The sequence below is a fragment of the Saccharopolyspora sp. NPDC045941 genome (assembly GCF_056431445.1).
Window position 1 is genome coordinate 4,437 of record NZ_JBWKKU010000045.1, and the last position, 55,541, is coordinate 59,977.

Genomic DNA, 55,541 nt, shown 5'->3' on the forward strand with positions numbered 1-55,541 from the left:
GCACCTAGACCGAGACGAGGTTCCCTTGTGGGCTATGCTTTTTTCCTTGGTTTGGGTGGTCCGCAATTTCCATTGAAATCGAACCTTCGATTTCAATGGAAATTGCGGACCACCCGGCACGTCTGGCGGGGAGCTCCTGTTCGGGAACAACGTCGTCGGTGTCGGCGTTGCCGGGATCGTGCGCCTGAACCTGCTGATCGACGCGGCGACCGCGGTGGACGCCGTCGTGAACGCTCTTCTCCGTCCGGCTGTCGGCCGGTCGCTCGACAGCCAGTCGGCGGTCGGGTCATCTTGGTCGGCGGCATGACGGTCGTCCGCTGAGAACGGGAGTGTTCATGGCAAGCAGCACCACGACCGCTGTCGTCGCGCACGGTGCCGACGACGTGCGGGTCGAGCAGATCGCCGTCCCGACGCCTGGGCCCGGGGAGGCCGTCGTCGCGATCGCCTACGGCGGGATCTGCGGGTCCGACCTGCACTACTGGCGGCACGGTGCCGTCGGGGAGTCGGTCCTGCGCGCCCCGATGATCCTCGGGCACGAGGTGGCCGGGACCGTCGTGCGGGCCGCCGACGACGGCACGGGACCGGCCGCCGGTACGCCGGTCACCGTCCATCCGGCGACCTATGAGCACACCGACGTCCGGTTCCCCGCGAACAGCCCGAACCTCTCCCCCGGCGTGCGCTACCTCGGCTCGGCCGCGCGATTCCCCCACACCGACGGCGCCTTCGCCGGCGAGGTCGTGCTTCCCACGGCGATGCTCCGCGAGCTGCCGGCCGGGCTCGACCTCTGCGTCGCGGCACTGGTCGAACCGGCCAGCGTCGCCTGGCACGCCGCCTCGCAGGCCGGTGACCTCGGCGGCAAGCGGGTGCTCGTCGTCGGAAGCGGCCCCATCGGCGCCCTCGTCGTCGCCGTGGCCAAGCGCGCCGGCGCCGCCGAGATCGTGGCGGTCGACCTGCACGACAAGCCCCTCGGCATCGCCGCCGCGCTCGGGGCGACGCGGACCCTGCGGGCCACCGAGACCGCCGCCATCGCCGCGGCCGATGCCGATGTGGTGTTCGAAGCCTCCGGCAACCACCGCGGCCTCGCGTCCGCCGTCGCCGGCGCCACCCGCGGCGGCACGGTGGTCATGGTCGGCCTGCTGCCGAGCGGCGACCAGCCCGTGCCCGTCTCGCTCGCGATCATCCGGGAGCTCCGCCTGATCGGCTCGCTCCGGTTCAACGACGAGATCGACGAGGTGATCGCCGCGATCGCCGACGGCTCGCTGGCGGTCGAACCGGTCATCACCCACACCTACCCCGTCGCCGAAGCACTCGAAGCGCTCGGAGTCGCCGCCGACGCTTCGGTGTCCGGGAAGGTGCTGCTCGCCTTCTGAACCGCCCTGCGTCCGGTCACCGCAGCCGAGAAGATGGCAGGCGGTACACCGCGGACCCCACGACCCGACAGCTGCACGCACCACCCGAACCAGAGAGGTCCACATGGACACCAGGACAGCAACCGCGAACATCGGCGTCGTCGGCCTGGCGGTGATGGGTTCGAACCTGGCCCGCAACCTCGCCTCGCGCGAAGGCAACACCGTCGCCGTCTACAACCGCACGTACGCGCGCACCGAGGAGCTCCTCGCCGAGCACCCCGAGGCCGGTTTCGTGGCGAGCGAGACGATCGACGACTTCGTCGCGTCGCTGGCGAAGCCGCGCACCGCGATCATCATGGTGCAGGCCGGGGCGGGCACGGACGCGGTGATCGACCAGCTCGTCGAGCGCTTCGAACCCGGCGACATCGTCGTCGACGGCGGCAACGCGAACTTCCACGACACCATCTCCCGGGAACAGCGGATCGCCCCCACCGGCATCCACTTCGTCGGCGCCGGCATCTCCGGTGGCGAGGAGGGCGCGCTCCACGGCCCGTCGATCATGCCGGGCGGCTCGGCGGAGTCCTACGAGACCCTCGGGCCGATCCTCGCCTCGATCGCCGCCGTCGCCGAGGGCGAACCGTGCGTCACCCACGTCGGCACCGACGGCGCGGGGCACTTCGTGAAGATGATCCACAACGGCATCGAGTACGCCGACATGCAGCTGATCGCCGAGGCGTACGACCTGCTGCGCACCGTCGGCGGCCTCCAGCCCGCGGCCATCGCCGATGTCTTCGCGAGGTGGAACGAGGGCCCGCTGGAGTCCTACCTGATCGAGATCACCGCCGAGGTCCTGCGCCAGGTCGACCCGGCCACCGGCCAACCCTTCGTCGACATCGTGCTCGACCAGGCCGGTTCGAAGGGCACCGGCGTGTGGACGGTGCAGAACGCGCTCGACCTCGGCGTCCCGGCGGGCGGCATCGGCGAGGCCGTGTTCGCCCGCGCCGTCTCCTCGAAGCCGGCGCAGCGCGCGGCGGTGCAGCGGATCGTGAACTCGCGGCCGGCGGTGCAGGAGGCCGACGGCTCCTTCGCCGACGACGTCGCCAAGGCGCTCTACGCCTCCAAGGTCGTCGCGTACGCGCAAGGCTTCGACGCCATCATCGCCGGGGCCGAGAAGTACGGCTGGGACATCCACAAGGACCGGATCGCCAAGATCTGGCGCGGCGGCTGCATCATCCGCGCCCAGTTCCTCAACCGCATCGCCGAGGCCTACGACGAGAACCCGGACATCGCCACCCTGCTCGAAGCGCCCTACTTCGCGCAGGCCGTCGCCGACGGCGAGGCGGCCTGGCGCCGCGTCGTCGCGACGGCCGCCCTCTCCGGGGTGCCGGTCCCGGGCTTCAGCTCCGCGCTCAGCTACTACGACTCGCTGGCGGTGAAGCGGCTCCCCGCCGCGCTGGTGCAGGGCCAGCGCGACTTCTTCGGCGCGCACACCTACAAGCGCGTCGACAAGCCCGGCACCTTCCACACCCTCTGGTCCGGCGACCGCACCGAAGTCGAAGTCCCCGGCCACTAGCAAGCCGCGTGGCAGGCACGCGGGAACGCCGGTCACCCCAAGCGCTTTACCGCCGGGTGCGGCGAATCCTCATGGCGTGGCGAGCGGGATGATCCGGCGGAACTTGCCACCGGATGACCGCTGCGGCGGCTCCTCCGCGCGTTCGAGCGTCACGTGGTCGGCTTCGTGCTCGGCAAGCAGGTGGCTGATCTCATCGCGCACCGCCTGCCACACGCGGTCGGCGTCGGCGCCGTTCGTGGGTTGCAGTCGTACGCGCAGCGTGGTGGGCGTCGTCTGGAGGATCTGGAACCCGTCGATGCCGGGAGCGCGGTCCAGCACGGTGCCGACGAGCATCGGCGAGATGCTGACGTGCCCGCCGCCGTCGGCGGGGAAGCTGAGCACGTCGGCGGCGCGACCCGCTACCCGGATGGCCGGCAGCGGGTTGCCGCAGGGGCAGGGGTCGGGGCGGAGCAGGACGCTGTCGCCGAGGTCGTAGCGCAGGAACGGCTGGACCCGGTTGGCGAGGTTGCTGATCAGGACCGTGTGCGACGGCTGCCCCGCCGGGACCGCCCGGTGGTCGGCGTCGACCGGCTCGACCACGACCCAGTCGCTGTTGACGTGGTACCAGCCGTGCGCGCAGCCGACGCTCAGGAAGTTGCATTCGGTCGCGGCGTAGGCGGCGCGGACCTTGGCGTGGAACGCGGCCGCGATCCGGTCCCGGACGTCGGCCGTCAGCGTCTCACCACCCGGCATGACGACCGACGGGCGGAGGCGCAGGCGGCCGGCCTCTTGCTCCTCGGCCAGCTGCGCGAGCGTGCTCAGGAAACCGGCGACGTTGGCGGGGTTGTACCGGTTGAGCTCGTCGACCAGGGTCGGCAGCGGCTGGTCGATCGGGAAGGACCGCATGATCCGGCCGAGCCGCGGGTGGTCGCGGCGGAACCGCTCCGCCGAGGCGACGGTGTAGAAGTGGCCGCTGGGTGCGGCGATGACGGCGGTGCGGCCGCCGCGGGCGAGCGCGCGGACGGCGTCGCGGAATCCCAGCAGGCCGCGGGTGCGTGACGAGAGGGCGGTCGGCACGGCGAGGTTCCGCTCGTCCAGCACGAACAGCCCGCGCAGACCGCTGGTTCCGGAGGTGGTGGCCACCAGGTACCGGCCCTGGAACCGCGCCCCGACGAGGTCCGGATCGGCGACGAACGCATCGACCCGCTCGCGGGTCACCTGGCGGTCGGTGACCCAGTCGTCGAAGTGGCCCATCAGCGTCTTCTTGTCGGTGACCGGGAGCAGTGCCGGGTCGTCGACCGCGGCGGGCAGGTCGCGGTACAGCTCGCGGTAGTACGGCGAGTTCGCGCGGGCGTAAGCCACGATCTCGGCCAGGCGGGCGCGTTGCCGCCGCGCGATGGCGGCGGGACCCTGCCGCATGTCCCGCCGTGCCTCGCGGGCGAGGCGCCGGACGCTTTCAGTCATGATGAGCTGGTCCTCTCTCCGGACGGATCCGGGTTTTCGTCGGTCGGCCGCACCGAAACCAGGCCGTGCAGGGCGACGTCGAGACCTCGCCGGGCCGCGTCCCACAGCTCGTCCTGCGACCGTCCCAATTGGACGCTCGCGAGGCCCGCCTGCTGGATGGCGCCGATCACGGCGCCGGTCATCGCCGCCGCCGTGATCTGGTCGAGCCGGCCGGGGAACGCCGCCACCAGTTCACCGGCGATCCGCCGCTGCAGGTCCGACAGCAGGTACAGCCCCTTGGCCTGGAGCGCCGGCGTGGTCAGCGCCAGCCGGGCCGCCGCCGACAGCTCCGCGGGCTCCCGGCGGGGAACCTTGGGCCGGCGATGAGCGGCGTAGGCCTGGACCGCCCGCGCGAGCACCTCGCCCGGGCCCTCCTCCGGCCGGCGTTGCGCGATCGCCCCGAGCAGCACGTCGAAGTCGCGTTCGACGTCGTTGAACAGCACCTCGTCCTTGCTGCGGAAGTAGTTGAAGAACGTCTTGGGATCGACATCCGCCACGGCGGCGATCTCCGCCACCGTGGTCTGCTCGTACCCCTGCTCCTCGAACAACCTGACCGCCGCCATGACGATCCGGCGTCTGGTCAGCTGCTTCTTCCGCTCGCGCCGCGACTCCTCCACGACGCCAAGGTACATCCGATGGAATTTTCCATCAACTGGAAAATTTTGTTTACCGCCGCCGGTCCGCCGGCGCGGAAGCGACGAAATGCGTTCCAGGGCCGACGGATCAGCCGCGACCCATGGACGGGTTGCACGCGGGCGATCGGCCTCAGTAGAGTGAACATTAGTTCATTCAAAAGACGGCGGTGGAGGCGGGAATGCCGAGGACGGCCGAGCAGTACGCCGCGATGCGCTCCGGCACGCACGAGAAGATCCAGGCCGCCGCGATCGGCCTGTTCGCGCGGAAGGGCTTCGCCGCCACGTCCGTGCGGGACATCGCGCAGGCGGCCGAGATCAGCACGGGCCTGATGTACCGGCACTACGCGACGAAGGAAGCGCTGTTCGACGACCTGGTCTCCCAGGCCGCGGACGGCCTGGCCAGGGTGACGGCGGCATTCGAGCAGGCCATCGAGCAGGAAGCGCCGCCGGCGGAGCCGATCCGGGAGTTCGTGCGCGAGTTCGCCGCGGATCTCGCGGCCGACAACGGTTTCGCCGAGTTCTCCCTGATCATGAGCCAGGCGCTGGTGATGCCCGACCGGCTGCCGCACGCGGAGCGGCTGGCGGAGCAGCACCGGGCGCTCGCCGCGCGCACGACCGAGCTGATCGAGCTGGGTCAGCGCCGCGGCGAGTTCGCCGGCGGCGCCGCCGGCGACCTGACGACGTGCTTCTTCGCCATGCTCGACGGGCTCGCGTCGATGAAGTTCGTGCTGGGCGCGGACTTCACTCCCCCGGACCCGTCCGCCGTGACGGCACTGTTGATCAAGGAGGACCGGTGACGGTAGAAGTCAGGCGCGGGAGCGAGCTGGGCGAGGAGTACCGGACGGCGATCGCCGAGGTCTACGTCGACGGGTTCGGCGAGCACCTGGAGTACTTCTCGAAGGATCGCCGCAAGCTCGTCGAGACCTTCGAGCACATGCTCGTGCTCGACCTGTTCCACGTCGCGCTCGTCGACGGCCGCCCGGCCGCGATCGCCGCCTGCACCGACGGCGTCGAGGTCTCGACCAGGCACGACGTGCGCGTGCTGCGCAAGCACCTGGGACTGATCAAGGGAACGATCGCCGATATCGGCTTCCGGCGGGAGTTCAAGCAGTCGTGGGCGCAGGCCGAGCCGGGAACGGCGTCGATCGAGTTCGTGGCGACGGCCGCAGCCTTCCGGGGGCGCGGAGTGGCGACCGCCCTGCTGCGGCACATGCTCGCCTTTCCGCAGTTCAAGACGTACGTGCTCGAAGACATCGCCGACACCAACGCGCCCGCGCTCGGCCTCTACGAGAAGCTCGGCTTCCGCGAGTTCAAGCGCGAGAAGGTGCGGCACACCAAGCGGACCGGGATCAACGCGTACGTCTCGATGCGCCTCACCCAGGCATAGCGCCGAGCGCGGCCCGGATTCGGGCGACGATTCATGCGGAATCATGCATAAAACGCCGAACGGGTGAACGCGCTTTACATGATCACGATCATGACGCAGATCGAACCACCCACTCCGCACTCCGTCGTCCGGGCCATGGGCAACCTCGGCGCCGAGATCCAGACCCCCGACGAGGGCACCGGCCAGGGCGACATGCCGTTCCTGCTCGGCGCGCTGCTGACCCACGTCGAACGCCTCGTCGCCGAGCAGATCGGGGACCAGACCGAGGATGTCGTCCAGGGCTGGATCCTGGCGACCGACGGGGATCCCGGCGAGTCCCTGGAACTGCTGCACCGGCGCGTCCTGCTGCTCCAGCACCAGCTCGTCACCATCGCCGAGCACACCAATCCCGATGACGCCGGCGCGCAGATCCTCAACGCCTCCAACCACGCCGCGGTCGCGATGCTGTACCTGATCAGCCTGTGGGGCGTGTGGCGCAGCGACGACAACGACCCCGAATGGATGGAGAGCACCCGCAAGGAAGCCCTGGACCGGCTGCAGGACGCCGTGTCCTACCTGAGCGCCGACGTCCGGCACCAGTGACCCGCTTCCCCGAGCGACGCAACGGAAACGCCTGATTGCCAGCCGCCGAGACGGCACCCTGATCTGCGCAACGCGCTCGCGACGCCGGCCGCCGCGAGCGCGTTGCGCAGCCTCCCGGAGTTTCGGCCCGGTGAACTCGCATGCGACCCCGGCGATCGCAGCACTGCGGCGCGGAACGCGAGCCGACCCCGGTCCGACAGTTGACTCGCATCGTGGGTTTATGTCCATAATGCGGATGACGTGGTGGCGAGCCGGTCCGCGCGCTCAGCCTCGTCCGGCGATCGGAAGCCCGTTCGCGGAAAGGGAGAAATGCACAACGACAGCAGCCGGTTCCCGCTGGCGGGCGTGCGCGTCCTCGAACTCGGCAACTACATCGCCGCACCCACCGCCGGGCGGATGCTCGCCGACTTCGGCGCCGAGGTCATCAAGGTGGAGCGGCCCGGCACCGGCGACGAGCTGCGGGGCTGGCGGCTCCACGCCGGATCGACGTCGATGCTCTTCCACACCATCAACCGCGGCAAGAAGTCGGTCGTGCTGGACCTGAAGACCCAGCGGGGCCGCGACTCGGTGCTGGAGCTGGTGCGGCACTGCGACGTCGTCATCGAGAACTTCCGGCCAGGCACGCTGGAGAAGTGGGGCCTGGGGCCGGACGTGCTGGAAGCCGCCAACCCGGACGTGGTCCTGGCCCGCATCTCGGGTTTCGGCCAGACCGGGCCGCTGGCCGACCGGCCCGGCTTCGCCGCCGTGGCGGAGGCGATGGGCGGGCTGCGCGACCTGGTCGGCGAAGCCGATCGGCCGCCGTCCCGCGTGGGGGTGTCCATCGGGGACTCGATCGCCGGGCTGCACGCGGCCTTCGGCATCGTCGCCTCGCTCCTGCAACGCTCGACGGCGCGCGACGCCGAGCGGCCACCGCTCGCCGATCGCGTCGTCGACGTCGCGCTGCACGAAGCGGTCTTCTCGGTGATGGAATCCCTGGTGCCCGACTACCTCGCGCACGGCGTCCAGCGCCGCCGCGTCGGAGGCCGGATGGAGGGCATCGCACCGACCAACGCCTACGCCTGCCGCGACGGCAGCAGCGTGGTCATCGCGGGCAACGGAGACTCGATCTTCCGCCGCTACATGCAGGCGATCGGCCGCCCCGACCTCGCCGACGACCCGGAACTGCAGACCAACGCGGGACGCTGGGCCAGGCGGGACGAGCTCGACGCCGCCATCGAGGAGTGGACGGGCGCGCACACCCGCGCGGAAGTCCTGGCCGCGCTGGACGCCGCCGGGGTCCCGGCCGGGCCGATCTACACGGCCGCCGACATCTGCGCCGACGAGCAGTACCGCGCACGCGGGATGATCCAGGAACTCGCGGTCGACACCGGCGCGGGCGAGCCCGTCGAGGTCGGATTCCCCGGCGTCGTCCCGGTCATCGGCGCGACGTCGCTCCCGGTTCGCTCGCCCGGACCGGAACTCGGCGCGCACACCGACGAGGTGCTCGGCGCGCTGCTGGACCGGCACACCGACGAGGAGCCGAAGTGACCGGCGAACCCCGGGCCGCGCTCCGCGACGTGACGTTGCGCGATGGCCTGCAGCTGACCGGCAAGCGATTGCCGACCGAACGCAAGGTGGCCGTGGTCCGGGAACTGCTGCGCCTCGGCGTGCCCGCCGTCGAGGTCGGCTCGCTCGCCCGCGCCGACCTGGTGCCCGCCATGGCGAACACCCTCGAAGTCGTCGAGCGGCTCAGCCCCGACGAGCTCGCCCGCTGCTGGGTCTGGGTGGCCACCCCGCGCCACGTGCAACGCGCCGCCGAGGCCGGGGCCGTCAACTTCCAGTACTGCCTGTCGGCCTCCGACAGCCACAACCGGGCCAACACCGGACGCGCCACCGAGGACAGCCTCGCCGCCATGCCCCAGGCGGTCGACCACGCACGGGGCGTCGGCGGGCGCATCCAGCTGTGCATCGCCACCGCGTTCACCTGCCCCTTCGACGGGCTCGTGCCCGAGCGGCGGGTCCTCGACATCGCCACCGACCCGCGCACGGCAGGAGCCGCCGACATCGTCGTCTGCGACACCCTCGGCCAGGCCGTCCCCGGCCAGGTCGCCAGCCTGATCGCCAAGATCGCCGGGCACGCCCCACCGCGCCGGATCGTGTACCACGGGCACGACACCTGGGGGCTCGGCGTGGCCAACTCGCTGGCCGCCATCGCCGCCGGAGCCGCCGAGGTCGACGGCGCGCTCGGCGGCCTCGGCGGCTGCCCGTTCGCCCCTGGGGCCGGCGGCAACACCAGCACCGAGGACCTGCTCTTCGCGCTCCGCCCGGACTGGCTGACGCCCAGCACCTTCGCCCGGATCGTCGAGCTCTCCGGCGAGCTCCTCGACGAACTCGGCGAACCCAACCGGTCCCGCGCCGCCCAAGGCGCTCGTTCCAGCGCCACCGCCTTCCCCTGGGCGCTCGCGCACGGCCAGGAGAACCCCGCCCAGCGTTCCTCCTGACGACTCCGCAGCCGCCCGATCTCGAACGCTCTCGGCCCCTGCAAGCAGGAGCCGGGCGCAACGCTGCTCTCTCACGCGAGCGGCGCCACCCGCTCAGCTCGGATACCGGCCGCCGAGCGCGCGGGTGATCCGCTCCGCGTGCTCCACCAGGACGTCGACCCACTCCACGCACTTCTCGTAGGGCATCCGCAGCGTCGGCCCGTGCACCATCACCGCGCCGATGAGGTCGGCGGCCGAATCGAACACCGGCGCCGCCAGACCTGAGGCCCCGTCGACGCGCTCGCCCACCGTGATCGCGTACCCCTCGGCCGCCGTCTGCCTGATCAGCCGGTGCAGCTCGTCCCGATCGGTCACCGTGCTCTCGGTCAGCCTGGGCAGCTCGGCGTCGAGCACGCGCTCGGCCAGGCCCGGGTTCCAGGCGAGCAGCACCCGGCCGGAGGAACCGACCGTGATCGGCGCGATGTCGCCCACCGACATCGTCCTGCGCAGCGCGTGGTGGGTCTCGGCGACGGCCACGCACACCCGTTGCTCGCCTTCGACGCGGAAGAAGCACGCCGTCTCGCCGGTCGCGTCGCGCAGGTCCTTCAGCACGGGGTTGACCACGCCCAGCACGTCGAGGTCCTTGCCCGCGGCAGCGCCCCAGTAGGCCATCTGCACGCCGAGCCGGAACCGGTCCTCGGCGCGGTCCAGGAACCCGTGCGCGACCAGGTTCGTCACGAGCCGCTGCACGGTGGACTGCGGAAGCCCGGTCGCCTGCTGGATCTCCCGCAACGTCAGCGACGGCTGCCGCAGCGTGAACGCGTTCAGGATCTCCGCGATCTTGCCGAGCACGAGCAGCGGACGCTGCGCTCCACCTGCGGAATCTCCACCGGTTGCCATGCCCAGAACTTACGGCAAACCACGAGCGCCACCGGCACCCGCACCGTCGGCACGCCCGGCTGAACCGGCCGATGACGAGAACTCCTTGCCGCTCAAGCATTCTCGCGGCCCGCCCCGGCCGCCCGCGACGGGTCGCCGTCGCGGCGCCGGAGCGGGCGCGCCGCAGGATCAGGCGGTCCGGTACGGGTAGCGCGTGGACCGGCGGCCGATGAAGAACCAGAGGAGGCTGCCCAGGAACGGCGCCATGAACACGAGCACGATCCAGACCAGCTTCATCCCGATGCCCTGGTGCGACGCGAGAATGCTGATCACCGCCCCGACGACCAGGACGACGTACCCGAGCACCGCGAGCGTGGCGACGATCAACCCGACCGAGTACAGGCCGCTGTCGGCGGCGAGGGCGGCCTGCTGAACGACTGAGAGCATGACGTGACTTCTCCTGTCCGCGCCCGTAGCGCGTGTCTTCTCAGGTCGCGACCCTGCACTGCTCGCGACCGGTCAACACGGACGAACGTATTCGGCAGGCGCGTAATACCGCGTCATCCCCGGCACTGGTCTTCCGGTAGTCCGCAGGTCGTAGTCCGCGTCAATCCCCAGTCGTAGGAACCGCTTCCGCCGCAGGTTCAGCTCGCCTTCGGCGAGCCCACCTCGAACTCCGCGCCGAACGGATCCGTGATCCTGGCCAGCCGGCCGTAGATCATGTCGAAGGGCTCGCCTGCGGTGCCGCCTGCCTCGACGGCCCGTCGCGCCGCCGCGTCGGCGTCCGCCACCTGGAACAGGGTCGCCCAGCGGGACTTCCCGGCGTTCGGGTCGCCGAAGATGCCGCCGATCTCGTGGCCGTCCGGCCTGCGCAGGAACGTGAAGTCCGCGCCCGGCATGTCCGGGTTGCCGTCCAGCACGTAGTCGAAGGTCGCGGCGTAGAAGTCGCGCGCGGGCCCCGGCTGCGGGGTGACGAGGTCGTTGCGCAGCAAGGAGTTCGGCTCGTTGACGATCTCGCACCCGAGGTGCGCGCCGGCCTGCCACACCCCGAACTGCGCGCCGGTGGTGTCCCTGATGATCGCCATCCGGCCCTTGTCCATCACGTCCATCGGGCCCGCCAGGACCGAGCCGCCCGCGTCGACCGCCTTGGCGGCAGTGGCGTCGCAGTCATCGGCCGCGAAGTACAGGTTCCACCAGAACTCCGCGGCGTCGGGATCCGGGTTCGGCATGAGCGCCGCGACGGGCTTGCCGCGCAGCAGGCACATCGTGTACCTGCCGGTCTCCTCCGGGCCCACCTCGAAATCCCAGCCGAACAGCGCCCCGTAGAACGCCATCGCCCGATCGAGGTCCGGGATGCCGAGGTCGATCCAGGTCGGCGTGCCCGCCGGCTGGGCGGTGGTCAGCTCGCTCATCACTGCTCCCCTGTCGTGTTCGTGTGGAGCGACGGTAACGACGGGGTCCGACAGCCGCACTTCGATCGCCTTCGACTTCCCGTCGAAACACCTTGCGGACGAACCGAAACGGGGCGGGGACGTCGCGATCGGGCCAGACGGGGACTGCATTGCGACCATCGGTGCCGCGGATCGAACCGTGCGGCTGTGGAGCGCCGCGGCGGCCAGGTGCATCACGGCCTTGCGCACCGATTCCACGTTGAACGAGATCGCGTGGTTCCCGGACGCACCGCGCATCGCTGTCACGAGCCCGGTCGGTCTGTACGTCTTCCAGCTCGCCGCCTGATGCGCGCGCCGGTCTCGGCGCCAGAACTCCCGGCTCGGCGTCTTACCCCCGGCAGGCGTCGATCAGGCGTGCCAGCAGGCCGTGCGGGTCTCGGAGGACTCGGATTCCGTCCAGGACCACCTTCTTCGTTCCGCTGTCCACCTCGGGTGTCGTGGCAGCCCATTCCGGTGCCGCGAAGTTCAGCTCCACCGCCAGACCCGTTTCGCGATGGCGGAGTCGCCGTTCGTGCACCACTCCCCACTGCTTCGCGCGCAGCGGCGGCAGTTCCAGCGTTGTCGGGAAACCGTCAGTGCTCTCGAGATAGTCCGAGACCCTCGATGTCACCACGACGATGTCGACGTCCGACTCCACAGTCGCAGCACCGGGTTATCGCGCATACGAACCCACTAGGGCGACCGCCTGGACATCGATCCGCCCGTCAGCCCAGGCCCGCAGTTCCGCCGTCACCTCCTCGACTTGAGCGATCCGGTCGGCGCTGCCGTCTTCCATGACACCTCCCATGAAACCCGATGCGGCACCCATTTCGGCCGCTGCGCAGCCTATGCGGAAAGCAAACCGCCCGAACCCGCTTCTCCACTTCCCGTCAACCGGGAGAGGCAACTCTCTCGGTTGAGGCGGCCAGGCGGCCTTCCCACCTCCGCGAAACCGCCGTCGCGGAACGGCACTGCCGTGGACCAGAAGGCGGCCGCCGCTTCCTAGCCCTCGGCACCGGCCTCGGGATTCGTCCGGTTCCGGGGCGCCGGAGCAAAACCGTAAACATCCCGTAAGCCGTCTCCGCGAAGCTTTCAGCACACGACGACGGCCGGACGGCCCACCCGAAGGGAACGCAAGCGATGCGCAAGTTCAAGCTCCAGGTCCAGACCACCATCGACGGCTACATGTCGGGCCCGAGCGGCGAGATGGACTGGATGACGCTGCCGTGGAGCGAGGACCTCGCCTCCTACGTCGAGGCGCTCAACGAGCCGATCGGCACGATCGTGCTGGGCCGCAAGCTCGCCGAGGGCTTCATCCCGCACTGGGCCTCGCAGCCGGCGGACGAGCCGCAGGAGGGCATCGACCGGATCAACAACACGCCGAAGGTCGTCATCTCCACCACCCTGACCGAATCGCCGTGGGAGAACACCGTCGTCGCGAGCGATCTCGTCGAGACGATCCGCGAGCTCAAGGCGCAGCCGGGCGGCGACATCATCGCCTACGGCGGTGGCACGCTCGTCGCGAGCCTGATCGCCGAGGGCCTGCTCGACGAGCTGCACCTGATCGTCAACCCGACCGCGATCGGCGCCGGCCTGCCGGTCTTCGGCGCCACCGGCTCGAACCAGCAGTTCGACTTCGTCGCCGCGACGCCGTTCGAGTGCGGGATCGTCGCCCTGCAGTACGCGCCGAAGAAGTCCTGAGCGATGGCCCGGATGCCGGGCTCAGACCGGATCCAGCACGTCCGCGTTGCCGACGGCGACCATGAGCGCGCGGGCCTGATCAGCGGTCAGGACTCGACCTTCCGCGTGGGCGGCGTCGAACGCGGCGTCGCCCATCGCGGCGCGCGCGATGTCGGCGACGCGGTCGATGTCGGGTCGTTCGGCGGGAAGTAGCGGCATCCCGGTGGCGTCGCGGAGGGCCTCGGCGGCGCCGAGCAGCCGGGCGGCGGTGTCGGGGTCACCGAGTGCCGCGGCGGCCGCGGCGGATCCGCCGAGTGCGAACGCGGCGTCGCGCGGGGCCTCGATGCGCTGGGCTCCGTCGAAGGCCCGCAGGTGTTCGGCCATCGCGGCGGCCGCTTCACCGCGCTGTTCCAGGACATAGCCGAGTTCGACCTGGAGCATCGGCAGGAACAGCGGCGTTTCCGGGCCGTCGGCGTTGAGCGCGAGCAGTTCGCGGAGGTGCCATTCGGCGTCGTCGGGCCTGCCGTCGCGGCGCGCGGTGAACGCGAGCACGATCGTTGCGAACAACCGGCCGGGGTCGTGGCCGTGGTCGGCGGACAGCACCAGCACCTGCTCGGCGAAGTCGCGGGCCCGGCCGAACTCGGCGTGCTGCATCGCGATCCAGCCGAGCCAGCCGAGGTGGGCGGCCACCTGGCCCCACATCTCCAGCTCCTGCGCCAGCACCAGCGCCTCGCGGTGGATCTCGGTGGCGCCGGCGAGATCCCCGGTCAGCTCGGCCAGGCCACCGAGCCATTCGGCGGCCTGCAGCCGGCCCCAGCGATCGCCCAGCTCGGCGAACGAGCGAGCCGCTTCCTGCGCATGCCGCGCCAACGCGTCCACATCGGCGCGGCTGTGCGCCGATTTCGCCAGTGCCAGCTGGATGGTCGCCACGCCCCAGCGATCGCCCAGCTCGCGGCACGCCGAAAGGGTCTGCTGCACGGTCTTCTCCAGGTCCTGCTCATCGCCCGAGTCCAATGCGGACAGGATGAGGATCACCTCGGCGCGGGCGCGCACGGCCGGATCGTCGAGCGCGGCCAGCGCCGCCGAAACCTCGTTCCGGCGCGAGGCGGCATCGTTGAAATCGCCCTGCTGGAAGGCGAATGTGAGGCGCCACGCCAGCACCGGTGCCCGGTGCCGCGCGCTACCGCCCAGTTCGAGCGCCGCATCGACCCAGCGGCACGCCATTCCGGACCGGCCGCGCAGCAGCCAGTACCAGGCGAGCGCGTGCACCAGCCGGAGCGCTGAGTCGGCGTCGGCGTCCCGCACGAAACCGTCCAGCGCCGCACGCAGATTCGCGTCCTCGGCGTCGAGACGGCCCAGCCAGCGCTGCTGATCGGCGCCGTGCAGCTCTGGTTCGGCGCGCTCGGCCAGCGCCAGGTAGTACGCATGATGTGCGTGCCGCGCCGCCACGTCTTCGCCGGCCTCCGCCAAGCGGTCGAGGCTGAACGCCGCCACCGATTCCAGCAGCCGGTAGCGCCGCCCGCTCTGCTGCAGCAGCGACCGGTCCACCAGCCGCGCGACGACATCGGCGACCGCCGCGGCGTCGAGGTGGCCGTCCGCACCAGCGGATGCCGTTGCGGCGCAGACGGTTTCGGCGGCTTCGAGAGTGCATCCGCCCGGGTGGATCGCGAGGCGGCGGAGCACGGCGCGTTCGACGTCGTCGAGCAGTCCCCAGCTCCAGTCGATCATCGCCGTGAGCGTTTGCTGCCGCGGCGGGGCGCCGCGGTGACCGGTGGCGAGCAGCCGGAACCGGTCGTCCAGCCGGGAGACCATCTCGTGCACGTCGAGCGCGCGAACCCGGGTCGCGGCCAGTTCCAGCGCCAGCGGAATCCCATCGAGCCGCCGGCACAGGGTCGCGACCGCATCGGCGTTGCCGGCGTCCAGCGCGAAGTCGCGGGCGCTCGCGCGGGCGCGGTTCACGAAGAGCCGGACCGCGTGCGACTGCGCGAGATCGTTGAACGAGGTGTCCGCGGACGGCACGGAAAGCGGTCGCAGCGGCACGATGTCCTCGCCGGGCAGGCGCAGCGGTTCGCGGCTGGTCGCCAGGACGTGCAGGTTCGGCGCCGCGCCCAGCAGGTGCTCGGCCAGGTCCGCGGCGTGGTCGACGACGTGCTCGCAGTTGTCCAGCACCAGCAGCAGGTGCTTGCCGGCCAGCGCTTCGCCCAGTGCTTCGACGGCGTCGGCGGGCCCGTCCTCCGCGGCGCGGATGCCGATGACCTGCGCGACCTCTTCCGCGAGCCAGCCGGCCTCGTCGGTCGCGGTCGGCTGCAGCGGCCCCAGCTCGACCAGCCACGTGCCGTCCGGGAACCGGTCGGCCGCGCTCGCCGCCGCGGCCAGCGCGAGCCGGGTCTTGCCGACGCCGCCCGGCCCGGTGAGGCTGACCAGCCGCGATTCGGTGACCGCGCGGCCCAGCTCGCCGAGATCGGCGTCGCGGCCGATCAGCTCGGTGCGCTGCGCCGGGATGTTGCTGGTGCGCCGCCGAACCACGGGCTGCGGTCGCGGCGCGGCGAGGGCGGGATCCTGCGCGAGCAGCGACCGTTGCAGCTCGACCAGTTCCGGGCTCGGGTCCACGCCCAGTTCGTCGGCCAGCCGCCTGCGCAGATCCTCGTAGCCGTCGAGGGCCTCGGCCTGGCGTCCGGCACCGTAGAGCGCCCGCAGCTGGGCTGCGCGCAGGCGTTCACGCAGGGGGTGCGCGGCGACGAACGTCGTGAGATCTCCCGCCACCTCGCGGTGTTCGCCCAACGACAGCCGCGCCTCGGCGAGTTCTTCGACGGCCACCAAACGCAGTTCTTCCAATTGCGCGATGGCCCCCTGCGTGAAGGCCGCGTCGCGGAAGTCGGCGAAGGCGGGCCCCCGCCACAGGTCCACGGCCTCGGCGAGCACCCGGACCCGCGCCGCGGTGTCGGAGGTTTCGCGGGCGTCGGCCAGCAGCGCGCGGAAGCGCAGGGCGTCGACGTCGGCGGTGGCGAGGCGGTAGCCGGGCGGCGGCGACACCACCAGGTCCCGGCCGCCGGTCTCGGCGTCCTCCAGCGCGCGCCGCAGCTGCGAGGCCTTGGCCGCCAGCGTGCCCGCGGGATTGCCCGGCGGATCCTCGGCCCAGATGTCGTCCACCAGCCGGTCCGCGGACACCGGCTGACCGGCGTCGACCAGCAGATCAGCCAGCAGGGCACGCACCTTCGCACCCGGCACGGGCACGACGGCGCCGCTGTCGGTCCACACCGTCAACGGGCCCAGCACACCGAAACGCATGAACGCAGCCTATAGAGGCTGTTTTCGCCCTCATCCCGCCTATCGGCAGGTCGCGCTCCTGGCTTCGAAGCGGCGCCGCTCGGTGGCGGGGCGGCGTTTTCGCGCGAAACCGTCATCGGCAGGAGTGGCGGACGGCGTTTTCGCGCGAGAACGGCACACCGGACCGCCTCCCACCGCCGCTGACCTGGGCCGGAATGCGACCGTAAACAATCCGGAAGGTTCCGGAAGGTGCCGCGCGCACTGTGGTGACAACAAAGCGAACACCGCGGCCGCATCGCCCGCCGCCGGGACCTGGAACTGGATCGCGTCGACCTCGCGACCGCCGCCCTCCCCGACCAGCTGACCGAGCCCGGCGAAGAGGTTCCCGCTGGCGTCCGGGAGCTGGGGGCCCGGCTGGCGGCCGCGGACGCGTTCGTCGTGCTCACCCCGGAGTACAACCGGAGCTTCCCGGCCGCCGTGAAGAACGCGATCGACTGGTTCGACGCCGAATGGGCCGCCAAGCCGGTCTCGATCGTCGCCTACTGCCGCGACGCCGAAGGCGGCCAGGCCGCCGCGCAGCTGCGGCAGGTGTTCGGCGAGCTGAACGCGGTCCCGATCCGCCGCACCATGACCATCCGCAACGCCTGGCAGCGCTTCGGCACCGACGGCAGCTGGCCGCGCCGCGATCCCGAACTCGAGGAATCCGCCAACGCGGTGCTCGACCAGCTCACGTGGTGGGCCAACGCCTTGCGCGTCGCCCGAACCGCGAGCCCCTTCGTCCAGTAGCACTTTCCAGCCATCCGAATCCAGACCTTGGAAGAATAAGAACATCATGAGGAAGTTGATCGAGTCGACGTTCGTGACGCTCGACGGGACCATCTCGGCGCCGGAGCAGTGGGGGCCGCCGTACTGGGATTCCGAGCACCACGCCCACGAGCTGCTGTTAGGCGCCGACGCGCTGCTGCTGGGCCGCGAGACCGGACGCGATGTGAAGCGCCGCCGCCCCAACGGATGTGGGCGCCCTCCGCGGAGGGCGCCCACATCCGTTTCGCGCCTTGCGCCGTGATCACGCGGAGCGCTGATTTCGCGCGAAATCGCCAACGACGACAGGCGCCTTCGGGAGGACCGCAGCCGTGCTCAAGGGGCCGTTCGCATCGTCCGGAGGTTCCGCCCGGCATCTTTTGCCGGCGCCGTCGACGAAGGCGCGTCAGTGGTGGCCGTGCCGGCCGAGGGTCTCCACGGGGGTCGCGCCGGGGCGGGTCCACTGCGGCACGGGGCGGCTGGTCGGGCCCCAGGTGGCGTTCCCGTCGGCGTCCGTGCGCCAGTACCAGCAGATCGGCGAGCCATGCCCGCCGACCGGCGAGCCGACCTGAGGGGCCTCGGGCCAGCCCTCCGGATTGTCCTCCCACGCCTCGCGGCGGCCGTAGGGCGTCATGTCGAGCAGGCCGAGGGACCCGTTCACCGGCTCGTTGCCGCGGCTCGTCGCGGAGTAGGTGAGGAACACGCGGTCGCCGTCGCGCAGGAAGCAGGTGATGTAACCCATGTCGCCGCCGACCGGCTCGTCCACGCCGCGCACCGAGTACCAGGGCTCGGTGTAGCCCATGAACTCGACGTAGGGGGCCACCTCCTCCCACCGGCCCGTGGTCAGAACGGCGAACGAGACGCCGCGGGCGTTGAGGTAAGCGGCGTCCCTCATGTGCCAGGCCGTGGTGGTGCAGCCTTCGCACTGCCCCTGGTGCGGCGCGCCGTCGTGCCACATGTGCTTGTAGACCACGAGCTCGTCGCGGCCCTGGAACAGGTCCAGGAACGGCACCGGGCCGTCGGGCCCGACGACCTCGACCGTCCCGTCGAACTCCACCATCGGCAGCCGGCGGCGGGCCGCGGCGAGGGCGTCGCCCTCGCGGGTGTGGGCCTTCTCGCGGACCAGGAGCTCGTCACGGGCGGCCTGCCAGGTGGCCAGGTCGACGACGGGCGGGCGGCCGGGCAGCGCGGCGGTCGGGTCACTCGGCGTGGTGGTCATGGTGTCCTCCCATGGTGGCTAGTGCCGGGCAGCGTCGTCCGAAGACACCAGAACAGACCCGAGCCCCGGGAGGAACTCATCGCACCCGGACCACGTCGGGGTGACGAGTTCGCAGACGCGCGCTAAGGGAAGACGATCCGCCCGAGCGTCTCCCGCAGCTGGGCGACGACCTCGGCGGGCAGATCTCCGAAGTACGCGCTGTGCGCCTGGTCCACCAGTTCCTGCGCCTCGTCGCGCACCCGGTGCCCTTCCTCGGTGGCGGCGATCAGCCTGTTGCGGCGGTCCGCCGCGTCCGGCGTGCGCGCGACCAGGCCGCGCTCCTCCAGCTCGTCGATCAGTCCGACGATCTGGCTGGGGTCGAGCCCCATCGTCGCCGCGACGCTGCGCTGGTTGACGCCCGCCGATTGTTCGCAGGCCAGCACGAGCACCGAGTAGGAGCGCACCTTCAGGCCGAGCGGGACCAGCGCCTTGTTCACCGCGCCAAGCACCATTCCCCCCGCCCGGGAAAGCAGGAACCCGATGTCGTCCGCCAGCAACCGCGGCTGGGTCTCTGCCATGCGCCCTCCTCCGTGTAGCGCAGCAAGAGTAGCAGATCTCAATCATTGACATTTTCAATGATGGATGTTTGCCTGTGATCCACCCGACAGGAGGAGCATCGATGGATCTGAGCGGCAAGGTCGCCATCGTCACCGGCAGCGGGCGGGGACTCGGACTCGCATACGCCGAAGAACTCGCCCGCAACGGCGCCGCGGTGGTGATCAACGACGTCGACGAGGCCGCCGCGCACGCGGCCGTCGCCGAGATCGTCGCGGCGGGCGGCCGGGCCACCGCGGTCGTCGCCCCGGTCGGCACCGCCGACACGGCCCGGAAACTGGTGGCCGGCGCGGTCGAGGCGTTCGGCCGGCTGGACGTCCTGGTCACCAACGCCGGCATCCTGCGCGACAAGGTGCTGTGGAAGATGACCGACGAGGACTTCGACGCGGTGCTCGACGTGCACCTGCGCGGCACCTTCACCTGCGTGCGCGAGGCCGTGCTGCGCTTCCGCGAGCAGGGCGGGGGCGGCCGGATCATCTGCATCGGCTCCCCCGCCGGCCAGCGGGGCAACTTCGGCCAGACCAACTACTCGGCGGCCAAGGCCGGCATCGTCGGCATGGTCCGCACCTGGGCCCTGGAACTGCAGCGCGCCGGCATCACCGTCAACGCCGTCTGCCCGGTCGCGGCGACCGCGATGACCGAGACGATCCCGTTCCTCGCGCCGCACATCGAGTCGATGAAGCGCGGCGAGCCGCTGCCCGCGGTCATCCGCCGCGAGGTCGGCATGGGCACTCCCCAGGACGCCGCCGGGATCATCGCCTTCCTCACCTCCGATGCCGCCGCCGGGATCACCGGCCAGGCGCTGTCGGTCGGCGGGGACCGGCTGGCGCTGTGGTCGCACCCGCAGCTGACCGCCACCGCCTTCCACGACGGCGGGTGGTCCGCCGACGACATCGCCGGGTCGTGGGGCGAGGCGTTCGCGGGCTCGGCCGAGTCAGTCGGCGAGGAGTTCCCGGCTGAGCTGGTGGCGAAATGAGCCCGGCCCGCTACGAGTGCGGCGTCGACTTCGACGCGGTCGAGGCCATCGACATCCACACCCACGTCGAGATCGACGCCTGCGGGCACCGATCCCTGGACGACGAGCTGATGGCCGCCTCCGAGAAGTACTTCAAATCCGGCGAGGAACGCACTCCCCGCATCGAATCCATCGCCGCCCACTACCGCGAGCGCAACATGGCCGCCGTCGTGTTCACCGTCGACGCCACCTCGGCCACCGGGCACGGGCCGAACTCCGTCGAGGAGATCGCGGAGCTGGCCGCCGCCCACAACGACGTGCTGATCCCCTTCGGCTCGGTCGATCCGTGGCGCGGCGAGGAGGCCGTCGGCCGGGCCCGCGCGCTGGTCGAGGACTACGGCGTGCAGGGCTTCAAGTTCCACCCGAGCCTGCAGGGCTTCGAGCCCGACGACCGGCGGTTCTACCCGCTGTACGAGGCCATCGCGGCGGCCGGCGTGCCCGCGCTGTTCCACACTGGACAGACCGGGATCGGCGCCGGGCTGCCGGGAGGGCGCGGCATCAAGCTCCGCCGCTCCGACCCGATGCTCCTCGACGACGTCGCCGCCGACTTCCCGGACCTGACGATCATCATGGCCCACCCCGCGGTGCCGTGGGTCGACGCGCAGATCTCCATCGCCACCCACAAGGCCAACGTCTACCTCGACCTGTCCGGCTGGTCCCCGAAGTACTTCCCGCCCCAGCTCGTCAGGGCGGCGAACTCCGTGCTGCGCGAGAAGGTGCTCTTCGGCTCCGACTTCCCGGTGATCCAGGTCGACCGCTGGCGCAAGGACTTCGCCGCCCTCGACATCAAGCCCGAAGTGGCGCCGCTGATCTTCAAGGAGAACGCCCTGCGCGTCCTGGGCATCAAGCGCTGACGCCGCCCCACACCGACAGGAGACCCATGTCCACCACTCGCGTCGCGACCCTCGCCGACCTCAAGCCCTTGGCGGGCAAACCGCTAGGAACCAGCTCGTGGATCGAGGTGCCGCAGGAGCGGATCAGCACCTTCGCCGACGCCACCGACGACCACCAGTGGATCCACGTCGACCCCGAGCGCGCCCGGGCGGAAAGCCCGTTCGGCGGGCCGATCGCGCACGGCTACCTGACGCTGGCGCTGATCATCCCGATGTGGGCCGAGGTGCTCGCGGTCGACAGCGTGACCATGGCCGTGAACTACGGGCTGAACAAGGTCCGGTTCACCAGCCCCGTGCCCGCCGGCAGCCGGGTGCGGCTGAACGCCGCGCTGAAGACGGTCGAGGACCTGCCGAAGGGCGGCGTGCAGCTGACCGTCGACGGCAAGATCGAACTCGAAGGCGCCGAGCGGCCCGCCGTGGTGGCCGAGCCGGTGTACCGCTTCTTCGAATAGCGGCCCCGCACATCCCCGAGGAATACGGAGAGAACCGTGCCATTCACACAACGGCGCATCGCCAAGGCGGCTATCGCGACCTCGTTGGCGGCGCTGGCCTTCACCGCGTGCATCAGCGCCGGCAGCGCAGCGCCGAAGGAGAACTCGCCTTCGGCCAGGCCCGGGCCGGACGGAACCACGTTCTGGGACGTCTACGAGCAGCTCCCGGAAACGGCGAAGCCCGGCGACATCTACTGGATCCAGCCGCGGTCCGACGCGCCGAGCGGGGCCCGGGGCTGGAACGTCGTCTACGTCTCGGAGATCCAGCCCGGCGTCAAGAAGTACGTGTCCGGCGAGATCTACGTGCCGACGGGCGCGAGCAACGCCCCGCGCGACATGGTCCTCTGGAACCACGAGACGACCGGGTTGGCCGACAACTGCGCACCGTCCCGCCGAAGTCTGGACGAGGGCGACCGGTCCCGAGTCCCCGCGATCCAGGACCTGCTCGGCCAAGGCCACATCGTCGCGATGAGCGACTACCCCGGGCAGGCGCTGCCCGGCCCCTCGCACTACATGGCGGGCCAGGTCAACGCGCGGGCGTCGCTGGACGTGCTGCGCGCCGTGCGGAACCTCCCCGAGCTCAACGCCTCCAACCGGTTCGTCGAGTACGGCTGGTCGCAGGGCGGCCAGACGACCATGCACGTCGAATCGATCGCGCGGACCTACGCCCCGGAGTTCGAAGGCCTGGGCGCCGCGCTCATCGCGCCCGCCGTCCGGATCCGCGAGCTGACCGGCAATTCGATGCAGCACCCGGAACTGGCCGGCTACGTCATCTCGACGCTGCCCGGGATCAAGGCCGCCTACCCGCACCTGCGCTACGGCGACTTCCTCACCGCCGAGGCCATGGAGCAGCTACCGGTGCTCGCCGACGGCTGCTTCGACATCTGGGACAGCGCGAGCACCTTGCGCGACCCGTACCAGCCGGGCGCGATGTCCCCCGACGGCCCCTGGTGGAAGGCGCTCACCGCGGTGGACGACTTCCGGCCCGCGGGCACGATGCCGTTCACCGTCTACCAGGGCTCGGCGGACACGACGACGCCTGCCGAGCTGACCGCCCGCGAGCGCGCGGCCCTGTGCCAGGCGGGGTCCTCTGTGGACTACCACGAATTCCCCGGCCTCGACCACGAATCCGTCGTCCCGGAAGCGGCCGCGAGGTTCCCGGGCTGGGCCGCGGACCGGTTCGCCGGCGAGGCGGCACCGAGCAACTGCCCCCAGGGCTGATCGCGCCCGGTCCGCGACGACGACCCGAAGGAGACCCACCGCATGCGCAACGAAGGCACCGGCACCTGGCCGCACCGCCGCGCCCGCCTCTCCTCCGGCAAGACCGCGATCACCTTCCGCGGGCGCGCCACGACCTACCGCGAACTCGACGACCGGGTCACCCGGCTGGCGCACGCGCTGCGCTCGCTCGGGGTCGGCCGCGGCGACCGGGTCGCGCTGTTGAGCACGAACCACCCCGCCTACCTCGAAACGCTGTTCGCCGCGGGCCTGATCGGCGCGATCTTCGTGCCGCTCAACGCCCGGCTGACCGCGCCCGAAGTGGACTACGCGATGCGGGATTCGGGCGCCGCCGTGCTCGTCCACTCCCAGGAACTCGGCGAGGTCGCGCGGTCGGCCGCCGGCGACGCGACCCGGGTCGTCCTCGACGCTGCGGACCCGGACGTTCCCGGGTACGAGGAGCTGATCGCGGCGGCCGATCCGTCCCGCATCGACGAGCCGGTCTCCCACGACGATCCGTGCTTCATCATGTACACCTCCGGCACCACCGGCCGCCCGAAGGGCGTGGTCCTCACCCACGGCAACATCGTGTTCTCCGTGATGAACGCCGTCATCGACCTCGACCTGGACAGCCACGAAGCGGCGCTGGTGTGCGCGCCGCTGTTCCACACCGCCGCCCTGGACTTCGTGGCGCTGCCGACCCTGCTCAAGGGCGGCAATGTGGTCATCGAAGAGGGCTTCGAGCCGGGCCGGATCCTCCAGGTGCTCGAACGCGAGCGCATCACCTACACCTTCGGCGTGCCGACCATGTTCGACGCGCTCAGCGCCCACCCGGCCTGGGAGACGACCGATCTGAGCGCGATCCGGCGGGTGGTCGTCGCCGCGGCACCCGTCCCGCCGCGCACCCTGCGCACCTACACCGAACGCGGGATCAAGATCTGCCAGGGCTACGGCTTGACCGAGACCGGCCCGGGCGCGCTGATCCTCACCCCGGACGACGTGGAGCGGAAGCTCGGCACGGCGGGCGTGCCGCACTTCTTCACCGACGTCCGGATCGTCGACGCCGACGGCCGCGAGGTGGCGCCCGGCGAGCGCGGCGAGATCCAGATCTGCGGCCCGAACGTCATGCGCGAGTACTGGAACCGGCCGGACGCCACCGCCGACACCTTCACCGACGGCCGGTGGCTGCGCTCCGGCGACGTCGGGGTCGCGGACGCCGACGGGTTCGTCGCCGTCGTGGACCGCCTCAAGGGCCTGATCATCTCCGGCGGCGAGAACATCTACCCGGCCGAGGTCGAGGCGGCGATCCTCGAAATGCCGGGAGTCATGGGCTGCGCGGTCTTCGGCGTGCCGCACGAGAAGTGGGGCGAGGTGGGCTGCGCCGCTGTCGCGCTGGAAGACGGCAGCGAGCTCGACCACGCCCTGCTCGCCGATTTCCTCGCGCCCCGCCTGGCCAAGTACAAGATCCCGCGGTCGCTCGTCGTGGTCGACGAGATTCCCCGCAACGCCACCGGGAAGATCCGCAAGGACCTGCTCCGGCGCCAGTTCGCCTGAACCCCCGGAGCCTCCGCGCGAACTGGGCGACCGCGGCCATCCCGGTTCTGCGCGTCCCTCATTCCTCCGCACCTCACCTAAGGAGTCCCATGAGTGCTTCTGCTGCGGCCGAGCAGCTCTCGGCGCCCGAACGCGCGACGGAGGCGCGCCGGGTCGTGCTGTCCAGCTACCTCGGCAGCACCCTGGAGTACTACGACTTCCTGCTCTACGGCACCGCAGCGTCGCTCGTGTTCGGGCCGGTGTTCTTCGCCGGTCTCCCGCCCGCCGTCGGCACGATCGCCTCGCTCGGCACGTTCGCGGCCGGCTACCTGGCCCGCCCCCTCGGCGGTGTCCTCTTCGGACATTTCGGCGACCGGGCCGGGCGCAAGGCGATGCTCGTCCTGGCCATGACCGTCATGGGCGTGGCATCGGTCCTCATCGGACTCGTTCCGCCCGCGTCGGCCATCGGCCCGTGGGGCGCGATCATCCTCGTCGCCCTGCGGGTGCTCCAGGGCATCGCCATCGGGGGCGAATGGGGCGGGGCCGCGCTGATGGCGCTCGAACACGCCGAGCCGAAGCGCCGGGGCTACATGGCCGCGTTCACCAACGCCGGTGCCCCGACCGGAGCCGTGCTCGGCACGCTAGTGATGACGCTGTTCGCGCTGCTGCCCGAAGACGAGTTCATGCGGTGGGGCTGGCGAATCCCGTTCCTGCTCTCGGCCGTCATGCTCGCGGTCGGCCTCTTCGTGCGCGCCAAGGTCTCGGAAAGCCCGATCTTCCGGGCCGCGGCCGAACGGGCCGAGAACGAGCCCGGTGTCCCGCCGATCATCGAGGTGCTGCGGCGACCCAAGGCCGTGGTGGTGGCGGCGTTCGCTTGCCTGGCCGGATTCGCCCTGCAGACCGCGTTCACCACCTTCGGCATCACCTACGCCGTCGAACACGGCACGCCGAAACCGGATGCCCTGCTCGCGTTCGCGATCGGCCAGTTCTTCGCCATCTTCTTCACCCTCGGCTACGCCCGGCTGTCCGACCGGCTCGGCCGGCGCCCGGTGATGCTCTTCGGACTAGCGGCGATGATCATGCTGGTGTTCCCGATCCTCGGCCTGCTCACGACGGGGAACTTCGCGACCGTCACCGCCGCGTTCACGCTGTACACGTTCTGCCACGGCGCCATGTACGGGCCGATGGCGGCGTACATCTCCGAGCAGTTCGGCACCCGAACCCGCTACACGGGCGCCTCGCTCGGCTACCAGCTCGCAACCCTGCTCGGCGGCGGCTTCACACCGGTCATCCTGGCGACCCTGGCCGCATCGTCGGGCAACGCGATCGTCCCGGTGGGAGGGTTCCTGATCGCGCTCGCCATCCTCAGCGGCGCGGTCCTCCTGACCACCCGCGAAACCAAGAACAACGACCTGACCACAATCCACTGACGCCAGCAGGGATCAACCTGCCGAAAGAATCGAAGAATCAAGATGCGGAGTCGCGGCTCGCAGACGTCCTACGGACAGTGTCCGCCTATGAAGCAGCGCTCGCCCCGGCATGCCCGGGCGAGCGCTGCTTCCTTCGAAGATCATCAGGACGTACGGACCGGTACGTCCTGCTCGATGCGCTCGAAGATGTCGGAGTCGGTTTCCTTCTGCCATTCAGGCATGGCGTCCCAGTCCGCGACGTAGGCGGGCTTGGGGTCGTCGAAGTGCTTGAAGATCTGCCCGATCCAGCAAAGGGCTACGAAGCGGCCCTTCTGCTCGCGGCTGAGCTTGGCCGTGCTGCCTTCGGTCGCGAGGATGAAGTCGTGCACCTGCTGGTACACGGCTGCAGCGCTGGCGCGCTCCCAATCGGGCGTCTCTTCCCACGGGGCGATGTAGCCGGGCTTCGGCTCTCCGGGGTAGTGCTTGTGCACCCCGGCGATCCACACCTCTCGGAAGATACGCCCTTTCTCGTCCGACACTGAATCTCTCCTCACTGCGCTGGGCCGCGTCGCGCGCCGCTGGGTTGCTCATCGGCTCGGAGACGTCGCCGTCCCTCTGATTTCCGCACAGCAGTAGCCAGAAGCGCTGACGAACACGAGCTCCGATGGTGATTCGCTCCTACGGGGTCCGGGTCAGTTGTCGTTTGAGGATTTTTCCCGTTGCCGTCATCGGTAGTGCTTCGACGAATTCGATCAGTCTTGGGTACTTGTAGCTCGCCATCTGCTCCTTGGACCAGGCGATCAGCTCCTCTTCCGTGATCTTCGCCGCCTCCGCCGGGATCACGAACGCCTTGATCTCCTCGCCGTGACTGTCGTTCTCGACTCCTACGACCGCGGCGAGGGAGACCGCTTCGTGGCTCATCAGCACCTCTTCGACCTCCCTCGGGTAGACGTTGAACCCTCCTCGGACGATCATGTCCTTGGCCCGGTCGACGATGTAGTAGAAGCCGTCGCCGTCCCTGCGGGCCAGGTCGCCCGTGCGGAACCAGCCGTTGCGCACCACCTCGGCCGTCTCCTCCGGCCGCTTGAGGTAGCCCTTCATGACGTTGTGGCCTCGGATGGCGATCTCGCCCACCTCGTCGGCTCCGGTCACCGCGTTCCACCGGCATCGACCAGCTCGACCTCGACACCCCAGACCGGCAGGCCGATCGAGCCCGGCCGGGGCGTCTGCCCGCGCGGGCTGAAGAGGGCCAGCGGTGACGTCTCGGACAGGCCGTAGCCTTCGAGGATCCGGACGCCGAAGCGCTGCTCGAACCGCGAGTGGATCTCCACCGGTAGCGCCGCGCCACCGGAGATGGCCAGCTTCAGGTTCCGCGCGATCCGCTCGACGTCGACGCCTTCGCCGAGCGCGCCGAGCAGGCCCCAGTACATCGTCGGGACGCCCGCGAACACCGTGACGTCCTCGCCGACCATCAGCCCCAGCGCCGCCCGTGCTTCGAACCTCGGCAGCAGGACCAGGGTCGCGCCGACGGAGAATCCCGCGTTCATGTCGATGCTCTGGCCGAAGGAGTGGAACAGCGGCAGCGCGACCAGGTGCGTGCCGTGCTGCGCCGGGGTGCTGCCGAACATCTGGTTCGCCGTCAGGGCGTTCATCACCATGTTGGCGTGGGTGAGTTCGGCGCCCTTCGGCCGCCCGGTCGTGCCGCTGGTGTAGAGGATCACCGCGGTGTCGGTCGCCTCCCGCACCACGGTCTCGAATTCCGCGGGCTGGGCCGACAGCGCTTGCGCCAGCGTCTCGGTCTCCCCGGCCGGTGCGGTGCTGTCGGCCGTGATGACGAACATGTCCCGGCAGCCCGGAGTCTGCCGGAACGCGGCGCGGCCGCGTTCCGCCGTCGGCAGGCTCGGATCCCCCTCGAAGCAGAAGTACGCCCGGGCGTCCGAATCGGCCAGGTGGTAGGCGATCTCCCGTTCCTTGAGCAGCACGTTGAGCGGTACGACGACCGCACCGGCCTTGAGGATCCCGTAGTACACGGCGGGGAACTCCGGCACGTTCGGACAGGTGACCGCCACCTTGTCGCCCGGCCGGATCCCCCGGGAGACCAGGAGGTTGGCGATCCGGTTGGCGAGCGCGCCGACCTCCGCGTAGCTCAGCCTCCGGTCACCGCACACCAGGGCATCGCGCCGCGGATACCTGCGGGCGGAGTCGTCGAGGAACATGGCCAGGTTCAGCACGCTTCGTCTCCTACGTCGTGGTTCGGCGGTGTCAGTGCGCGGCGTCTTCGTGCGTCCGGGCGAGCTCGCGGACGAATTCCTCGGCCCGCGGCCATGGCCCGTACCCCGAGGCGGGGTTCAGGTGCCCGACCGCGCCGAGGTCGACCAGCCGGCTGCCCCAGTCCCGGGCCAGTTCGGCCACCTGAGCCAGCCGCGCGAGGGGGTCGTTCGTGCTCGCCGCGACGATGCTGGGGAACGGGAGCATTTCGCGCGGCGTCGGCAGCCAACCGTTGCGGTACAGGTCGTCCGCTACCGGGTAGCCGTCGGGCAGCCGCGACTCGAAGTCCGGCGGGGTCGCCAGCAGGGCACCCCGGATCTCGCGCGCGTGCCGCTGCGCCCAGTGGACGGTGATCATCACCCCGGCGCTGTGCGCGACGATGACGATGGGCCCCTCGATGTCCGCCACGACGCGGTCGAGTTCTGCGACCCGGGCTTCCCGGCTGAGCTTGTCGTGTTCGAGCGGTGGCACCGTGCGGGTGTTCGGCAGCTTCCCGGCGAGATGGGTCTGCCAGTGGTCGGCCACGTGGTCCCGCAGGCCCGGGACGATCACGACGGTCGGGTTTTCGGGGTTGTTCAACTACTGCTCCGATCTTGCGCTTCGGTCAGGCCGAAGGACGTCTGTCGAATGCCGCGAGCCGCCGCAGCGCATCCGGGTAGCAGTGCTTCCCGACCAGCAGCGCCGCGATGGCTCCGAGGTAGACCAGCGGGGCGAGTTGCAGCGCCCCCAGCAGGCCGAGGCGATCGGCCAGGAGACCGATGACGAACGGCCCCGCGGCCAGGCCCAGGAGGCTGTTCGCCAGGGTCAGCGACCCGAACCCGGTGGCCCGCACGGACGCGTGCGTGAGGTTGGCGACCATGGCGGTGGCGGGCCCGGACGCGCCCGCCGAGAAGAACGCGCCGCAGCCGATCACGACGAGCTGCGGAACGCCTTCCGGCAACTGGAAACCGATGATCAGCAGGACCGCGGCGGCCGCGCCGTAGGCGATCGAGGTGGTCCACTTGCGCTCCGGGCGCCGCCGGCTGGCCCGGTCCGTGATGACGCCGCAGACGATCATCCCGGCGCCGATGAGCAGGACCAGGATCGCCGAGACGAATCCGGCTGCGTCCGGGCTCATGGCGTGATACCGGTTGAGGTAGCTGGGCGTCCAGGCCAGCAGCACGGCGGCGACGAACATCTGCAAGCCGCTTCCGACGTAGGCGCAGAGCACGGAAGCGTTCGAGAACAGGCTGGACAGCGGAGCCCGGTATCCGCCGGTCGCGCCCGGCTCGACGGCGGCCTCGTCCTCGAACCGGTGCTGATCCAGCCTGCGCTGCGTGACGACCAACCGGAACAGGACGACCAGGACCAGGCCGACGACGGCCATGAACGCCAGGGACCAGCGCCAGCCGAAGTGGACGGCGATGAAGCCGCCGAGCGCGACGCCGATCGTCGAGCCGAACGAGCCGCCGGCCATGAACGCGCCGCCGAACGTGGCGCGGACGTGGGGCGCGAACACGCTGAGCACCACCGCGATGCCGACGCTGCCGTAGGCTGCTTCTCCCACCCCCACGAGGAATCGTGCGCCGAGCAGCTGGCCGTAGTCGGCCGCGATCGCGCACAGCACCGTCGCGAGGCTCCAGATCGTCGCCATCAGCACCAGGCTGCGCACGCGCCCCCACCGGTCGGCGAGTACCGACAGCGGGAAGGTGAGCAGGCCGACCATCATCGCCACGACGCTGGTCAGCAAGGCGAGCTGGGAGTCGGGCAGCGCCCACTCGGCCTTCAGGAAGGGGAACACCGCGTTGAGAACCTGCCGGGACATGTAGTCCGACAGCAACAGCCCGAATGTCAGGGCGAAGACGACCCAGGGGTAGATCCGCGGCTTGGCGGCCGCGGTCCCGCTGGGGAGTTCCCGGGCGGGCAGAGCGTGCGACTTCATTGTCACTCCTCGGCTTGCTGCTGGTGCGTCCGGTGGAAAACCCGTCCCCCTGGCGAGATCCGGGGCCGGGGCGCGGGCCCTCGTGAGGCGCCGCGCCCCGGCCTCCCCCAATTGCGTCCGGTGGTCTCCGGCCGCTAGGCGTGGTGCGTGAAGCCGACCTGCCCCGGCTTGCGGTTCGGGGCGAACCCGATCTTGGCGAGGGTCTCGTCCGCGTCGGCGTAGGTTTCGCCGATCTTGTAGATCTCGCGGGCCTCCTTGCCGGTGGCCACCTCGCGGCCGAGCTCGCCCGCGATGCGCACCAGCTGCTCGATCTGCTGGACCGAGGTCAGCTTCGCGCCCTTGCGCCCCCAGATGGTGTCCTCGTTGCCGCACCGGGTGTGCAGCCCCATGGCGATGGCCATCGCGTTGACCGGCAGGACGCTGCGCATGAGGGTTTCGAGCGTCAGCACCGCGCCGTCGGGGACGCGGCGGATGAACTCCATGATGTTGTACGGGTTGGGGCCGTCGAACCCGCCGCCGATGCCGACCCAGGTGACCATCAGCGGTCCGGTGTAGACACCGCGCCGGATCAGCCGCTCGACGGTTTCCAGCTGCGGGATGTTGGCCAGCTGGAAGTGCGGCTGGATGCCGGCCGCCTGGAGCCGCTTCAGGTGCTCCTCGACCCAGGCCGGGCCGGCCGGCACGTACATCTCGCGGTACGCCTCGGCCACCGCCGGCCGCGCGAGCGAGGTCCCGGCGGTGTCGTCCTCGGTCATCAACTCCATGATGTTCATCTGGTTGGTGTTGATGGCGATGGTGACCTGGTCCGGGGCCGGGTCGAGCTCGGCCAGCATGTGGCGGGTGTCATCGCTGAGCCACTTGGCGTCGGCGCCTTCGCCTTCGGGCGCGAACGAGATCGAGCCGCCCACCTGCAGGATCATGTCGGGGACGGCTTCCCGCAGCCGGCCCAGCAGCTCGTTGAACTTCGACAGCCGCTTGGACCCCTTGCCGTCGAGCTCGCGCACGTGGATGTGCAGCACCGTGGCCCCGGCGTTGTAGCAGTCGACCGCCTGCTGGACGTGCTCGTCCATGGTCAGCGGGAGGTCCTCCCGGAAGTCCTCCGGCTCCCACTCGGGCCCGTAGGGGGCCGCCGTGATGACGAGCTTCTCCTGGTTCTCGGGGAACAGCGAGTCGTCGTGGAAGTGCATCGTTCTTCTCCTTTTCCAAAGCGGCGGAACGAAAATCCCGGAGGGAGGTCAGAACGGCCGGTCGCCGATGATCCCGGCGCGCTCCATCTTGCGGACCGCGGGCCAGTAGTCCTGGACCGCGTAGTGCTGCGTGGACCGGTTGTCCCAGATCGCGACGCTGTTCTTGGTCCAGCGCCAGCGCACCTGGTACTCCGGGATCGCGGCCTGGCTGATCAGGTAGTTGAGCAGGTTGCTCGCCCCGGGGGCGTAGTCGCTTCCGAAGCGGACGTTCTCCGGCGTGTGGTAGTTGACGAAGTGCGTGGTGAACGCGTTGACGAAGAGGACCTTCTCCCCGGTTTCGGGGTGGGTGCGCACCACCGGGTGTTCCGCGTCGGGGAATCGCGCCTTCAGCTGGTGGCGCTCCTCCATCGACAGTGCGGCGCCGAAGCTGGCCTCGATGCTGTGCCTGGCGCGCAGTCCCTCGATCTGGCTCTTGATGTGGTCGGGGAGCTTCGCATATGCCTCGGCCATGTTGACCCAGATGGTGTCGCCGCCGACCGCCGGACCTTCCACGGACCGGAGCACGCATCCCATGGGCGGGTTCTCCCGCCAGGTGGCGTCGCAGTGGAAGGCGTTCTCGTAGTGCTCGGCGGGGCTGTCGAGGTCCTTGTAGATCCGCACCAGGCCCGGGTTGTCGGGATCGCTGCCGGCCACCGGGTGGTCTTCGAGTGATCCGAAGCGCCGGGCGAGCGCCACGTGATCGGCCCGGCTGATGTCCTGGTCCCGCAGAAACAGGACCTTGTGCTTGAGCAGCAAGGCGTGCAGTTTCGCGAACAGCGCGTCGTCGTGCGCGACGTCGCCGAGGTCGACGCCGAACAGCTCGGCGCCGATGGTGCACGTGAGCGGCTCGTGCTCGATCGTGGTCGGCCGGGCCGTCTGGACTGCGTTGGACATGATTCCTCCTCGGGTTGGTTGGTCGCGCCGTCGCCCGGAAACCGTTGCGGTGGCGAGGATTCGCTGCGTCAGAGGGAGAAGACCGAAGACCCGATGCTGCGGCCCGCTTCGAGGTCGCGATGGGCCTGCACCGCGTCTTCGAGGGCGTAGCGCTGGTTGATGCCGATCCGGATCCGCCCGCCGGCGACGTGGCCGAACAGCTCCCCCGCCAGCTCCGCGCGCTCGGCCGGATCGGCGATGTAGTCGGCGAGCGCGGGGCGGGTGACGAACACCGATCCCTTGATGGCGAGCTGCATCGCGTCGATGGGCGGGACGGGTCCGGACGCGGTGCCGAAGCACACCAGCAGGCCGCGCCGGGCGAGCGAATCGAGCGAGGACGGGAAGGTCGCCGCGCCGATGCTGTCGAAGACGACCGGGACGCCCGCCCCGTCGGTGATCTCCCGGACCCGCGCGGCCACGTCCTCCTGCTTGTAGAGCACGACGTGGTCGCATCCGTGAGCGCGCGCGACCTCGGCCTTCGCCTCCGTCGACACCGTGCCGATCACGTTGATCCCCAGCAACTTCGCCCACTGCAGGAAGATCAGGCCCACTCCCCCGGCCGCGGCGTGCAGCAGGACGGTGTCCCCCTGCCGCAGCAGGTGGATGCGGCGCAGCAGGTAGGAAGCGGTGAGCCCGCGCATGGTCATCGCGGCGGCCGTGTCGAAGCCGATCTCGTCCGGAAGCGCGATCAGCGGCGCGGCGGGCATCACCCGCTCGGTGCTGTAGGCCCCGAGCGGGCTGCCCGTGTACGTGACCCGGTCCCCTTCCCGGACGTGCTCCACCCCGGCTCCGACGGCTTCCACGACACCGGCCGCTTCGACGCCCATGCCCGCGGGCAGCGGGGCTGGGTAGAGGCCGGTGCGGAAGTAGGTGTCGGCGAAGTTCAGCCCGACCGCTTCGTGGCGGATGCGGACCTCGCCCGGGCCGGGATCGCCGACGTCGACGGTCTCCCACCGCATGACCTCCGGCGCACCGGTCTCGTGGAAGCGAACGGCTCGTGCCATGGCGTGCTCCTTCGCGGCACGGACGCATCGCCCGTGCCGTTGCTCGGTTGATTTCCCTGTCCGCCCGGTTAGTTCGACCGGGCGATGACGTCCCGGGGCGTCACTCCCCCGCGCCCCCGCGGACCGCCGTACCCGGCCGTCTCCCAGGTGAAGTCCGGCGGCAGCTTTCGTCCATTGTGGAGCGTGAGCCAGAGCCGGCGCAGGCGGTCGTCGGCCGCCGGGCCCGCGATGCCGCCCTGGGCGTGCGCGTGCAGGACCGCGTAGTTGTTGAACAGCTGGATGTCACCGGGCTCGACGTCGAAGCCGAACCGGAATTCGGCCGCGGCCGCGAGCCCGTCGATCAGCTCGAACAGCGCCACGTCGGCGGGTTCCAGCCGGGGAACCTCCGGGTACCGCTGGGCCGACTCGATGTCGCGCCGGGCGTAGCGGACGCTCAGCTTGCCGTCGCACCAGCACGCCAGCGGAACCGAGCGGTAAGGCATTTCCGCTGGGAGCTGCTCGCCCCAACGGTCGAACCCGAAGCGCGTGTACATCCGTTCGACCAGGAGCGGATCCCGCCCCAGCAACTCGTTGTACAGCGCCGCCGAGCTCACCACGGTGCTGCGCCCGCCGAGCCGCGGGCTCAGCAGCGCCGCGACATCCGAGCCGCCCGTCCGCGGTTCCGGCCCCGCCGCCGCACCCGGGATGCGGCCGAGCTTGCGCCCGAAGGAGTCCTGCGAGACCGGAAAACCCAAGTACTGGGCCATTCCCCAGAAGAGCGTGTCGATCTCGGCATCGTCGTACCGCTGCACGGGAAGTCCTTTGATCACGGCGAAACCGCGCCCGCCCTCCAGCTCACGCGCGATGCGTCGCAGCTCCGCCCCCAGCGAGGGAAGGGGAAACCGCTCGCTGGTGATCCGGAGGAGCACGATCCCGTTCTTCCGCACGGCTTTCAGCGCGGAGTCCAGCTCGTCGAGGTGGGACGGCGAGAGCTCGAAACACCACTCGGCCGGGTCGCCGAGGTCGGTCGCCCGCCACGCCGCAGCAGTCCGGCACGGCTCCCGCAGCACATCGGCGGACGGGGTCCCGATCGCCGGGGAGCCGCACTGCGTCGCTGGTTCGGCCATGACGTTCTCCATCGGGATCTCGGAGCGGGATCGGCTGTGATGGAGGCGACATTATGCGCCGACGAGGACCAGGTCTTATCCTCGCGGGACACGATGATTATCACTTGGTGACATCACGGAGCGTGATGATGAAGCCCCTCGCCCGCTACGCCTCGCTGAACAGCTACATCGAGGTCAGCCGGTCGGTCGGCATCGAGCCGACCCGGCTGATGCGCGGCGTCGGACTCGACCCGGCCGGGATGGCGCTCCAGGACCGGTGGATCCCGGCCGTGTCCGTCGCGCGCCTCCTCGAACGGTCGGCGGCGGAGTCCGGGCACCAGGACTTCGCGCTGCAGCTGGCCGAACGCCGCCGCTTCGCCAATCTCGGCCCGCTGGGCCTGGTCATCCGCGAGGAACCCGACGTCCGCAGTGCCCTGACGATCCTGATCCGCCACGAGCACATGTACAACGAGGCCCTGCGGATGCACATGGTCGTGCGCAACGGCCTGGCGACCATCCGCGTCGGCTTCGAACTCGGCGAGCAGACCGAGACCAGGCAGGCCACCGAGCTCGCCCTCGGCACGCTGCACCGGCTCCTGCGCGATTTCCTCGGATCGCTCTGGCAGCCGATCGCGGTCTGCTTCACGCACCGCGCACCGGCCGACGCGAGCACCCACCGGAGGGTTTTCGGCCCCACGTCCAAGTTCGAGCAGGAGTTCAACGGGATCACGTTCTACGCCCACGACCTCGACGTGCCCAACAAGCGGTCGGACCCGCTGATGCGCAACTACGCCTACCAGATCCTCGATTCCCTTGATATGCAAGGGGAAACGACGACATCCAGCCGGGTCCGCGAGCTGATCGAGATCCTGCTGCCCACCGGGCGCTGCTCGGTCGAACAGGTCGCGCGCAGCCTCGGGGTGGACCGCAGGACGGTGCACCGCCACCTCGCCGACGCGGGCGAGACGTTCTCGTCGATCCTCGACGCGACGCGGGCCGAACTGGCCGAGAACCTGGTGGGGAACCGGCGGTACAGCATGACGGAGATCGCCGAACTGCTGTCCTTCTCCACGCCGGGCAACTTCTCGCGCTGGTTCCGGGGCCGGTTCGGGTGCAGTCCCAGCCGGTGGCGCAGCCGGCGGTGATCCGCCGTCAGGGCTGGGTGGAGAGGGTCTGGCGCCAGTGCTCGGCGGCCTGGACCATGTCCCGGCCGAGGTGCTGGAAGAACCGGCTCGTGGCGCCCAGGCGGGCCCCGGCCGGGGTGGCGCCGCCGAGGAGGTCGGCGCCCTGCCGGGTCAGGTCCGCCCACCTGGCCATCGACCCGACGCTGGCCAGCCACGCCTGGTACCAGACGTGCTCGTCGATCACGTACCGATCCCGCCGGCCGTCGCGCTCGCGCCCGACCAGACCCCGCTGTTCGAGCCAGCCGACGGCCTTGGAGACGGACGCGGGGCTGACCTGGAGCCTGGCGACGAGCTCGGCGGCGGTGATGCTGCCGGTGTCGCTGGTGAACAGGCAGGCGAGGATCCTGGCCATCATTGCCGGAAGCCCCGTCTCGACCATCATGTCGACGAACCGCTCCTCGAACTCGCGGACCGACCGCGGGTCGCGCCCGTCGGTGCCGGTGGCCGGGATTTCCGGGTGCCCGCCCGGTTTGCGGCGCCGGGCCCGCCACGCGGTCGCCTGCTGCGCCTGGTTGGCCCGGTAGCCCCGGACCCCGCCGTTGCGCGCGACCTCGCGGCTGATGGTCGACCTCGGCCGCCCCAGCTCGCGGGCGATCTCCGCGTACCCGAGCCCGGCCGCTAGTCCGGCGGCGACCCGTCGGCGCTCCTCGTGGGTCAGACGACCTCCCGGCATCCCAGCCTCCAGTCCGCCACTCGTCGCACCACCGGTGCATTCAGCATCAACGTCATTGCACCGATCGTACTTCTCCTACCTGGAAGAACCGAATTCGCAGGTTGCGAACGCGCGAAATGCGGTCCTAGCGTTTCGCGCACCGCGAACGAATCACGTGGAAGGAGACCGGCATGACCCCGTCACTGCCGACCGCACGGCCGGCCGACCGCCCCTTCGACCCGCCCGAGGGGCTCGCCGAGCTGCGCGAGCAGGCGCCGCTGAGCAGGCTGAGCTACCCGGACGGGCACGAGGGGTGGCTGGCGACCAGCCACGCCCTGGTGCGCGAGGTGCTGGCCGATCCGCGGTTCAGCGTGCGGCCCGACCTGCGGCACACGCCGATTCCCGGCGTCCCCGGTAGCGACCGGCCCGCGCCGCCCGGGATCTTCAACGCCATGGACGCTCCGGAGCACACCCGGTACCGCCGCCTGCTCACCGGCCAGTTCACCGTCCGCCGCATGCGGCGGCTGACCGAGCAGATCGAGGGCATCACGGCCCAGCACCTCGATGAGATGGAGCGGCACGGCGGCCCGGTGGACCTGGTGGAGGCCCTGGCGCAGCCCGTCCCCGCGCAGGTGATCTGCGAGCTGCTCGGCGTGCCCTACGCGGACCGGGCGCGCTTCCAGGCGCACGCGCTGGACATGTTCCGGCTGGACTCGCCGCCGGAGCAGCTGGCGGCCGCCTACGGTGCGGTGCACGAGTTCGTCCGCGAGCTGGTGCTCGCCAAACGCGCCGCGCCGACCGACGACCTGCTCAGCGGCCTCACCGCCACCGACCTCACCGACGAAGAACTGGTCAACATCGGGTTCGTGCTGCTGGGCGCCGGGCTGGACACCACGGCCAACATGCTCGCGCTGGGCGCCTTCGCGCTGCTGAGCCATCCTGACCAGCTCGCCGTCCTGCGCGACGACCCCGGCATCGCCGGTCGCGCGGTCGAGGAGCTGCTGCGCTACCTGAGCATCATCCCGTTCACGATCCGCACCGCGCTGGAGGACGTCGAGCTGCACGGCGCGCAGATCAAGGCGGGCGAGACGATCACCGTCTCGATCCCCGCGGCCAACCGCGATCCCGGGCACTTCGCCGACCCCGACGTCCTCGACCTGCTCCGCGCGAGCAGCGGGCACGTGGCGTTCGGCCACGGCATCCACCAGTGCCTCGGCCAGCAGCTGGCCCGGGTGGAACTGCAGGTCGCGCTTCCCGCGCTGGTGACGCGATTCCCGGCGCTGCGCCTGGCGATTCCGGCCGAGGACGTGGCGATGCGGACCGACATGCTCATCTACGGCGTCCACCGGCTGCCCGTCACCTGGGAGGTGTAGCGGAGGTGGTCAGCAAGGTTTGCCTCGTCACCGGCGCGTCCTCGGGAATCGGCCGCGCCACCGCGCTGGAACTCCTGCGCGCCGGCCACACCGTGTACGGCGCCGCGCGGCGCGTGCACAAGATGGACGCCATCCGCTCCGCCGGCGGCCACGTCCTGGAGATGGACGCGCGCGACGGCGAGGACCTCGACCGCGTGGTCGCGAGGATCCTCGACGAGCAGCAGCGGATCGACGTCCTCGTGAACAACGCCGGAACCGTCCTGCACGGCGCGATCGAGGACGTGCCGCTGGATCGGGCGCGCGATCAGCTCGAAGTCAACCTCCTCGCGCCGGCCAGGCTGGTCCAGCTCGTCCTCCCGCACATGCGCGCGCAGCGGTCCGGCACGATCGTCAACGTCTCGTCGATCGGCGGCGAGATCTCGCTGCCGCTCGGCGCCTGGTACTACGCGTCCAAGCACGCGCTCGCAGCCTTCTCGGACACGCTCCGCATGGAGGTCGAGCCGTTCGGCATCGATGTCGTGATCGTCCAGCCCGGCATCATCAAGACCGAGTTCGAGGATCAGACTGCCGCGCAGCTGAGGGAATTCTCCGGCGGCGGGCCGTATCGGGACATGGCCGAGGCAATGGCCCTTCGCGGGGAAACCGGGCTGGGCGACGGCTCCGAACCCGGCGTCGTCGCGGAGGCCATCCGGCAGGCCGTCGAAGCCGACCGCCCGGACACCCGCTACGCGGTCGGCCGGCTCGCCGACGAGCTCCTGCGGCTCAACAGGTCGCTGCCGGATCGCGAATTCGACGAACTGGCCACCCGCTCGATCAAGTAGGAGAACCCGTGCGGATCACCGCCGACACCGAGCTGTGCGCAGGCGCAGGACAGTGCGCGCTCACGGCACCAGCTGTCTTCGACCAGCGCGACGAGGACGGCACCGTCATGCTCCTGCAACCGGAGCCCCCGGCGGACGCCCACGAGGCGGTGCGGCAGGCCGTCCTGCTGTGCCCCACCCGCGCCATCCAGGCGGACGAGTGATGCGCGGCTGAACTCGTGGCCAGCCGTGGTTGACGCCCGGGGTCCCGCAGCAGATATCGACTGCTTCCGTCCTGGAGCGCGGCGCTGCACGGCGCCTGGCTGTGCGGGGCCTGCCTGGGCGCCACCACGATGGGCCTGCACCACAAGCTGTGCCACGTCCCCGGCGGGATGCTCGACCTGCCGCACGCGGAGACCCGCGCGGTCGTGCTGCCCCACGTCGCCGCGTTCAACCTCGACGCGGCGCCCGATGCGCCCTGCAACGCGCCCTCGCCACCGCCGACCCGGCCGAATGCCTGTTTCGCGTTGCCGGGGAGGTCGTCGGTTTCCCAGCTGTTCAGCGGAGGTGGGGGAGGTCAAGCTTTCCGGTGTTCCGGCACCGGGATGAGCCGGGCGGGCCGTTCCGGAACGACCTCGACGTGGACTTCATGCGGGGTATCCGCGAATCGCGTAGGTGAGCGTGCCGAGCACGGCGAGGGCGGTCGCGGTGATCGTCGCGGCGGCCGTCCCCGCTTCCGCCATCGGCCAGGCGAGCACCTGCATCGCCGCGGTGTCCTGGGGAAGCGGCAGGGCGACAGGCAGCGCCCAGCCCAGCGGGAGCCACCAGCCGCGGGCCGTCCCGAAGAACGCGGCGCCGAAGGCGGCGAGCCCGGCGAAACCCGCGCAGTTCCGGACGATCACGAGGTTCGGCACCGGCTGCTCGCCGATCGACTGCGCCGCAACGAAAGCGCCGCCTACGACCGCGGCGAGCGCGACGACGTGCCCCGCCCGCAGAGGAGGCCAGCGCAGCGCGGCGGTGCGATCCAGCGCCGCATCCGCGCCGCCGAGACCGATCGCGCCCACGGAGATCCCGAGCGCCAGCCCGGCGACCACGAGCCGGGCGGTGGCCGGCGGATCGGCGCTCCAACGGCCCAATGCCCACACCACGGCAGTCGAGACGAGGACCACCGCGCATGCCGCCGGAACACGCCGGGAACGGAGGTACAAAGCCAGCCCTCGCACCGGGATCACCCGCCCGGCGCGAGGACGGCGAGCGGATCGGGTTGGCATGCCTGGATGGCCGCGCGCAGTTGCACGACCACCTGAGGCTGGGTCTCCGGCGGCAGAGCGCGCAAGGCGCGCCAGGCCGATTCCGCCCGCTCCCGGATCTCGTCGTCGTCGCCGAAGTAGGCGCGCGGCGGCGTGAACTCGTCGACGAACCAGGACGCGATGACCGTGCGGGCGGCCTGCGACTCGTCGCCGTACCACTCGTTGCATCCCGGGACGGTGCCGCTCAGGAGGCTGATCCGGACCGACCGCGAGTCCTCCCCGGCGTGTTCGAGCTCGTCGAAGTCCACCGGGAGCACGCCCGGCGGCACGTGCGGGACGCTGCCGCGAGACGGGATCTCCGCGACGACACGCGGCGCATCCGGCAGTTCGTCCTGCAGGGACAAGGCTTCTCGCGCCGGTCCGGTGAGGCCTTCCAGTTTGTGGGCGTGCGCGCGGGTGACGCACACGTCGCGGGTTTCGGTGCACACCAGCGCCGTCGCCTCCCCGTTGAGGACGTAGACGGCGTCGGCGTCGCGCGGCAAGGCCGTCACCGCCACCACGAGCCCGAGCGCGGCGGGCAGCAGCGCGGCGATCCGGGTGCCGAGACGGCTCGCGGTCACCAGGCCGAGTGCGGTCGTCGCCAACGCGGCGAACCACCCGAGCTGCACCGCGCTCACCGCGTCCGACACGGCGATGAAGGCGGTGCGCGTCGTGCCCGCCAGCATCGGTGTCAGCAGTTCCGGCACGCTCGACTCCGGCCCGGCGTAGTACTCCGCGGTGATCGTCGTGGCATGCGCGCGAATCAGGACCGCGAACCCGGCGGCCGCCACCACGGGCGGGGTCAGCAACGACGGCAGCAGCCGGCCGATGCCCATGCCGAGCCAGCCGGCCGCGACCAGCGACAGCGCTCCGACCGCCGCGACCGGCAGCCAGCCGAGGTGGAAGAAGCCGCCGTTGGCCACCACCGAGACGCCGCCCACGACCAGGATCGCGGCCGAGGCGGCGACCATCGCCAGGCCGACCGCCGCGGCGCTGTGCACCGACCGCTGCCACGCGGGTCGCGGCGCCGACGCGAACAACTCCGCCACCCCGCTGCGGCTGTCGCGCGTCCCCAGCAGCGCCCCGCCGCCGAGCGCCACCGGCACCAGCGCGAAGTGCATGAAGCGCAGGTAGTAGACGAAGGAATCCCATTGCAGGTACCAGGCTCCGGTGGACTTCTGCCACGGAGCGTTGGTCAGCAGGTACAGCAACCCCACCGCTGCCAGGAAGATCGCCGCGCCGGTCGCCAACGCGCTGGAGCGCCGCAGGTCGATCCGCACCATCCGCGCGCTCACCAGGAGCCCCCGGGTCGCTCGGCGTCGCCCCGGTGCCGGGCCAGCAGCGCCGAGTAGCCGCGCTCCGCCGGGCTGTCGCCGGGATTGCTCTCGCTGCCCGATCTGAGGAGTTCCTCGCGCGTTCCGCGGAACACCAAGCGGCCGCGGTCGATGAGTGTCACGTCGGCGCACACGGCGGTGACGTCCTCCACGAGGTGCGTGGCGACCAGCACGCAGGTGTCCCGGCCGATCCGGTGCAGGAGTTCGCGGAACCGAAACCGCTGCCCAGGATCCAGGCCCGCGGTCGGCTCGTCGAGGAGCAGGATCTGCGGGTCGTTGACGATGGCCTGTGCGATGCCGGCGCGTCGCACCATCCCGCCGGAGAGCGTCCGCATCCGGTGGTCGGCCCGGTCGGCCAGACCGACCAGCTCGATCGCGCGTTGCACCGCGCCCGGCCGGTCCCGCTTCGGGACCTCCTTGAGCCAGGCCACGTACTCGGTGAACTCGCGGAGCGTGAACCGCCGGTAAAAGCCGAAGTTCTGCGGCAGGTAGCCGAGCCGCCGGCGCACCTGGCGCACCTCGTGCCCCCGGCCGATGGGGTGCCCCAGCAGTTCCAGGGTGCCGCCGGCGGGCCGGGCGACCGTCGCCAGGGCGCGCATCAGCGTCGTCTTGCCCGCGCCGTTGGGGCCGAGCAGGCCGTGCACTCCGGTGCCGAACGACAGGTCCAGGCCGTCGACCGCCAGCCGCAGCCCGGCCCGCACCCGCAGCCCCTCTGCGCGGATCTCGGCGGCGTAGGTAGTGGGCGCGATCTCCTCGGCGCTCACCGCGCGTGCCATCGTCTCCTCCTGATATGTCCACAATGGATCTACGTGTTCACGGGCTGTCGAGCCGGGTGCAGGACCGCGAGCGCATCGCCAGCACCACCGCGCCGACCGCGAGAGCCGCACCCCAGACCGGGGCGGCGGATGGCTCCAGCGGAAGCAGCGAACCGGCCGCGAACAGGTTCGGCAGCACGACCGCCCCGACCCACAGCGCGACGAGCCCGACGGCCGCCCTGGTGACGCCGACGAAGCTGCCGAGGGCCAGCGATCCCGCGGTGAAAGCCAGGCAGGGCAGCAACCACCGGGCCGGCGACGTGCCCGCCGCCCAGCCCACCACCAGCAGCATCGGGATGACCACGACCAACACGGCCGCGGTTCGCCGCAGCACCAGCTCCACTCCCCCGCGGGCGGCGCCTGCCAGCACTTCGTGCGCCGGGTCCAGGCCGCGAGACCAGGCCGCCGCCACGCACAGCAGCGGAGCCACCGGCGCGAGCAGCAGCACCATGGACGGATATCCCTCGCGCAGCAACGGGGTCCAGGTGTCGACCGCGAGGGCCAGCAGCAGCACGAGCGCGGTCATGCCGAACCACGGCAGCATCACCGGCGACGCCCAGGCGCGCAGGTGCCGCAGCCACCGGTTCCCGGCGGGCTGCGGGGCGCTCGCGGCCACCGCAGGCTCCAACTCCGCCCACACGCCCTCCAGCAGCGCCGCCACGTCACCGGAGATGCCGGACGCCAGTTGCCCCCGGCACGCCGCGCAGGATTCGAGATGGGCTTCCACGGCCCAGGTCTCGTCGGCCGTGAGCGCGGGATCGTCGCAGGTGTAGCGCCGCACCAGGTCGGCCGCGAGGTGATCGCCGTCGTGTTCGCGCGCCCTCATGACAGCGCCTCCCGCATCGCAATCCGCGCCCGCCGGGCGCGGGTCTTCACCGTTCCTTCGGGAACACCGAGCAGCAGCGCGGTTTCCCGGACCGACAGCCCGTCCAGCACCATCGCCTGCAACACCTGTCGCAGCTCCGGAGCCAGCCGCCGGAGCGCGTCGCCCACCGTTCCCCCGACCTCGTGGGCCAGCGCATCGTCCTCGGCGGCGGGAGCGCTGATCGGCTCCGCGGCGGCCGCACGCACCTGCGCGTACCGGGCCTGCCGCCGGAAGCCGTCCACCAGGCGGCGCGCGGCGATGGTCCACAGCCACCCCACGGCGGTGCCGCCCACGGCGTCTCCCGCGAACGCGCCGCCGGCGCGCCACACGGCGAGATACGTCTCCTGCATGACCTCGGCGACGAGCTGCTCGTCCGCGCACCTGCGGCGCAGCCGCAGCGCCAGCCACGGCGAGGTGCGCCGGTACAGCTCCTCGAAGGCGGCGCGGTCGCCTCGCGCGATGCGGCCGACCAGCTGCGCTTCGTCCAGCGAAGCCATCGGCACCCGGTTTCCCCTCACGCCCCGGAAGACGACCGGCGGACACCCAGCGGTTCTCCAAGTGGCTCAGATCACATTTTGACAGCAGGAGAACCCGGGGCGGCGACCGGCACGACTTACGGCCGGATCCCGCCGGACGGTACTCCGGCGGGACGGAGACCGATCTCGTCCTAATAGGACCAACACCCGAGGATGTCGTTGTGCTGAAGAAGAAAGCCGCCACCATCGGACTGACCGTTGCGGCGGGTGCGATCATCACCGCCACCAGCAGCGGGGCGTTCGCCGCGCCCGTGTCCGGCGCGGCCCCTGTCCCGCCCAAGGGGGCCCGGGCGACGGTCCAGGTCGACCCGAATCCCGTTTGGCGGGGCCAGGAGGTGACCATCACCGGCGATTGCGGCGGCGGGACCGGCCTCAAGGCCGTGCTCAGCGGCTTCTCGGAAACGAGGCCGGTGCTGGAGGACGTGCGCATCGTCGACCCCAACCCGGGCGGCTTCGTCGCGAAGGGCCGGCTGAGCGACGCCGTGGGCAACGGCGTGGGCCCGGTCTTCGTCGACTGCGGTGGAGAAGCCGGGGTCACCCTCATCGTCACCCACGCCTGACCGGAACCAGCGCCGCCGCAAGCAGCGATCACCGCTTGCGGCGGCGCGGCCGCGCGGGTCCGTACACTGGCCGGCAGGAAAGCCCTGTCCCGAAAGGAAATCACCACATGCTCGCGTTCGGCGTCCCGGACACCCTGATGGCGTCCTACGGCGGGAGCGAAGCAGGGAGGTCCTGGATCGCCGCACTGCCCGGCCAGGTCGCCGAGTACCTGGAGAAGTGGGGCCTCACTCCCGACGGGAACGTCGCCGCCGGGGAAGCCTCGCTCGTGGTGCCCGTGGTCCGCGCCGGCGGGGAACGCGCGGTGCTGCGGTTCCAGCTGCCCAAGGAGGAAACCAGGGCTGCGCTCATCGGGTTGCGGACCTGGAACGGCAGCGGGATCGTGCGGCTCCTCGACCACGATCCGGCGAACTGCACGATGCTGCTGGAACGCCTCGACGGCTCACGCACCCCGACATCCGTCGCGGATGACGACGAGGCGATGGGCATCCTCGCCGACTTGCTGCGCCGGTTGACGGCCGTGCCCGCGCCGGAGGGGTTGCGCGGGCTTGGCGAGATCGCCGCCGAGATGCTCGCCCAGGCGCCCCAAGCGGTTTCGGCGCTGACCGACCCGGCCGATCAACGGATGCTGCGCTCGTGCGCCGACGCGGTCGCCGACCTGGTCGACGAGCCCGGTGATCGGCTGCTGCACTGGGATCTGCACTACGGCAACGTCCTCGCCGGCGAACGGGAACCGTGGCTGGCGATCGACCCGGAGCCGCTGGCGGGCGACCCCGGGTTCGACCTGTGGCCCGCCCTGGACAGCGAGTGGGACGCGGTGGTGGCCACCGGCGACCCGATCCGCGTCGTGCACCGGCGGTTCGACCTGCTCACCGAAGCCCTCGGCCTGGACCGCCAACGCGCGGCGGGCTGGACGCTCGGACGCGTGCTGCAGAACAGCCTGTGGGACGTCGAAGACGGCGCGACTTCGCTGGCGCCGAGCCAGGTTGCCATGGCGCAGGCCATGCTGGAACGCTCGACGCGTTGAACTTCCCGATGACACCGAGGAAGGTCCCGCCGAAACGCGGGGTCTTCCGTCATAACAGCGATTTCTGGCGCCGGTAGGCACGCTGCGCGCGGTCGGTGATCACGAGCTCGGCGCCGGCCGCCTCGACGCGCAGCTGGACGGCTCCGGTGGCGAACGCGGTGAACAGCGGCACGTGGACCGCACCGAGGCGCCAGATCGCCACGAGCGTGACGATGAGTTCCGGTCGTTTTCCCATGAGCACCGGCACTCTGCTGCCGCGCCGCAATTCGTGGTCGGCGAGCACGGTGGCGAGTCGGCGGGAACGCTCGGCGAGCTCACCGAAGGTCAGGTCGTGCGTCCGCAGGTCGGTGTCGACGAAGGTGAAGGCGACCGCATTCGGGTCGTGCCGGTCGCACAGCAGCCACGCGACGTCGGCGTCCCGTGCGTCGTACTCGGCGAGCCAACCTTCGATGGTTGGACGGGCCGCTGGTCAACGCTGCCTCCCGCGGGCTGGTTCGGGATGGATTCGTCACGGCGCACGCTCCGGCGCCTGGCGGGACAGCGCCCGGATCGTGTCGACACCACCGGGGTCGATGATGTCGCCGTGGCGGGAGAGGTTGTTGGCGTGCCCGGCGATGTGCAGGGCGAACGCCGACTCCAGCGCCACGTCCTGGCCTTGGGCGGCGAGGCTGTTGTTGACGCTGGACTTCGCCAGCCGCAGCGCGTACTCGGGCATGCGTGCGATCCGCCGTGCGAGGTCGAGGGTGAAGTCCGCGAGGTCGTCGTCGGGGACCACGTGGTTGACCATGCCCAGCCGATGTGCGTCCGCAGCAGTCACAGGAGCGCCGGTGAACAGCATTTCCTTGGCCTTGCGCGCGCCCACCTCCCACACGTGGGTGAAGTACTCCGCACCGTTGAGCCCGAACGCCGCTACCGGATCGGAGAAGGTCGCCGATTCGCCGGCCACGATCAGGTCCATCGGCCACAACAGCATCAGCGCTCCGGCGATGCAACGCCCGTGGGCCTGGGCGATCGTGGGTTTGGGCAGATCGCGCCACCGGCGGCACATTCCCAGATAGGCCTCGCATTCGAACGCGTGCCTGCCCTCGACCCCGTCGGCGTCGAAAGCGCCCTCGAGGGTGGCCACGGACGGCCCGGGAATCCTCGAGTCGCGTTCGTCGAGATCATGTCCGGCGGAGAAGTCGGGTCCCGCACCAGCCAGGATGATCACCCGGACTGTGCGGTCCCGGACCGCGATCGCCAGCGCCTCGTCGAGGTCGTAGAGCATCTGGGGGTTCTGCGCGTTGCGACGCTCGGGCCGGTTCAGCACCACCCGCGCGATACCGGTCTCCGGGCTCTCGAGAAGCACGGACGAACTCATGCAACCCCCTCGTCCCCGTTGTGCCCCGCCGCCTCGAGGTACTGCTGCTTGAGACGGCGCTTGAACAGTTTTCCGGTGTCCTCGCGCGGCAGCTCGTCGGCGAGCATCACTTCCCGCGGTACCTTGTAGCGCGCCAGGCGGGAGCCGACGTGGGTCCGGATCTCGGCCGGGTGGAGGATCGCGCCGGGGATCGGCTGGATGTGGGCGGCGAGCACCTCTCCCAGGTCGGGGTCGGGGATGCCGAACACGGCCACATCGGCGACCCCCTCGAGGTCGAGCAGGCACGCCTCGACCTCGGCGGGGTAGATGTTCACGCCGCCCGAGACGACCATGTCGTTGAGCCGGTCGCTGAGGTAGAGATAGCCCTCGTCGTCGAGGTGGCCGATGTCGCCGAGGGTGAGGTAGCCGTCCCTTTCCATCCGACGGCGTTTGGGCTCGTCATCGATGTAGGTGAAGTCCGGCCAGCCGGTGAAGCAGCGCCCGTAGACGATGCCGTCCTCGCCCACCGGCTTGTCAGTTCCGTCCTCTCCGAGGATGCGCACATCGGCATCAAGGATCGGGCGCCCGACGGTGCCCGGACGGCTCAGGGCCTCCGCCGTGTCGCAGGCGGTGAAGGCACCCACCTCGGCGCCGCCGTAGTACTCGTGCACGATCGGACCCAACCAGCCGATCATGGCTTCCTTGACGTGCCGCGGGCACGGCGCGGCCGCGTGCACGATGGCCTTCAGCGAGGAGAGGTCGTAGGAACGCCGCACCTGCTCGGGCAGCTGCAGCAGCCGGTTGAACATCGTAGGAACCATCTGCACGCTGTTGACGCGGTGCTCCTGCACCAGCCGCAGGAACTCCTCGGCGTCGAAGCGAGGCATGATGTGCAAGTTCATGCCCAGCGCGACGGCGAAGGTGGCGTGCACGTTCGGAGCGGAGTGGTAGAGCGGCGCCGGGATGAGGGTCGTCTCGGCTGGAGCCAGGTGCCACAGCTTCGCGATGTTGGCCAGCAACGTCGGGCGGTCGGCCACCGCGACCGGGTCGCGGAGCACTCCCTTGGCCCGCCCGGTGGTGCCGGACGTGTAGATCACGCTCATCGGGGCGGCGGGTGAGGGTTCGGTGCGGGGTTCGTGGTCGTCGATGCGCTGCGACAGCGTCGGCCACCTTCCGGTGGACGGCTGTTCGGCCAGCCCGTAGGCGCACCGCACCCCGGGCGGTATCTCCGCCTCGATGATCGGCAGCCCGGGTGCGCTGGACTCCACGGCCGGCAGCAGGTCGGTGTGGACCACCGCGAGCCGGGAGCGGCTGTCGGCCAGCGCGTGTGCGAGGTCGTCCCCCGTCCAGTGCCAGTTGATCGGAACCGGGGCAGCCCCGACGAGCCCGACCGCGAGCGTCACCTCCACGAACGCGATGTCATTGCGCATGACAACGGCGACGCAGTCGCCCGGACCGATCCCGTCGGCGTTGAGGGCCGATGCCAGCCGCGCAGCACGGGTGCGCAGCGTCTCCAGCGACTGAGAAGTTCCGCCTGAGTGGATTCGCGGTTCGCTCATGCCAGGTCCCTTCTCAGTGGAAGTCGGCCGGAACCGGGGTGAAGGGCACCCGGCGCGTCCATTCCTGGATCGCCCGGCCAAGAACCTCGTCGTAACTCATGCCCTCGATGGGAGCCACCTTCTCCACCTCGGCGAGCACCGCCGGCGGAACATCCGGGATGGACACGCCCGCGTGCTCGGCCCACTTCTGCGTCGAGTTGCGGAACTGGCGGGTGGTCACCGGCGAACCGATCACGTTGGCAGGGTCGGCCATCGCCCGTTCCGAGGTGACGAACACGACGCCTTCCTCGGTGAGCCGACCGAGGATCCGCTCGATGGTCGCACCGGCGACCGTCGTGCCGTGGATCAGCATGATGTGCGCCGGTGACCGGCCGAGCGCGGCAGTAGCCGCGGCTGCTTGGTTTTCCATCTGCTCGATCGCGGTGTCGACCAAGGTGTCCTCGATCCAGCGCTGCGCCGCCCGGTCCATGAGCCGCAGGGCGCGGTCATAGGCGACCATGAACTGGGCGTCGTAGAACCAGAGCGTGACCGGGGAGGACAGGAACCCGTTTTGGCTCAGGTGAGTCTGGACCTGGCTCGTCTTGGTCGCGCTGTCGCCCTCCATGGCGAAGGCGTAGCGGAAGTAGCGCGACGGCGATGCCTCTATCCACCTGCTCAACAGCCGCTCGCTGGTCTCGATGTCGCGGAGGTAGGTGTCGACGTCCAGCCAGTTGAGGCTGATGTGCTGGTGCGTGTGGTTGCCGACGTAGTGCCCGGCGGCGCACCAGTCATCGAGGATGTCGAGCACGCGCGGATCTTCCTCCGTCGGCGCAGTGCTGTTGAAGGCGTAAACGCCGGGAACCCCATAGGCTTCAAAAGCCTTCATCATCTTCTTCGACACGGTGTGCGGACCATGCCCTTCGGGAAACGGGATCCCGGTCCACTGGAATTGGTCGTCCACGGTGACCGCGACTTCGAGGCCTGAAAGCGGACCGCCAGAAGATTTCGACATCGGACTCTCCTTTGGGTTCGAGCGAAACTCGTGCCATCGTTGCGACAGACTCAAGCAGTGCCAATGCCCATTGCTGATACACCGTTGTGTGGCGGGATCACATACGGAACGACCGGGGTGGACGCAGGGGCCCCGCGTTGATCTGCATGCGTTCGATTTGACTCGCCTGGATGTGCGGTACCAGGGCAAGAGCTGGGCCTGGCGACCCCGCCCGAGATCATCCGGCATTCCCACCTCAAGGCACGGCCGGAGACCCCGCCCGAACAGGTCAAGCTGGCCGGGATCGACGACGCCCGCCGAACCCCGCAGAAGACCGAAGCCAAGAATTCTCAGAAGCAGGTCGGCTTGTCGCCCTTCGGCGCGGCCCACTTGCCGCCGCTGCCCTGCATGACGAACATGCAGGTCGCCGGCGGCGGGCCGCTGGCGGTGAAGGTCAGCGGAACGGTGAGGCCGCCGAAGCGATCGCCTTTGATCTTGCGCAGCTGCGCCACCAGACTGGACCGGCTGACGTCCTTGCCAGCGGCGCGGACGACCTTCTCGAAGATCTTGGCCCCCACCCAGCCCAGCGCTGCGGCGCCGTTGGACTTGCGGCCCCCGCCGTACTTGCCCCACGCCGCGGCGAACTCCTTCGCCGCCGGCGTGGACAACCCACCGAACGGAAATCGGCTGGGATCAGATGAGACCGGAGCGGATTGCGTAGGAGACGGCGTGAGCGCGGTTGTGGAGGTCGAACCGCTTCATGAACTGGTAGAGGATGTTCTTGACCGTGCGTTCTGAGTAATGCAATTTGTCAGCTATTTGTTGGAGATCGAATCCTTCGGAGACGAGGCGGAGGACATCGATCTCGCGGTTGGTGAACCCGGAAGGGTTCAAGCCTTGCGGTGCGAGTACTTCGCGGTAGGTGCGCACGATTTGCTCGATGAGTGCGCCCTGCAGTGAGGCGGGGAAGTATCCGCCACCGCTGCTGACCGCACGAATGGCCTGCATGAAAGTCGTAGCGGAGAAATGCCGGCGCCACAGGACTGCGCGGACACCCCACTCCGCCGCTGCGGAGATGTCGGCGTGCCATCGATCGCCCACGATGAGGAGCAGGGGGGTGGCAGTGTCGGGCCTGAACATCTGCAGCTCCTGCATGGTGGACGCTTCGGCGGTTTCGATGGCGACCACGACAACATCGGCGTTGTCGCCGCTGGCCTCGACGAGCTGGGGGTCTCCACCCAAGCAGTTCGCCAGTCCCATGCGCGTAAAGTAATCCTGTGCGTGGATGGCCACGCGGATTTTCTCCATTGTTCTGCCCAGCATGACTATCCCCTGTTCTGGAAATTCCAGGGCGTCTCGCGACCAGAAAGCTCGGATCAGTCTTTCCGGGAGTTAGGCCTTCCGCGCGGCAAGCATCTCGTTGCCATCGCGGGCCCCCACCAGCGCCGGAAACCCGCTTGATTGGCTGGACGCACCGGCCGCCCGCTCGCCCCACGCACGATCGCCGGTACCGAGAGCACCCTCTCCCCCGGGTACGGATCGCCCGCGAACCCCGACGAATCCGCGAGACCGTAATCCACACAGCTCTGCGCGAGTCGTCATCGCCGCACCCGTCGGCGCCTGCAACAACAGATTGTCGCTGCCACTGACCTCATGCCAGGTCCCTTCTCAGTGGAAGTCGGCCGGAACCGGGGTGAAGGGCACCCGGCGCGTCCATTCCTGGATCGCCCGGCCAAGAACCTCGTCGTAACTCATGCCCTCGATGGGAGCCACCTTCTCCACCTCGGCGAGCACCGCCGGCGGAACATCCGGGATGGACACGCCCGCGTGCTCGGCCCACTTCTGCGTCGAGTTGCGGAACTGGCGGGTGGTCACCGGCGAACCGATCACGTTGGCAGGGTCGGCCATCGCCCGTTCCGAGGTGACGAACACGACGCCTTCCTCGGTGAGCCGACCGCCAGAAGATTTCGACATCGGACTCTCCTTGGGGTTCGAGCGAAACTCATGCCATCGTTGCGACAGACTCAAGCAGTGCCAATGCCCATTGCTGATACACCGTTGTGTGGCGGGATCACATACGGAACGACCGGGGTGGACGCAGGGGCCCGGCAAAGTCTGGTTTCAGCTGGTGAGGAGTAGTTCGACGGGGCGGTTGGAGTCGCGGGCGTGATGTCGGCAGGCGGCGGCGATGTTGGTGTGGCCGGCGAGTCGGAGCAGGCTGATGGCGGTGTTGCGGAGGCTGGCCATGACTTGGGGTGCGTGGCCTGTGTGGATCTGGCTGCGGTCTTCGTCGTAGGTCACGTCGCGGACCCAGTGCAGGCGGTTTTCGATTGACCAGTGTCCTCGCAGCCATTGGGCGATGTGTTCGGGCCCGGCGTCGGTGGTGGTGAGGCTGGTGACGGCGTAGACGGTTTCGCGGGTGCGTGTGCCGGTCTTGCGGTCGGTGCGGGTGCGGGTGCGGGTGAGCCGCAGGACCTGGGCAGCGCCGGGGAATCCGACACCGATGGTGAGTTCGGTCGCTTTCAGGGTGCGGGTGTCCTGGCGGCCGTGGCCGCGTTCGCGGGTGACGGACAGGGAGGAAATGTCTTTCCAAGGCAGGGATTTCACTTGTTTCCGCAGGGTGGGCTGGTTGCCTTTGACCGTGAGGATGTAGTGGCCGCCACGATCACGGATGATCTGGGCGGTATCACGCTGGCAGTGCATGGCGTCGGCAGTGATGACCGCGTCGTGATGTCGAGTCCGCCCAGAAGCGTGGCGAGCACGGGGATTTCGTGGTCTTGGCGCCGACGGCGACCTGGGTGAGAACGGCCCCGGTGCGCTGACACAACCCGGACAGCAGGTGCACCAGCTTGCCGGCGGTGTCCTTGGCTTCTTTGACGGTCTTGCCGTCAAAAGCGATGACCCGCCGTCCGCTGATCGTGCTGGTGCGCAGCCACATCCACGCGCTGAGCATTTCGTCGAACGCATCACCGGGAAGTCGTTGCAGCACACGGCGGATCGTTGACTCCGACGGCGCCCGGCGAAGGACGCCCAGCCGGGTCAGCACACCCGCCGGTGCGTCGGTGGCCCACTCGGCGACCGCCGTGAACGAGCATGCCCCGGCCAGTGTGGCCGCCAGTGCGATGGCCAGCACCACCGCCAGACGGTGCCGCACGCCCCGGCGCTTGCGGGGATCGGCCACGCCCGTCAGCACCTCCAGCAATCCCTGGGGGACCGGCCAGCCGACGTCCACGACGGGTGCGGGCCGGGCAGGGCCCGACTCGACCGGGCAATCCAGGACAGGAGATGATGACAACGCGGGCACGGCGACGACTTCCGGACGATCGGTGTTTGGCGACTTCGATCATCACCGCGTCGTTACCGTGCCCGCCCCAACGACACGCCGTCACCGCAGGTCAAACCAGCACATCACGACTTTGCCGAGACCCTGGGGGTGGACGGCTCTCCCGGTGTCCTCCATAGTGTCGGAATGCTGGATGCGAAGGTGGGCGGCAACCCGCTACCGTTGGAGCCGTTCGTGAACTGGCTCGACCAGCACGGACGCCTGAAATTCTCCGGGCTCGCCGATCAGCTCCACGCCGAGATTCCCGAGCTCGGAGCGGCCGATCCGGACACGCTGGAGGCGTTGCGCGCGTCCATCGTCTCGCACCTGCCGGGCATGCGCGCCACCCTCATGGGTTCGAACCCGAACCCGCATCTTCCGAAACCGGCGCAGGATTTCGCGTACCTGATGGCTCGCTCGAACATTCCCCTGTCGGCCGTCCTTCGTTCCTACGAGCTGGGCCACGCCGCCATTTGGAACGACTTCACCAGCCATCTTCGCAAACAGCAGTCGTGGACCGTTGCGCGTCGCGCCGAGGCGCTCGAGTCGGGTTCCATCCGCCTGTTCGAGTACATGCAGTCCATGACCGGCGAGACGATAACCACCTACAACCGGGCTCGCGACAGCCTCATGCGGGCCACGAATTCGCGGCGCAACGAGATTGTCCGCGCCGTGCTGTCGGGCAACGGGGGCGTGCGCGAGCTGAGAGAGCTCTTCGGTTATCACATCGATGAGGTGCACATCGGGTACGTGGCCTGGAGCGTCGACCCCATGAAACACGAGGAGGTATCCGAACTCGCACGACGGGAGCTCCTCGGGTTCGCTCGGCAACACGTCTCCGTGACGACCGATTCCTCGGTCATCCACGGCTGGTTCACCCCGTGCAAGAACTCGACCTTCGACGACCTGGCCGCGGTTTCACTGCCCAGGGCCATCCGGCTGACTCTCGGAACCCCGCGCCGCGGAATCCGCGGGTTCCACCACACCCACCGGGAAGCCCTGTCGTGCGTCGACCTGACAGCTCTCCACACTCCCGCACCGACCCGGTTCCCCGACGTCGCGGTCACCGTGCTCGCCACGCAGGACCAGGAGATGGCCGCGCGGTTCGTCGATGACCACCTCGGGGCACTGCGCAGCCACGAAGACGGCGAACGTCTGATCAAGACGCTGCGGCACTACATGGACGCACACGCGAGCCCGACCCGGTGCGGTCAGCGCCTCGGCATCCATCCCAACACCGTGACCCAACGCGTTCAGCGCGCGGAGACGATCCTCGGCCGCCGCCTCGACCCCGCCAGTCTGGCGCTACGCCTGGCCCTGGACCTCGAGCGCACGATGGAGTTGGAGTAAACGACGGCCCTTGCGCTACGCGGTCGCCAGCACCCGTGGCAGACCCTATGAGACTCCACCCGCGAGCGCCGTGGAGTCGGTGACGTCCTTCCCTTCCGGCTCAATCTGATGGTTGCGTGATGAAAGCCGCGCTTCGTTTTGGTGCTGCGCTGGCTCCTGGAAGAAACCCGGATGGCGGCGCTGGCCAGGGACAACGCCGTCGCCTTGCCGACGGCGTATGACTACCGTGACGAGGGCATTTCGGTGCTCGCCGCGCGCCGGCCGTCGCTGCACGGGGCGCTGCTGACGGCCAAGGCGGCTGGTCACTCGCATGTGATCGTGGACGGCACGCTGATCCACACCGACCGGATCTCCACCCCAGGCCCCACCCGCGGGGTGGATTTGTGGTGGAGCGGCAAGCACCGCCATCACGGCGGGAACATTCAGGTTGTCTCCGCCCCGGACGGATGGCCGCTGTGGACCTCCGACGTGCGACCCGGCCGGGAGCACGACATGAGTGCCACCCGCGCCGACCCCGAACTGCTCACGCGGATCACCGACTGGATCACGACGGCGCCCTCGCCCTTGCCGACCTCGGCTATGAAGGCGAGCCCGAGACCTTCACGATCCCGTGTAAGAAGCCCAAAGACGAGCAACTCACCATCGACCAACAGTCCTACAACGCCATCCACGGCGCCCTGCGCTGCCTCGGCGAGCGCGCCAACTCGCTACTCAAGACCACCTATAGGGCTCTACGTCGCTACCGCGGCTGCCCCTGGCGCCTCGGCGACATCGTCGCCGCCGCCCTGGTCCTGCTCCACCACGAACACGGCCGCACCACATGATCAACCAATTTGATCACACAACGCCACGGGAGGTTACGCGGAAAGGCTCACTGGCCCCATGTTTCGCGCCTACGAACGGGTGCGGGAGTTCGCGCTGGACCTGGATTCGTCCCGCACCCTCTTGATCGACAAGCTGAAAGGCATGGAGTGATGGACTACGACACCGGCTGGTTCAAGAGCAGCCGCAGCGGTGCTGCCAACGACGCTTGCGTCGAGGTTCGATTAACCAGTCTTGCTGTGGCGGTGCGGGATTCGAAGGCACCTGGTGCTGGGCACATCACGGTCAGTCACGCCGCGTGGCGGGCTTTTCTGAAGAACCTCAGCTGAACCGCAGCGGCCATGACCTGCCGGTTCATCCGCTGCTCGGTCCTGCGTACCCGTGAGCGTTGTGGGGCGCGCTGGCACCCCACAACGCTCACGGCACTTGACCAGCAGAACGCACGCCTTTCGGGATTCGGATGACGCTGGATCACCTCAACCACTAGCGGGCACATCAGGGCTCCGCTATGCAAAGACGGGGGAAGGCCCCGCCTGGCAGTCGGGGCCTTCCGTTTTCACCGGTCGGTATCAGTAAGTGGCGCCGCCGCTGATGAAGCCGACGTGCAGCAGGCGGTTCGTCGAGCCGGGGCCCGGGTTCCGCACCGCGTTCTGGGTTCCGTTGTTCACCAGTGCGTCGCGCACCTGCGCCGGCGTCGCCGACGGGTTCGCCGTCAGGTACAGCGCGGCCGCACCGGCCACGTGCGGGGTGGCCATCGACGTGCCGCTCATGCCGCCCGCGCCGCCGCCGTTGAGGGTGGACGTGATGTCGGTGCCCGGCGCGAAGATGTCGGTGCAGCGGCCGTAGTTGGAGAACGACGACCGGTTGTCCCGCCGGTCGGTGGCGTTGACCGTGATCGCCTCCGGCACGCGGGCCGGCGTCGAGCTGCAGGCGTCCGTGTTGGAATTCCCGGACGCCACGGCGAAGGTGACGCCGCTCTGGATCGCCCTCCGCACCGCGTTGTCGGTCGCGGTGTGACCGCCGCCGCCGAGGCTCATGTTCGCCACCGCGGGCTTGGTGGCGTTGCTGGCAACCCAGTCGACGCCGGAGATGATCTGGGAGTACTGACCCGAACCCTGGCAGTCGAGCACGCGGACGGCGACCAGCTTCACCTGCTTCGCCACGCCGTACGTCTTCGAACCGACCGTCCCGGCCACGTGCGTGCCGTGGCCCTGGCAGTCGGAGGCGTCGGCGTCGTTGTCGATGAAGTCGCGGCCGTCCCTGACGCGGCCCTCGAAGTCGGGGTGCCGCTTGTCCACCCCGGTGTCGAGGATGTAGGCCGTCGCCCCCGACCCGGTGTTCGGGTAGGTGTAGCCGCGGTCGAGCGGCAGGTTCTTCTGGTCGATCCGGTCCAGGCCCCAGGTGGGGTTCTGC

59 protein-coding genes and 2 pseudogenes (1 of these 61 only partly in view) are annotated in these 55,541 nt (G+C 70.1%); 27 read left to right on the forward strand and 34 right to left on the reverse strand.

Annotated features, from left to right (window positions below; translation table 11 throughout):
- Positions 1–335 precede the first annotated feature (335 nt).
- Positions 336–1,370: an L-idonate 5-dehydrogenase gene (locus AC07FN_RS30405; RefSeq protein ID WP_478398686.1), complete on the forward strand. Its 1,035-nt coding sequence runs from the start codon at positions 336–338 to the stop codon at positions 1,368–1,370.
- Between the two features lie 103 nt (positions 1,371–1,473).
- Positions 1,474–2,922: an NADP-dependent phosphogluconate dehydrogenase gene (gndA, locus tag AC07FN_RS30410; RefSeq protein ID WP_478398687.1), complete on the forward strand. Its 1,449-nt coding sequence runs from the start codon at positions 1,474–1,476 to the stop codon at positions 2,920–2,922.
- Between the two features lie 69 nt (positions 2,923–2,991).
- On the opposite strand, the gene AC07FN_RS30415 is transcribed toward gndA, so the two are convergent.
- Positions 2,992–4,365: a phenylacetate--CoA ligase family protein gene (locus AC07FN_RS30415; RefSeq protein ID WP_478398688.1), complete on the reverse strand. Its 1,374-nt coding sequence runs from the start codon at positions 4,363–4,365 to the stop codon at positions 2,992–2,994.
- The gene (locus AC07FN_RS30420; protein ID WP_478398689.1) at positions 4,362–5,036 is read right to left on the reverse strand and encodes a TetR/AcrR family transcriptional regulator; all 675 of its coding nucleotides are present in this window, start codon (positions 5,034–5,036) and stop codon (positions 4,362–4,364) included. The genes AC07FN_RS30415 and AC07FN_RS30420 overlap by 4 nt, the downstream gene beginning before the upstream one ends.
- A 182-nt stretch (positions 5,037–5,218) precedes the next feature.
- On the opposite strand from AC07FN_RS30420, the gene AC07FN_RS30425 reads away from it, so the two are divergent.
- The 5 genes from AC07FN_RS30425 to AC07FN_RS30445 all read left to right on the forward strand — a co-directional run bounded on the left by AC07FN_RS30425 (position 5,219) and on the right by AC07FN_RS30445 (position 9,488).
- On the forward strand, positions 5,219–5,836 hold the full coding sequence (locus tag AC07FN_RS30425) for a TetR/AcrR family transcriptional regulator (RefSeq protein ID WP_478398690.1): 618 nt from the start codon (positions 5,219–5,221) through the stop codon (positions 5,834–5,836).
- Positions 5,833–6,426 (forward strand): GNAT family N-acetyltransferase, encoded by a 594-nt coding sequence (locus tag AC07FN_RS30430; protein ID WP_478398691.1) that lies wholly within the window; start codon positions 5,833–5,835, stop codon positions 6,424–6,426. Before AC07FN_RS30425 ends, AC07FN_RS30430 begins: the two co-directional genes overlap by 4 nt.
- A 90-nt stretch (positions 6,427–6,516) precedes the next feature.
- On the forward strand, positions 6,517–7,008 hold the full coding sequence (locus AC07FN_RS30435; RefSeq protein ID WP_478398692.1) for a hypothetical protein: 492 nt from the start codon (positions 6,517–6,519) through the stop codon (positions 7,006–7,008).
- Positions 7,009–7,317: 309 nt separating this feature from the next.
- Positions 7,318–8,535 (forward strand): CaiB/BaiF CoA transferase family protein, encoded by a 1,218-nt coding sequence (locus AC07FN_RS30440; protein WP_478398693.1) that lies wholly within the window; start codon positions 7,318–7,320, stop codon positions 8,533–8,535.
- Positions 8,532–9,488 carry a beta/alpha barrel domain-containing protein gene (locus tag AC07FN_RS30445; RefSeq protein ID WP_478398694.1) on the forward strand — a complete coding sequence of 319 codons (957 nt, stop codon included), beginning with the start codon at positions 8,532–8,534 and terminating at the stop codon, positions 9,486–9,488. The genes AC07FN_RS30440 and AC07FN_RS30445 overlap by 4 nt, the downstream gene beginning before the upstream one ends.
- Before the next feature lie 93 nt (positions 9,489–9,581).
- On the opposite strand, the gene AC07FN_RS30450 is transcribed toward AC07FN_RS30445, so the two are convergent.
- From AC07FN_RS30450 to AC07FN_RS30460, 3 genes are all read right to left on the reverse strand, one after another.
- The gene (locus AC07FN_RS30450) at positions 9,582–10,367 is read right to left on the reverse strand and encodes an IclR family transcriptional regulator (RefSeq protein ID WP_478398695.1); all 786 of its coding nucleotides are present in this window, start codon (positions 10,365–10,367) and stop codon (positions 9,582–9,584) included.
- Between the two features lie 168 nt (positions 10,368–10,535).
- The gene (locus AC07FN_RS30455; RefSeq protein ID WP_358571554.1) at positions 10,536–10,793 is read right to left on the reverse strand and encodes a PLD nuclease N-terminal domain-containing protein; all 258 of its coding nucleotides are present in this window, start codon (positions 10,791–10,793) and stop codon (positions 10,536–10,538) included.
- 197 nt (positions 10,794–10,990) lie between these two features.
- Positions 10,991–11,758, reverse strand: a complete 768-nt coding sequence (locus AC07FN_RS30460; protein WP_478398696.1) for a VOC family protein — start codon at positions 11,756–11,758, stop codon at positions 10,991–10,993.
- Between the two features lie 178 nt (positions 11,759–11,936).
- On the opposite strand from AC07FN_RS30460, the gene AC07FN_RS30465 reads away from it, so the two are divergent.
- Entirely contained in the window at positions 11,937–12,083 is a 147-nt protein-coding gene (locus tag AC07FN_RS30465; protein WP_478398697.1) for a hypothetical protein, read from the forward strand.
- A 42-nt stretch (positions 12,084–12,125) separates the two neighbouring features.
- Here the strand turns inward: AC07FN_RS30465 and AC07FN_RS30470 are convergent, their stop codons facing one another.
- Complete coding sequence (locus AC07FN_RS30470; RefSeq protein ID WP_478398698.1) at positions 12,126–12,434, reverse strand: hypothetical protein; 309 nt, start codon at positions 12,432–12,434, stop codon at positions 12,126–12,128.
- 482 nt (positions 12,435–12,916) lie between these two features.
- On the opposite strand from AC07FN_RS30470, the gene AC07FN_RS30475 reads away from it, so the two are divergent.
- Entirely contained in the window at positions 12,917–13,477 is a 561-nt protein-coding gene (locus AC07FN_RS30475; protein WP_478398699.1) for a dihydrofolate reductase family protein, read from the forward strand.
- A gap of 21 nt (positions 13,478–13,498) precedes the next feature.
- On the opposite strand, the gene AC07FN_RS30480 is transcribed toward AC07FN_RS30475, so the two are convergent.
- Complete coding sequence (locus AC07FN_RS30480; RefSeq protein ID WP_478398700.1) at positions 13,499–16,744, reverse strand: AfsR/SARP family transcriptional regulator; 3,246 nt, start codon at positions 16,742–16,744, stop codon at positions 13,499–13,501.
- Positions 16,745–17,017: 273 nt separating this feature from the next.
- On the opposite strand from AC07FN_RS30480, the gene AC07FN_RS30485 reads away from it, so the two are divergent.
- On the forward strand, positions 17,018–17,509 hold the full coding sequence (locus AC07FN_RS30485; RefSeq protein ID WP_478398752.1) for an NADPH-dependent FMN reductase: 492 nt from the start codon (positions 17,018–17,020) through the stop codon (positions 17,507–17,509).
- A gap of 46 nt (positions 17,510–17,555) precedes the next feature.
- Entirely contained in the window at positions 17,556–17,789 is a 234-nt protein-coding gene (locus tag AC07FN_RS30490) for a hypothetical protein (protein WP_478398701.1), read from the forward strand.
- 141 nt (positions 17,790–17,930) lie between these two features.
- Here AC07FN_RS30490 and AC07FN_RS30495 read toward each other — a convergent pair whose 3' ends face one another.
- Positions 17,931–18,743 carry a DUF899 domain-containing protein gene (locus AC07FN_RS30495; RefSeq protein ID WP_478398702.1) on the reverse strand — a complete coding sequence of 271 codons (813 nt, stop codon included), beginning with the start codon at positions 18,741–18,743 and terminating at the stop codon, positions 17,931–17,933.
- Positions 18,744–18,865: 122 nt separating this feature from the next.
- Complete coding sequence (locus AC07FN_RS30500) at positions 18,866–19,300, reverse strand: MarR family winged helix-turn-helix transcriptional regulator (protein WP_358571602.1); 435 nt, start codon at positions 19,298–19,300, stop codon at positions 18,866–18,868.
- A gap of 101 nt (positions 19,301–19,401) precedes the next feature.
- Between AC07FN_RS30500 and couN the strand changes: the two genes are divergently transcribed.
- The 6 genes from couN (at position 19,402) to AC07FN_RS30530 (ending at position 25,917) form a co-directional block, all read left to right on the forward strand.
- Positions 19,402–20,313 carry a 4-hydroxyphenyl-beta-hydroxyacyl-CoA dehydrogenase gene (couN, locus tag AC07FN_RS30505; RefSeq protein ID WP_478398703.1) on the forward strand — a complete coding sequence of 304 codons (912 nt, stop codon included), beginning with the start codon at positions 19,402–19,404 and terminating at the stop codon, positions 20,311–20,313.
- Positions 20,310–21,206: a 4-hydroxyphenyl-beta-ketoacyl-CoA hydrolase gene (gene couO / locus AC07FN_RS30510; protein WP_478398704.1), complete on the forward strand. Its 897-nt coding sequence runs from the start codon at positions 20,310–20,312 to the stop codon at positions 21,204–21,206. Before couN ends, couO begins: the two co-directional genes overlap by 4 nt.
- Positions 21,207–21,232: 26 nt before the next feature.
- A complete protein-coding gene (couM, locus tag AC07FN_RS30515) occupies positions 21,233–21,697 on the forward strand; it encodes a p-hydroxycinnamoyl-CoA hydratase (RefSeq protein ID WP_478398705.1) in 465 nt (154 codons plus the stop codon).
- A 36-nt stretch (positions 21,698–21,733) separates the two neighbouring features.
- Positions 21,734–22,957: a lipase family protein gene (locus tag AC07FN_RS30520; RefSeq protein ID WP_478398706.1), complete on the forward strand. Its 1,224-nt coding sequence runs from the start codon at positions 21,734–21,736 to the stop codon at positions 22,955–22,957.
- A 42-nt stretch (positions 22,958–22,999) separates the two neighbouring features.
- Positions 23,000–24,508, forward strand: coding sequence for an acyl-CoA synthetase (locus AC07FN_RS30525; RefSeq protein ID WP_478398707.1), 1,509 nt, complete (start codon positions 23,000–23,002; stop codon positions 24,506–24,508).
- An 89-nt stretch (positions 24,509–24,597) separates the two neighbouring features.
- Positions 24,598–25,917: an MFS transporter gene (locus AC07FN_RS30530; protein WP_478398708.1), complete on the forward strand. Its 1,320-nt coding sequence runs from the start codon at positions 24,598–24,600 to the stop codon at positions 25,915–25,917.
- A gap of 143 nt (positions 25,918–26,060) precedes the next feature.
- On the opposite strand, the gene AC07FN_RS30535 is transcribed toward AC07FN_RS30530, so the two are convergent.
- The 9 genes from AC07FN_RS30535 to AC07FN_RS30575 form a co-directional block, all read right to left on the reverse strand.
- Complete coding sequence (locus AC07FN_RS30535) at positions 26,061–26,435, reverse strand: hypothetical protein (RefSeq protein WP_478398709.1); 375 nt, start codon at positions 26,433–26,435, stop codon at positions 26,061–26,063.
- Between the two features lie 139 nt (positions 26,436–26,574).
- Positions 26,575–27,048 (reverse strand): AMP-binding enzyme, encoded by a 474-nt coding sequence (locus tag AC07FN_RS30540; protein WP_478398710.1) that lies wholly within the window; start codon positions 27,046–27,048, stop codon positions 26,575–26,577.
- Positions 27,045–28,127, reverse strand: a complete 1,083-nt coding sequence (locus AC07FN_RS30545; protein ID WP_478398711.1) for an AMP-binding protein — start codon at positions 28,125–28,127, stop codon at positions 27,045–27,047. The genes AC07FN_RS30540 and AC07FN_RS30545 overlap by 4 nt, the downstream gene beginning before the upstream one ends.
- Before the next feature lie 31 nt (positions 28,128–28,158).
- Positions 28,159–28,743, reverse strand: coding sequence for an RBBP9/YdeN family alpha/beta hydrolase (locus tag AC07FN_RS30550; RefSeq protein WP_478398712.1), 585 nt, complete (start codon positions 28,741–28,743; stop codon positions 28,159–28,161).
- A gap of 25 nt (positions 28,744–28,768) precedes the next feature.
- Positions 28,769–30,085, reverse strand: coding sequence for an MFS transporter (locus AC07FN_RS30555; RefSeq protein ID WP_478398713.1), 1,317 nt, complete (start codon positions 30,083–30,085; stop codon positions 28,769–28,771).
- Positions 30,086–30,219: 134 nt separating this feature from the next.
- Complete coding sequence (locus AC07FN_RS30560) at positions 30,220–31,272, reverse strand: beta-keto acid cleavage family enzyme (protein ID WP_478398714.1); 1,053 nt, start codon at positions 31,270–31,272, stop codon at positions 30,220–30,222.
- Between the two features lie 48 nt (positions 31,273–31,320).
- Positions 31,321–32,205, reverse strand: coding sequence for a TauD/TfdA dioxygenase family protein (locus AC07FN_RS30565; RefSeq protein WP_478398715.1), 885 nt, complete (start codon positions 32,203–32,205; stop codon positions 31,321–31,323).
- Positions 32,206–32,273: 68 nt separating this feature from the next.
- Entirely contained in the window at positions 32,274–33,248 is a 975-nt protein-coding gene (locus tag AC07FN_RS30570) for a quinone oxidoreductase family protein (protein WP_478398716.1), read from the reverse strand.
- Between the two features lie 68 nt (positions 33,249–33,316).
- On the reverse strand, positions 33,317–34,354 hold the full coding sequence (locus AC07FN_RS30575) for a TauD/TfdA family dioxygenase (RefSeq protein ID WP_478398717.1): 1,038 nt from the start codon (positions 34,352–34,354) through the stop codon (positions 33,317–33,319).
- 125 nt (positions 34,355–34,479) lie between these two features.
- On the opposite strand from AC07FN_RS30575, the gene AC07FN_RS30580 reads away from it, so the two are divergent.
- On the forward strand, positions 34,480–35,478 hold the full coding sequence (locus AC07FN_RS30580; protein ID WP_478398718.1) for an AraC family transcriptional regulator: 999 nt from the start codon (positions 34,480–34,482) through the stop codon (positions 35,476–35,478).
- Between the two features lie 7 nt (positions 35,479–35,485).
- Here the strand turns inward: AC07FN_RS30580 and AC07FN_RS30585 are convergent, their stop codons facing one another.
- A complete protein-coding gene (locus AC07FN_RS30585) occupies positions 35,486–36,190 on the reverse strand; it encodes a helix-turn-helix domain-containing protein (protein ID WP_478398719.1) in 705 nt (234 codons plus the stop codon).
- A gap of 170 nt (positions 36,191–36,360) precedes the next feature.
- Here AC07FN_RS30585 and AC07FN_RS30590 point away from each other — a divergent pair, with 170 nt between their 5' ends.
- The 4 genes and pseudogenes from AC07FN_RS30590 to AC07FN_RS30605 form a co-directional block, all read left to right on the forward strand.
- Positions 36,361–37,542, forward strand: a complete 1,182-nt coding sequence (locus tag AC07FN_RS30590) for a cytochrome P450 (RefSeq protein ID WP_478398720.1) — start codon at positions 36,361–36,363, stop codon at positions 37,540–37,542.
- Positions 37,543–37,547: 5 nt separating this feature from the next.
- Positions 37,548–38,363, forward strand: a complete 816-nt coding sequence (locus AC07FN_RS30595) for an oxidoreductase (RefSeq protein WP_478398721.1) — start codon at positions 37,548–37,550, stop codon at positions 38,361–38,363.
- 8 nt (positions 38,364–38,371) lie between these two features.
- Positions 38,372–38,566, forward strand: coding sequence for a ferredoxin (locus tag AC07FN_RS30600; protein ID WP_478398722.1), 195 nt, complete (start codon positions 38,372–38,374; stop codon positions 38,564–38,566).
- Positions 38,567–38,695: 129 nt separating this feature from the next.
- Positions 38,696–38,752: pseudogene (locus tag AC07FN_RS30605) on the forward strand (hypothetical protein); the annotation flags it as partial.
- A gap of 237 nt (positions 38,753–38,989) precedes the next feature.
- Here the strand turns inward: AC07FN_RS30605 and AC07FN_RS30610 are convergent.
- The 5 genes from AC07FN_RS30610 to AC07FN_RS30630 all read right to left on the reverse strand — a co-directional run bounded on the left by AC07FN_RS30610 (position 38,990) and on the right by AC07FN_RS30630 (position 43,142).
- Complete coding sequence (locus AC07FN_RS30610) at positions 38,990–39,478, reverse strand: hypothetical protein (protein WP_478398756.1); 489 nt, start codon at positions 39,476–39,478, stop codon at positions 38,990–38,992.
- Between the two features lie 92 nt (positions 39,479–39,570).
- A complete protein-coding gene (locus tag AC07FN_RS30615) occupies positions 39,571–40,926 on the reverse strand; it encodes a hypothetical protein (protein WP_478398723.1) in 1,356 nt (451 codons plus the stop codon).
- Positions 40,923–41,741 (reverse strand): ABC transporter ATP-binding protein, encoded by an 819-nt coding sequence (locus AC07FN_RS30620; RefSeq protein WP_478398724.1) that lies wholly within the window; start codon positions 41,739–41,741, stop codon positions 40,923–40,925. The genes AC07FN_RS30615 and AC07FN_RS30620 overlap by 4 nt, the downstream gene beginning before the upstream one ends.
- A 37-nt stretch (positions 41,742–41,778) precedes the next feature.
- Positions 41,779–42,606 carry a zf-HC2 domain-containing protein gene (locus AC07FN_RS30625; protein WP_478398725.1) on the reverse strand — a complete coding sequence of 276 codons (828 nt, stop codon included), beginning with the start codon at positions 42,604–42,606 and terminating at the stop codon, positions 41,779–41,781.
- Entirely contained in the window at positions 42,603–43,142 is a 540-nt protein-coding gene (locus AC07FN_RS30630) for an RNA polymerase sigma factor (RefSeq protein ID WP_452618473.1), read from the reverse strand. Before AC07FN_RS30630 ends, AC07FN_RS30625 begins: the two co-directional genes overlap by 4 nt.
- Before the next feature lie 200 nt (positions 43,143–43,342).
- On the opposite strand from AC07FN_RS30630, the gene AC07FN_RS30635 reads away from it, so the two are divergent.
- Together AC07FN_RS30635 and AC07FN_RS30640 are read left to right on the forward strand one after the other, a co-directional pair.
- A complete protein-coding gene (locus AC07FN_RS30635; RefSeq protein ID WP_478398726.1) occupies positions 43,343–43,741 on the forward strand; it encodes a hypothetical protein in 399 nt (132 codons plus the stop codon).
- 107 nt (positions 43,742–43,848) lie between these two features.
- Positions 43,849–44,766: an aminoglycoside phosphotransferase family protein gene (locus AC07FN_RS30640; RefSeq protein ID WP_478398727.1), complete on the forward strand. Its 918-nt coding sequence runs from the start codon at positions 43,849–43,851 to the stop codon at positions 44,764–44,766.
- A gap of 49 nt (positions 44,767–44,815) precedes the next feature.
- Here the strand turns inward: AC07FN_RS30640 and AC07FN_RS30645 are convergent, their stop codons facing one another.
- From AC07FN_RS30645 to AC07FN_RS30685, 9 genes are all read right to left on the reverse strand, one after another.
- The gene (locus tag AC07FN_RS30645) at positions 44,816–45,217 is read right to left on the reverse strand and encodes an AMP-binding protein (protein WP_478398753.1); all 402 of its coding nucleotides are present in this window, start codon (positions 45,215–45,217) and stop codon (positions 44,816–44,818) included.
- A gap of 57 nt (positions 45,218–45,274) precedes the next feature.
- The gene (locus AC07FN_RS30650; protein WP_190816449.1) at positions 45,275–46,126 is read right to left on the reverse strand and encodes an enoyl-CoA hydratase; all 852 of its coding nucleotides are present in this window, start codon (positions 46,124–46,126) and stop codon (positions 45,275–45,277) included.
- Positions 46,123–47,664, reverse strand: coding sequence for an AMP-binding protein (locus AC07FN_RS30655; RefSeq protein WP_478398728.1), 1,542 nt, complete (start codon positions 47,662–47,664; stop codon positions 46,123–46,125). Before AC07FN_RS30655 ends, AC07FN_RS30650 begins: the two co-directional genes overlap by 4 nt.
- Before the next feature lie 13 nt (positions 47,665–47,677).
- Entirely contained in the window at positions 47,678–48,655 is a 978-nt protein-coding gene (locus AC07FN_RS30660; protein ID WP_478398729.1) for a polysaccharide deacetylase family protein, read from the reverse strand.
- Between the two features lie 329 nt (positions 48,656–48,984).
- Positions 48,985–49,302, reverse strand: a complete 318-nt coding sequence (locus tag AC07FN_RS30665; protein WP_478398730.1) for an ABC transporter substrate-binding protein — start codon at positions 49,300–49,302, stop codon at positions 48,985–48,987.
- Between the two features lie 25 nt (positions 49,303–49,327).
- Entirely contained in the window at positions 49,328–49,957 is a 630-nt protein-coding gene (locus AC07FN_RS30670; protein WP_478398731.1) for a response regulator transcription factor, read from the reverse strand.
- Positions 49,958–50,302: 345 nt separating this feature from the next.
- On the reverse strand, positions 50,303–50,608 hold the full coding sequence (locus tag AC07FN_RS30675) for a hypothetical protein (protein ID WP_478398732.1): 306 nt from the start codon (positions 50,606–50,608) through the stop codon (positions 50,303–50,305).
- A gap of 147 nt (positions 50,609–50,755) precedes the next feature.
- Positions 50,756–51,337, reverse strand: coding sequence for an ISAs1 family transposase (locus tag AC07FN_RS30680; protein ID WP_478398733.1), 582 nt, complete (start codon positions 51,335–51,337; stop codon positions 50,756–50,758).
- Complete coding sequence (locus AC07FN_RS30685) at positions 51,321–51,827, reverse strand: transposase family protein (RefSeq protein ID WP_478398754.1); 507 nt, start codon at positions 51,825–51,827, stop codon at positions 51,321–51,323. The genes AC07FN_RS30680 and AC07FN_RS30685 overlap by 17 nt, the downstream gene beginning before the upstream one ends.
- Positions 51,828–52,067: 240 nt before the next feature.
- On the opposite strand from AC07FN_RS30685, the gene AC07FN_RS30690 reads away from it, so the two are divergent.
- The 3 genes and pseudogenes from AC07FN_RS30690 (at position 52,068) to AC07FN_RS30700 (ending at position 54,457) form a co-directional block, all read left to right on the forward strand.
- Positions 52,068–53,306 (forward strand): PucR family transcriptional regulator, encoded by a 1,239-nt coding sequence (locus AC07FN_RS30690; protein WP_478398734.1) that lies wholly within the window; start codon positions 52,068–52,070, stop codon positions 53,304–53,306.
- Between the two features lie 135 nt (positions 53,307–53,441).
- Positions 53,442–54,130 (forward strand): annotated as a pseudogene (locus AC07FN_RS30695) (transposase family protein); the annotation flags it as partial.
- Between the two features lie 150 nt (positions 54,131–54,280).
- Positions 54,281–54,457 carry a DUF397 domain-containing protein gene (locus AC07FN_RS30700; protein ID WP_478398735.1) on the forward strand — a complete coding sequence of 59 codons (177 nt, stop codon included), beginning with the start codon at positions 54,281–54,283 and terminating at the stop codon, positions 54,455–54,457.
- A gap of 240 nt (positions 54,458–54,697) precedes the next feature.
- On the opposite strand, the gene AC07FN_RS30705 is transcribed toward AC07FN_RS30700, so the two are convergent.
- Positions 54,698–55,541: the 3' portion of a S8 family peptidase gene (locus AC07FN_RS30705; RefSeq protein WP_478398736.1), read on the reverse strand. The gene runs 356 nt beyond the window's last position; only the last 844 of its 1,200 coding nucleotides appear in the window; its start codon lies beyond the right edge, outside the window; it ends in the stop codon at positions 54,698–54,700.

Bases quoted from the DNA above. Each gene is read 5' to 3' on its own strand.
- AC07FN_RS30405 (WP_478398686.1), top strand. From the start codon at position 336: ATGGCAAGCAGCACCACGACCGCTGTCGTCGCGCACGGTGCCGACGAC.
- gndA (WP_478398687.1), top strand. From the start codon at position 1,474: ATGGACACCAGGACAGCAACCGCGAACATCGGCGTCGTCGGCCTGGCG.
- AC07FN_RS30415 (WP_478398688.1), bottom strand. From the start codon at position 4,365: ATGACTGAAAGCGTCCGGCGCCTCGCCCGCGAGGCACGGCGGGACATG.
- AC07FN_RS30420 (WP_478398689.1), bottom strand. From the start codon at position 5,036: ATGTACCTTGGCGTCGTGGAGGAGTCGCGGCGCGAGCGGAAGAAGCAG.
- AC07FN_RS30425 (WP_478398690.1), top strand. From the start codon at position 5,219: ATGCCGAGGACGGCCGAGCAGTACGCCGCGATGCGCTCCGGCACGCAC.
- AC07FN_RS30435 (WP_478398692.1), top strand. From the start codon at position 6,517: ATGACGCAGATCGAACCACCCACTCCGCACTCCGTCGTCCGGGCCATG.
- AC07FN_RS30440 (WP_478398693.1), top strand. From the start codon at position 7,318: ATGCACAACGACAGCAGCCGGTTCCCGCTGGCGGGCGTGCGCGTCCTC.
- AC07FN_RS30450 (WP_478398695.1), bottom strand. From the start codon at position 10,367: ATGGCAACCGGTGGAGATTCCGCAGGTGGAGCGCAGCGTCCGCTGCTC.
- AC07FN_RS30455 (WP_358571554.1), bottom strand. From the start codon at position 10,793: ATGCTCTCAGTCGTTCAGCAGGCCGCCCTCGCCGCCGACAGCGGCCTG.
- AC07FN_RS30460 (WP_478398696.1), bottom strand. From the start codon at position 11,758: ATGAGCGAGCTGACCACCGCCCAGCCGGCGGGCACGCCGACCTGGATC.
- AC07FN_RS30475 (WP_478398699.1), top strand. From the start codon at position 12,917: ATGCGCAAGTTCAAGCTCCAGGTCCAGACCACCATCGACGGCTACATG.
- AC07FN_RS30480 (WP_478398700.1), bottom strand. From the start codon at position 16,744: ATGCGTTTCGGTGTGCTGGGCCCGTTGACGGTGTGGACCGACAGCGGC.
- AC07FN_RS30490 (WP_478398701.1), top strand. From the start codon at position 17,556: ATGAGGAAGTTGATCGAGTCGACGTTCGTGACGCTCGACGGGACCATC.
- AC07FN_RS30495 (WP_478398702.1), bottom strand. From the start codon at position 18,743: ATGACCACCACGCCGAGTGACCCGACCGCCGCGCTGCCCGGCCGCCCG.
- AC07FN_RS30500 (WP_358571602.1), bottom strand. From the start codon at position 19,300: ATGGCAGAGACCCAGCCGCGGTTGCTGGCGGACGACATCGGGTTCCTG.
- couN (WP_478398703.1), top strand. From the start codon at position 19,402: ATGGATCTGAGCGGCAAGGTCGCCATCGTCACCGGCAGCGGGCGGGGA.
- couO (WP_478398704.1), top strand. From the start codon at position 20,310: ATGAGCCCGGCCCGCTACGAGTGCGGCGTCGACTTCGACGCGGTCGAG.
- couM (WP_478398705.1), top strand. From the start codon at position 21,233: ATGTCCACCACTCGCGTCGCGACCCTCGCCGACCTCAAGCCCTTGGCG.
- AC07FN_RS30525 (WP_478398707.1), top strand. From the start codon at position 23,000: ATGCGCAACGAAGGCACCGGCACCTGGCCGCACCGCCGCGCCCGCCTC.
- AC07FN_RS30530 (WP_478398708.1), top strand. From the start codon at position 24,598: ATGAGTGCTTCTGCTGCGGCCGAGCAGCTCTCGGCGCCCGAACGCGCG.
- AC07FN_RS30555 (WP_478398713.1), bottom strand. From the start codon at position 30,085: ATGAAGTCGCACGCTCTGCCCGCCCGGGAACTCCCCAGCGGGACCGCG.
- AC07FN_RS30560 (WP_478398714.1), bottom strand. From the start codon at position 31,272: ATGCACTTCCACGACGACTCGCTGTTCCCCGAGAACCAGGAGAAGCTC.
- AC07FN_RS30565 (WP_478398715.1), bottom strand. From the start codon at position 32,205: ATGTCCAACGCAGTCCAGACGGCCCGGCCGACCACGATCGAGCACGAG.
- AC07FN_RS30570 (WP_478398716.1), bottom strand. From the start codon at position 33,248: ATGGCACGAGCCGTTCGCTTCCACGAGACCGGTGCGCCGGAGGTCATG.
- AC07FN_RS30575 (WP_478398717.1), bottom strand. From the start codon at position 34,354: ATGGCCGAACCAGCGACGCAGTGCGGCTCCCCGGCGATCGGGACCCCG.
- AC07FN_RS30580 (WP_478398718.1), top strand. From the start codon at position 34,480: ATGATGAAGCCCCTCGCCCGCTACGCCTCGCTGAACAGCTACATCGAG.
- AC07FN_RS30585 (WP_478398719.1), bottom strand. From the start codon at position 36,190: ATGCCGGGAGGTCGTCTGACCCACGAGGAGCGCCGACGGGTCGCCGCC.
- AC07FN_RS30590 (WP_478398720.1), top strand. From the start codon at position 36,361: ATGACCCCGTCACTGCCGACCGCACGGCCGGCCGACCGCCCCTTCGAC.
- AC07FN_RS30620 (WP_478398724.1), bottom strand. From the start codon at position 41,741: ATGGCACGCGCGGTGAGCGCCGAGGAGATCGCGCCCACTACCTACGCC.
- AC07FN_RS30625 (WP_478398725.1), bottom strand. From the start codon at position 42,606: ATGAGGGCGCGCGAACACGACGGCGATCACCTCGCGGCCGACCTGGTG.
- AC07FN_RS30630 (WP_452618473.1), bottom strand. From the start codon at position 43,142: ATGGCTTCGCTGGACGAAGCGCAGCTGGTCGGCCGCATCGCGCGAGGC.
- AC07FN_RS30640 (WP_478398727.1), top strand. From the start codon at position 43,849: ATGCTCGCGTTCGGCGTCCCGGACACCCTGATGGCGTCCTACGGCGGG.
- AC07FN_RS30650 (WP_190816449.1), bottom strand. From the start codon at position 46,126: ATGAGTTCGTCCGTGCTTCTCGAGAGCCCGGAGACCGGTATCGCGCGG.
- AC07FN_RS30655 (WP_478398728.1), bottom strand. From the start codon at position 47,664: ATGAGCGAACCGCGAATCCACTCAGGCGGAACTTCTCAGTCGCTGGAG.
- AC07FN_RS30660 (WP_478398729.1), bottom strand. From the start codon at position 48,655: ATGTCGAAATCTTCTGGCGGTCCGCTTTCAGGCCTCGAAGTCGCGGTC.
- AC07FN_RS30670 (WP_478398731.1), bottom strand. From the start codon at position 49,957: ATGCTGGGCAGAACAATGGAGAAAATCCGCGTGGCCATCCACGCACAG.
- AC07FN_RS30675 (WP_478398732.1), bottom strand. From the start codon at position 50,608: ATGTCGAAATCTTCTGGCGGTCGGCTCACCGAGGAAGGCGTCGTGTTC.
- AC07FN_RS30680 (WP_478398733.1), bottom strand. From the start codon at position 51,337: ATGCACTGCCAGCGTGATACCGCCCAGATCATCCGTGATCGTGGCGGC.
- AC07FN_RS30700 (WP_478398735.1), top strand. From the start codon at position 54,281: ATGGACTACGACACCGGCTGGTTCAAGAGCAGCCGCAGCGGTGCTGCC.